This is a genomic window from Streptomyces abikoensis (assembly GCF_014648775.1).
Classification (GTDB): domain Bacteria; phylum Actinomycetota; class Actinomycetes; order Streptomycetales; family Streptomycetaceae; genus Streptomyces; species Streptomyces abikoensis.
Window position 1 is genome coordinate 1371230 of record NZ_BMRT01000001.1, and the last position, 57671, is coordinate 1428900.

Here is a 57671-nt window from a genome sequence, read left to right on the forward strand (position 1 = left end):
TCCTGGTCTTCAACGGCACTCGCGGACCCGTCGTGGACCCCAATGTCCTGGTCAAGGAAATCAGCGAGACGACCCCGGCATTCGCTGTGGCAGTCATTGCTGATGACGTCGGCTACATCCGTGCCGTACAGGAGGGCCTCGGAATCGCCGCGCGTCTGGGCACCCGACAGGATCTGGTCGGATTCCTCGACGCGGATGCGGTCCTGCGGGGCACCGCTCACTGGGCCTTCTTGGAACGCGCACTTGCCACCGAGCCCACACTCGATGCCATCAGTGGCATGGTCATCCACGAACAGTGCGAACTCTGGGAAACCCCGAGCTCGCAGAAGTTCATACGGGCGTTGGAACGCACAGGGAACGTCGTCAACAAGCCGTACATCCAAGGTGGGGCTGGCGGAACCCTAGCTCGACGGCCGGCGTTCGAGCGCGCTATCACCACAGCTCTGAACCTCGGCGCCCTCATCGGGCCGAGCCTATCTGCGAGTGCGCTCGCCACCGGCCGCACGATCCGCGCCACGAGTCACCTGCCTTGCGGCCACACTCCCCGCAAGACTCTCGAGGAGTGGCTGATCTCAGTCACCGCGTATGAGCAGTCGTGGCGGCGGCTCTTGGGGTTGTACGGAACCGAGATCGAGCGACCCTGGCGCGAGTTTCTGCACGACGCGGAAGAGCAGGTGAGCTCCGATCCACGCCTGTCCCGTGACCTTGCCGACTGCCAGGTACTCCGACAGCTGGTTGTCGACCGCGTCGCGCGGGAGCACCGAAGCTCCGCCATCAAGCCTGAAGTCCCGCTGGCCACGAGCACTTGACCGAAGGAGCGATGCAGTGATCCCGTTCCACTCAAACAGCAGGCAGCACGACAACCTTTCGCAGGACCTGACCGGGGCCCTCGGCTCCATCGACCTCAAGGACGACACTGCCTTCGCCCGGGCAGTCGAGAAGTTCGAAGGCATGCTGGCGGACTACTGCCAGGTCGACTCCGCTGTAGCGGTCGCATCGGGTACCGACGCGCTCATCATCGCCCTCCGCGCTCTGGACGCACCCGCCGGCGCTGAGGTCATCACCTGCGACTTCGGCTTCTACGCCACCGCTGCAAGCATCATCATGGCCGGCTTCACGCCGGTGTTCGTCGATGTGGCACCGGGCCGGATGGTCATGGACCTCGACGCCGTTCGCGACGCCATATCGCCGAATACCGCAGCCATCGTTCCAGTCCATCTCTTCGGTGAGGCCATCGACATGCTGGCGCTCAAACAGATCGCTGATCAGCACTCAATCACCATCGTCGAGGACGTCGCCCAGGCTCTCGGAGCACGGAGCGCCGGCCAGCGCGTCGGATCGTTCGGCACCGCCTCGGGTATCAGTTTCAACTGGTCGAAGCACCTGTCCAGCTTCTCTAACGGAGGGGCCGTGCTCACGAATGATCGAGAGATCGCCACTCGTGTCCGCTCCCTGCGTGGCCACGGCAATGCCGGGAGCTTCCGTCACACGCGGATGGGCCTGAACAGCAGGCTGAACCCTTTCGAGGCCACGCTGCTGTCGACGAAGCTGCCCCACCTCGACACGTGGATCGCCCGGCGGCGGGAGATCGCAGCTCGCTACACGAGGAACTTCGCCTCATCCTCGAACGTCGTCACACCCACAGCCACCGAGGCTGAGGCTCACGTGTACCACAAGTACACGATCCGGGTCCCAGACCGAGACCGGCTGCGCAAGCAGCTCGCCGATCAAGGAGTCGGCGCCCTGGTCTGTTACCCGTGGTTGTTGCACGACCAGCCGGCGTTCGAGGGGCATGCCCTGCGGCCGCACAGCTTCGACCGTGCCACCGAGGTTGCAGCCGAAGTAATCTCGATCCCGGTGTATCCGGAACTGACTGACGCCGAGATCGACTTCATCAGCGAGACCATCCTCTCCCACGTGGAGTCGGCATCCTGATGTCCAGCGTGACTGGAGTCGCGATGGACGGGCGGATGGCTGATCGTGTGCTGCGCGGCATGTACAGGCGATCAGGCGCCTGGCTTCTCGACCGGCTCGGACTCGTATCTACCGCAACGAACCGGGGCTTGTCCGGGTACGGTCCAGCGAATGCCGGTATGGCCTTCGCAGTGAATCCTCAGTTCGAGCCCCTGCTCGGCGGCCCGTCGGTGGTGGTCGGCGGAGCCTGCCTCACCAACTGCGACGCGCAGCTTGAGCGCGTGCGGGCGGAGTTCATAGCCGACACCCTCCAACCGTTGCTGCTGGCGGCCTGGGCCCGCGTGCCCTGTGTACTGTTCCTGCCTGTTGGTGAAGAGATCATCGTCAACTCATCGATCAGCTTGGACAGGTGGCGGCGTTTCGGTGACCAGCTCGAAGCCTTCGTCAACAACATCGCCGCATCCATTCAGGACGGCAGCCCGCCCATCCTGATCCGGACAGACGGGGACGCGGTGTCGGCGACGCTGGACACCGCCGTGAACAAAATCAGTGGCCTGATCGCCCCGAAGGACCTGGAAGAGCTGTACACCATCCGGCCTTCACCGTCCGGGCAGACATCGCCCAGCACAGCGCGGCTGCGGCAGTACCAGCGCAGCATCGTGACGTACGTGCCGTCCGTGGTGGCTGAGCTGGTGGACGGCCTCGATGTCCGGCGCGTTGTGGTCGCGGAGAACCTTCATCAGGCCAAAGCCATCAACGCAGCGCGGGCAGTGTCGGCAGCAACCGGCTCTCAAGACCAGATCGACCACGTCGCCCATGTGCCTTCCCCGTCGGTCACTGGAACAGGCCGCATGGCTCGGGCGGAAGACCGCTCCACGTTGTTCTGCCTCGACTCCGCGGAAGTCCGGGCAGAGAAGCTCCAGCGTATGCCACCGGTCGTCCGACAGTTCTGGGAGAGCTCCTGGCACCACGCCCTCCATCCAGCCAGTACCGCTGGAGATGGAGACCGTCTCAACGCCGTCTTCGACGAATGGCACCAGCTCCTGGCCCAAGTTGCCGGCCCACCACGACCGGGGCCGTCATCCCATCCGACCGCGCCACCCTCGAAGGAGCCACTCGATGAACAGTGATCTGCCGATTGGCGTGATCGGCCTCGGTGAGATGGGCGGCACGATCGCCCAGCGCATAATCTCCGTCGGCCACGGAGTGATCGGTCTCGACATGTCCCCCAGCCTGGTGGACCTCGATTCCCTGCTTTTTGAGTCCGCCAAGCATCCCGCAGACGTCGCCGACCGCTGCGACGTTGTGCTCGTCATCGTGCACACCGATGACCAGGTGCGGGACGTGATCTTGAGGGAGCGCGGTCTCATCGAAACCGCGCGCCCAGGGACCGTTGTGGTGGTGCACTCGACGGTGGCCCCAGAGACGTGCAGGGCGCTCGCGAAGGATCTCGCTGACCGCGATGTCGCCCTCCTCGACGCGGGCATGAGCCGCGGGCGCGGCTCCATGCGCGACGGAGTCCTCACCCTGTTCGTGGGAGGTGACACCGTCACGATCGAGGAGACACGATGGGCGCTTCACCTATACAGCAATAACATCGTGCACGCAGGTCCAGTCGGCGCCGGCATGGGCCTCAAGCTTTGCAACAACCTGCTGTTTCACTCCAACCGTCTGGCGATGCTGGAGGTGGCTCACATTGCGGCTACCGCTGGCCTCCCGCACGAAGCCCTGCTCGACGGCATACGCTCCAGCACCGGCAGCAGCTGGGTGCTGGAGCACTGGGGCAAGAAGGACGACGACGCGCTGAACGCCGGGATCGGCAGCCACCCCTTCGTGGACCGGACCACCCGCGAGATTGAGCTCGCGCTCAAGTACGCCAAGGGCCTCGGCCTCACACTGCCTGCGACGACAGCCACGGGGAAGTACCTGACGGACGTCCTTACTGACGGGCTTCCCGCACACTTCAGCGCAGACGCCCCCGATAAAGGCAAGGCCGCTTGCCTCGTGCGGAAAAACCGGATTATCGAGGAGTTTCGAGCCAACGGAGGACGGCTGGCCGGCCCTCGCGCATCATGGGAGATCCTTCTCCTCACGACCGTCGGTGCCCGCACAGGGCAGCGCCGCACCACGCCCCTCGCCTACCAGTGTGAGGGCAAAGACCTCTTCGTCTTCGCCTCGGATGGGGGAAGCGACAAGAGCCCGGACTGGTACCACAACATCCGGGCCAATCCGAAAGTCACCGTAGAAGTCAGCTCCCGAAAATTCGAAGCGGCCGCGATAGAGCTGCTCGGGGAAGAACGCGATCGAGTTTACGCACGCCAGGTGGGGCGCGATTCTGAATATGCACGTTACGAGGCCAGCACCTCCCGGGTGATACCCGTGGTGCGTCTACAGGAAATAGTCGGATAACTGCACACGCCTGACCGGCCGTGCGCATTCGAACCTTGGGGGCACCAGTGTTGTATGTCGACTTCGGCGTAGGAATGTCGTCAGGTCTGAACGGCGTGGGTTTCAGGGCCTGGGAGCTTGCTTCCGCATTGGAGCACTACGAAGAGGTGTTGGTACTCACACCCGACGTGCCACATGCGGACGTCTTGGAGACCTGGGCTGGAATTCCTTGGCAGGCCAGGCACGAGGAGATTACCCCGAAGAGGCGGGATATCTACCTCTACGGATTCGCGACCCCCACAGATTCCGTTAGGCGATTCAAGGAGGCCGGGGCGATCTGCATATTCGATGCAATCGTATGGCCGCTGGAGTACACAACATATCAGCGGGTGCATAACTCAAGCGACCGATCGACGGCATACCGTGGATTGCTTGAAGAATATCTGATGCGCCTGCAGTCGGCAGACGGCTACTTCGTGGCCAGCGAGGTGGAGAAGCAGGTGTTGACGGGGATGCTCACCACCTCCCGATTTGATGTGCTCCTGGAGTCGGCCCGGGATATGTCGCTCGACGGCCTCCTGTGGCTACTGCCGGTGGGCTTCAGCGACGTCAACGAGCGGGCACGGGCGAAACCGTCGGTTGAGTCGCCCACTCCGGGCCCCGACTTTGTGTGGAACGGGGGCATGTGGAACCACTACTCCCCGGTGGCCGCGGTACGGGGGCTGAGCTCCCTCCTGGACGCTGGGCACGAGGCTGCTCTGTGGTTTCTGTACCCGCAACGTGGCACCCCGACCACGGCCTATCAAGCTGTCCAGGAGGCTGTGGCCGCAGATCCCCGGCTCGCTCGGCACGTCACTTTCTGCCAGGGCGGCCTGTCCCTGGCGGATCGGATCGCGGTCATGGAAACAGCGCGAGCCGCGCTCTGCCTGTACGAGCCACACGTGTTGTGGGACCTCTGCCCCCCTATGAGGCTCCGCGAGACCGTGCTCTACCGGCTGCCTGTCGTAGCGCCGCGCCGGGGCGCCTTGGGCGACATCGTCACAACGCAGGGATTCGGGATGACGACCGCATCCCTGTCCGCGGACGATGTCGCAGCAGCGATGCTCTCCTGTTTGCAGGATGAGCCCACAGCCAAGATGCGCGAGGCCGCGGCAGCATCTTCGGAGGGCTTCCGTTACGAGGCCATGATGCCCGGGGTCGCCACCTGGCTGGACAGAATACGCGCTCGATGAAGCGCAGAGAGGTGGTGATCTTAGACCTGGACGGGACCCTGATCGACGAGCAGGGAACCATCGATCGGGCGTTCCTGGCCGCAGGGCACATCGTCCAGGAGCATGCCGGCATCGACGCCGTCCGCTTCGCTCGCGCAGCTCGAGTGGCTGCCCAGAGACTCTGGTGGAGGGCGACGTGGATTGATCCACTCAGCGATGCGTTCGGGATATCGGCATGGGACGGGCTCTCAGAGGACTTCGAGAAGACGGTTCCTGCCCTGAACCGGCTGAGGGCGTGGCTACCGGCGTTCCGACAGGCCGCATGGAGGCTCGCGCTCGAGAGCGTCGGGGCCGTCGACCAGGGGCTCGTCGGCACGATCAGCACCACCTACACACAGCACCGCCATCAGGACGTCCGTCTACTTCCTGGTGCCTCGGACCTGGTGGAGAATCTCGTACGCGAGGACCGGCGCCTCGTCGTACTGACCAACGGGCCTGGAGGCGGACAGCGCCGCAAGCTCGCATCGTCGGGCCTACTAGAACACATGTGTGATCTAGTGATCTCTACAGAGGCGGGGGTCGCCAAGCCAGATCCGCGGGCTGTCTCCCTCGCGATCGAGTGCGCGGGCGGACGGCGCGAGGAGGCAGTCGTGGTCGGCGACACCTACGACCGCGATGTCCTCGGGGCCCTGGCCTGCGACGTGCCAGCCATCTGGATCACCGATCAGCCAAGGTCGAGCAGAACTCAGCACCCGCTGATCACGCGCGTGCGTTCGACAGGAGCTGTGCTAACCGCCCTGCACGCTCTGGAGAGCACGCGGCTGACGTCCCATTTGGTGGACGGACACTTCTCCAAAGCGCACCAAGTACCGAACAGTGACGGCCGCATTGACGCGCTGACGGCCAGCCGGTTCGCGCTACGCTATCCGGGTGCGACGACCGGATCGGCCTGCGGTTTCTCGGAGAGCACGCCCCACCAAAGCCGCCACGCCGAGTCCGGACAGACTCATCACCTTCCGCAACGAGGACTGGAACAGATGGCTGACGAGCAAGGGGCCACCGCCCGGGAGACCTACGACCCGCACGCTGGCATCGACAAGTGGCTTCGGCTGTGGCGGGAAGAGCGGCTCTTCGAGGCGGAGGAACTAACGCCGGCGAGCCCGAAGGACGGGCAGCGCACCCTTGTCGTCAGCATGTTTCCCTACCCTTCTGGTGACCTCCACATGGGGCACGCCGAGGTGTACAGCATCAGCGACACGATGGCCCGCTTTGCGCGGATGCGTGGACAGCAGGTCCTGAACCCCATCGCGTGGGACTCCTTCGGCCTGCCTGCCGAAAACGCGGCCCGCAAGCGGAACCTCGATCCCCGTGATTGGACGTACGGGAACATCGACATCCAGGCGGAGTCGTTCGAGCGCCTGGGCATCTCCTTCGACTGGCGCACCAGGTTCCACACCTCGGACCCGGAGTATTACCGCTGGAACCAGTGGTTGTTCCTGAAGCTGTTCGAACGCGGTCTCGCCTACCGTAAGGAAGCCCCTGTCAACTGGTGCCCCACCGACGAGACGGTGCTGGCGAACGAGCAGGTCATCCAGGGCCAGTGCGAGCGCTGCGGCACCGACGTGGTGAAGCGCAACCTCACCCAGTGGTTCTTCCGCACGACGGAGTACGCACAGCGGCTGCTGGACGACATGGAGCAGCTGAAAGGCAAGTGGCCGGACGAGATCCTTAGCATGCAGCGGAACTGGATCGGACGCTCCACCGGTGCTCACATCGACTTTCAGATCGAGGGCCGTGACGAGCCGGTACGCGTGTTCAGCACCCGGCCCGACACCCTCTTCGGGGCCACGTTCTTCGTCGTGGCCGCGGACTCGGCGCTGGCCGACGAACTGTGCGACGCCGAGCACAGGGCGGCTTTCGACGAGTACCGGGCCGGTTTGGCCTCCAAGGCTGAAATGGAACGGCTGGCCATCGACCGGCCCATGACCGGCGTGTTCCTCGGCCGCTACGCGGTCAACCCGGTCAGCGGCGAGAAGCTCCCCGTCCACGCTTCCGACTATGTGCTGGCCGATTACGGCACCGGAGCCGTCATGGCTGTCCCAGCCCACGACCAGCGCGACCTCAATTTCGCTCGTACCTTCGACCTGCCAGTCCGCGCTGTCGTCGACACTGGCGAGCCGGACCCTGCTGACACCGGCATCGCGACTGCCGGTGATGGTGTGCTTATGAACTCGGGCCCGCTCAACGGGCTGCGCAAGGACGAGGCCATCGCTGCGGTCATCACCGACCTGGAGCAGCGAGGCGTCGGTCAGGGGGCTGTCACCTACCGTCTGCGTGACTGGCTCCTGTCACGACAGCGGTACTGGGGCACTCCGATTCCGATCATCTATTGCGATTCGTGTGGCGCCCTCCCTGTCCCGGAGGAGCAGCTGCCGGTCAAGCTCCCCGAGAGTGGCTACACGCTGCGCCCAGAGGGCGGCAAGTCTCCTCTGGAGACCGCCAACGAATGGGTGAAGGTCGACTGCCCTTCGTGCGGTCGCCAGGCTCGTCGGGACACCGACACTATGGACACCTTCGTGGACTCCTCGTGGTACTTCCTGCGGTACCCCAACCCCCGGTACGAAGAGGGGCCCTTCGACCCGGCAGGTATCGCGTCCTGGCTGCCCGTCGACGAATACGTCGGTGGCAAGGAGCACGCGACCGGTCACCTGATGTACGCCCGGTTCCTCACCAAGGCGCTCTACGATCTCGGCCTGGTCCCATTCACTGAACCGTTCACTCGCCTGACCAATCAGGGTCAGGTCATCATGAACGGCAAGGCCATGAGCAAGAGCTTGGGCAACCTGGTCAACCTCCAAGAACAGATCGCCCAGCACGGCCCGGACGCAGTGCGGGTCACGATGCTGTTCGCCAGCCCGCCCGAAGACGACATCGACTGGGCGGACGTGTCGCCGGCTGGATCGGTGAAGTGGCTCGCGCGGGTCTGGCGTCTGGCCGGCGACATCGGCAACGCGCCCTCGGCGCCCGCGGACGCCACAGGTGACCTCGAGCTCCGCAAGGTGGTTCACAGGCTCATCGACGAGGCCACACAGGCGATGGAGACCAAGAGGTTCAATGTCGGCATCGCCCGCATGATGCAGCTCACCAACACGCTCCGGCAGGCCGTCGATCGACAGCCCGGCCCGGGTGATCCCGCCGTCCAGGAAGGTTCGGGGGCACTGGTCCGCATGCTGTCCTGCGTCGCTCCATTCACAGCCGAGGAGTGCTGGGTCCGCCTGGGCCAGGCTTCCTCTGTGCTCAAGGCAGGTTGGCCAGACGTGGACCCGGTGCTTCTCGTCGAGGAGCAGGTGACATGCGTCGTCCAGGTGGCGGGCAAGTTCCGGGACCGCATTGAGGTTTCGCCGGACATCAGTGAGGACGAGCTGCAGCAGCTGGCGATGCGATCCCAGAAGGTCCGGGCAGCCCTCGATGGCACGAGCGTGGCGAAGGTCATTGTGCTTGCTCCGAAGCTCGTGAACTTCGTGCCGGCCCGCGGCTAGAGATTGCCGTTGTCTGCCCGTATGGCATCCATTGCCCTACGGGCAGACGCGTTCATAGGCCCGTACACGGTGGCAAGACCTCCGGAACATCCCGCTGGATTCGACCGTGCCGCCCCGATCACCGGGTCCGCGAGAAGGGGACAGTTCGCATGGGATACACCCGAGGCCGCAGCGTCACGCACTGCCCGTACTGCGGAACCTCCTACTCATCCGGGGCCGAGTGGCCCAGGGACTGTCCAGGCTGTGGCGAGACACACTGGGCGAACCCGCTCCCCGTTGCGGTCGCGCTGCAGCCCGTCATCACAAGGGCCGGCAAGCCGGGGCTGGTAGTGGTGCGGCGAGACATCGAACCTTGTCGAGGTCAACTGGCCTTGCCGGGCGGATACATAGAGGTCGGAGAGACCTGGCAGCAAGCCGCTGTGCGGGAATTGAAGGAAGAGACCGGGCTCGATGCTGCTGCGGATGATGCCCATCTCTTCGATGCCCGGAGCGCGGTCAACACCCTTGACCTGTTTGCCCTGCTACGCGAACGAGACGCAGAGACTCTTCCGACCCCAGCCTCCACGGCCGAGGTGACGGAGTGGCTCGTGCTCGACGAGGCTGTAGACCTTGCCTTTCCCGCACATACTGCAGCGATGCGGGCATACTTTTCCCGAAACCCTGCCGCGCTCGCGTCGTGATGTGCGTCGAGAGGTGACGGCGGACAACGGGAATCCCCCGGGTGCGGACAACGAGGGCGGCCAGCGTCGGTGAACAAGCACAACGGCTGGTTGTCAAAGGTACGACCTCTGACAACCAGCCTTAGCTGCTGATCACTTGGTAGCCGAGCTTGGGCTGGGGCGCCAGTCAGCGGTAACGGACGCGTGCCAGCCGAGACGAGGAGCGTCGCCGTAGTCGTCGACGGCTGAATGCCACACTGCTCGGTTGTCCCAGACGGCGATGTCGCCGGGCCGCCACCGGTACCGAACCAAGAACCGGGGCTGGGTTGCCTGCTCAATGAGGAGACGCCTGACGGTGACCTGCTCCAGCTCGCTCAGGCCCGGGATACGCACAGCTGACGTGCTGTAGTACAGGCCGCGTTCCCCCGTCTCGGGATGGCTGATGACCAGGGGGTGCTCGACTTCGAGTCGCTCGCCGGCATCAGTCCGTGTCGTTGGCGAGTATTGTGCAGGGTCGCCCAGGTAGACCGCGGTGAGTTCGTCGAAGAGGTGCCGCAGGGGGGCTGACAGATCTCGATAGGCGGCTTGCAGGTCCGCCCACATGGTGTCTCCCCCTACGGGTGGGGTGATCTTGAGTTGCAGGAGTTCAGCGACAAAGGGGTTCGCGCGCCATGGACCGCCGATGTGCCAATCCTTGGCCGGGCCATGCTCTGTGGCCACGGGGTTGATGTAGACGCTTTCGGGCAGGTGCGGCATTGTCGGGTGGACGAACAGTTCCCCAAAGGCCCGACCGAAGCGTTCGAACTCTTCGACGTCGAGGTGCTGCTCTTTGAAGAACAAGACTTTGCGATCCAGGAGAGCAGACCGCAGGGCTGTGCCCGTCTCTGCATCCAGTGGTTTCCTCAGGTCCAGCCCGGTGACCTCGCCGCCGATCGTGGGGTTGAGCGGAACGAGGTTAAAGCCGCTGCCCATCGTTGTTCGCTCCAATTACTCTTCCTCTCCAGGTAGTTGGGGTTCAGGGCGGCGTGAAACGGCAGGCGACGTGAGGGAGTCGACAGGGACGACGCCGCACACTAGGTCATGCGGCCGGAATCCGACCGACTCGAACAGCCGACGCGCGTGATAATCTGGATCCACAACAGACACTAGGTGTCGCGTACCGCCATGTCGCAGTGCCCACTCGGAGGCAACACTGACCAGCGATATGCCAACCCCATTACCCCGGTGACTAGTCGCCACCTCCAGCCCTTGCAGCCTGGCTAGTCCGTTACCGAGTGCAATCCCGCAGCAGCCGACTACACAGCCGTCAGCATGTGCGGTGAACCAGGCCCCGTTTCCTGCCTTCGATTCGGTGCGGTACAGGTCCAGGCGGGCTGCTAAGAAATCTCGATCGCTCGACCTGGTGACCTGATTCGCTCGAATCTGGAAGTCGAGGAGCTCCCGCCACTCCGCGTCGGACTGCACCGCTTGCATGGGGACACCAGTCGCACCAGGCCGCACTTTCAAAGAATCGGCTTTCATGCTCAGGCTGTCGTACGGTTCGAAGCTGGCATCCTTGAAGGCGCGATAGACGTCTTCTTCAGCCGGGCCACCTTCCCAAACAATGCGCCCATATCTCGCAGCCGACTGCCCGACTTCCTGCTCCAGGTTCCTGATCCAAGCGGGTACGTCTTCGAGGGTTGGTGGCTTCGGGGATACGATTGCGTTGCCGATGCGAAGTTGCGGCAACGAACGCGTGCATATGGAGATCCATTCCTCAGTAACGGTCACGTCTGCCGCATTACCAAGGATCAGGAGATCGCTAGACAGGGTCAGTGACTTGAGCCAGCCAAGCCTGCGGTGGGGTAGAACTCCGTCCGAACCTTCCCCCTCAACATTCCCCTTGTGGTCACCATTCGGATCCGCACCTGAGATTCGCGTCACGTCCAGACTTCTGAGATGATTACGGCGATTCATCTCTGTGCCCCCATTCTTGCCACAGGATGTCCTTCCAGACTTGCCGCTCACGATCTCGGTGTAATTTCCGGCGTAGTTGTACCTCCGCACCCACAGATACGCCTATGGATCCGGCCAACACAACGCTAAATGCGATCCAGATACCGAAGAGTGAACCGAGAAGCAACGAGCCGCCCCCAAAAATGAGCAAGCCGATGGCGATGGCCGTTGGTTCGTTCTCAACTCTAGGCATTCACCCGACCTCATTCCGGGCTATTCTGCTCTACAGCTTGGAGAATGTTGCACTCTGTCAACGTAACTGGGCATGCAATTTCTACCTTGCGGTGGAAACAGTGCTGGCCTCTGGCCCAGCACGCATCCCCTTACCTCATCCGCACCAGCGTACTGCTCACGTCTTGGCAGTGAAATCACTCAGGTGATAAGGCCCTCGGAGGTGTCCCGGGCAAGGCCACAGCTAAGACCTGGAGTTACTCACGCTTCTCAGCGAGGCCCGCAGTGTCAGCGTGGAGATGGCCCTAAGGAGCTGATTCACATCTTCGAGGCCATCGGGTGCTGCGACGTCAGCCCCGGCTTCGATCAGCTCGGCTGCCGTGGCCCTGCCGGAGGCGACGCCGATAACCGCGGATCCGCCTTCAAGGCCAGTCCGGACATCCTCGAGGGAGTCCCCAATGATGACAGTGTTGGCGCGGGTGAAGACCGCTCCATGCTTGACTTGAGCCCTCTTCTGGGCGATATGGCGACGAGCGCCGGCCGATGTTGGTCGTCAGAGGCGAACCCGCCGATCTCCGTGTCCAGGAAGTTGGCAAGATTGAAGGCTGCGAGCTTCAGCAGGGCATTGGGCTTGAGGTTGTCTGTGACCACAGTCGGGACATACCCGGGGTGATCTCGTGTCGCGTTCAGAGCGGCCACAGCACCCGGCATGAGGACACCCTGCCGTCGCAGACTCTCCGTATGGGCGGCGAGCCGCTGCGGCAGGAGTTCCACCATGCGCGGAAGGAGGTGGGGGACCGCCTGCGCGTGTACGCCATTGCTCACAAGCAGACTGCGGATCACGCCAGTGATATCACCGAAGAGATGTGCGTATGAACGTCCTAGCGATGAGCCTTGGACTCCTGTCGTGACCATGGCCAGACTGCGGCCCCGACTTCCGACTGAGCCGACCCCCCCTGTTCGCCGAGGCGATGCCTACCGCCTCGGCAAGCAGGAGCTGACGTCAGCCCTCAGCCGCAGTACGTCAAGAAGGAGAAGTAGGTGATTCCACCCAGATATACATGGATTCCTGGGCTTATGCCCGACAGCATCCCTATTCGCCAAATACACGGCTTTTGCTTCGATGACTATGGACGGGTCCTGCTGCGAGAGATGAGGGATCGCTGCGAACTTCCTGGATGCGCACCGGACCCGGCTGTCGACGATGTGCACAAGACCCTCATGCGTGGTTGCCAGGAGCAATGGCGAATCTCGATCACTGAACCGATCTACCTGGGTTACCAACGGGTTGACGAGAGCAACGGCACGCCGCCGTACGCCGAACTCAGGATGGCGGCACATGTGACCGCCTTCCACCCGCTCGACGCCAATACGAGCGCGAACCCTCGGTACCAGAGATTGCTCAGCCCGATCAGCAACGTCCCCGCAGTGCTCCACTGGGGCGTTGAGGGCCTCCTCCAGGCAACTGCCGCGGCGATCGCCGCCATGGATCTCCTCCAATTGGATCTATCAGGCAACCACGATGAGGTGTACCGGGATTGATAGAGCCTGCCGTTGCTCACCACTGCGCGGCCGACAGCGGCAACGGACTTCGCCGAACCCCTGACGCAGAGGTGTCCCATGAGAGGTGAGCACGCGATGACCGGCTCGTACGAGTTCCACCCGGTTTACCACCCGGCCGGGTTCGACGATGCCCTGCGCGTGGCGGTGGAGGAGGTACGAGCCGGCCGGTGGGTCGCAATGCGGGACCTGCTCGCCCAGACGGACACTGACTGGGGACTGCGGACCACGCGCACACAGGTGCTGGGCGTGGTAGCAGCCGGAACGACGACGGTGGAAGCGTGGGCGGAGGAGGAGCGGAACAACCCCGACGCGCGAGTGATGTGGGCCCGCGTGCTGGTTCAGCGAGCGCGGCGCGCCCACCGTAAGCGTTACTACGGCGCCCACGACCTTGAGACCGTGGCACGCCAGGCATGCTTAGTCGCCGCCGAGGCCGTGCCGGCCGACCCGGTGCCATGGGTTTGCCTGCTCGCCCTGGCCCCTCTCGATGAACACCAGCAGCGAGCCGAGCACCGCGTCCAGCCGTGGGAGTACATGCTGCCGCCCGGCCCATGGGGCCTCCTCAGACGGGTCTGGGACCGCGACCAGCAGCCCCGTGAAGCGTTCCACCGCATGCTCGAATTCCTCAACGGCTGCACCACAGGCGCCGCGGCCTCGGCTTCAGCGGTCGACTATGGACGGTGGGTCGCCTCCTGGGCCCCCTTCGGGTCGGCGCTGCTCGCGCTCCCTCTGTACGCCTATGCCGAGTCCTACCGCCAGCAGCTGGACCAGGCGCGCCGCAAAGGACGAGAGGATCCGCTCCTTCGCCGACAGTGGGCCGAAGATCCTACTCGCAGCGATGCTCTCAAGGCGTTCCATCACTGGTTCGCCGCGGTCACGCACTCAGGTCCGCTGAGGCGATCGGTGGCTGACCTTTCTCACCTGGCCTTCGCGCTGTGGGCCGCCCACCAGTACATCGAGGCGGCACCGGTGTTCGAAGCTCTGGGACCCTATGCGGCCTTGCAGCCTTGGGTCTACGTCGCCGACGATCCCCGTCGTCCGGAGTTGGCCGAGGCCGCTTTCGTACGTGCCCGCAGTCAGTGCTTGCACGCGGCGGGAATGTCGAACTGACCAGTTGTCATGGGCGTGACCAGCAGTGTGCGCGTTGCGCCGTTTCGCTTATCTTGGGAGGTCTTTCGTGTCCATCCGCAGCCGCCGGATTCGCCTGGTCGACCGGCAGTCGCAGGACCTGCGTGACGACGAATTGCTGCGCACTCTCGGATACAAGCCGGTGCTCACCCGGCGTATGGGTCCATTCGGCAATTTCGCCATCAGCTTCTCGGTCATCTCGGTCCTGTCTGGCTGCATGACGCTGTACGGCTTCGGGCTGAACACCGGCGGTCCCGCGGTGATGATGTGGGGCTGGATCGCCGTCGGCGTGATGGTGATGTTCGTCGGCGCCGGCCTTGCCGAAGTCACCAGCGCCTACCCGACCTCCGGCGCCCTCTACTACATGGCGGACCAGCTCGGTTCGAAGAAGTGGGGCTGGTACACGGGCTGGCTGAACCTGCTCGGCCTGCTCGGAGCCATCGCCGGCATCGACTACGGCGCCGCCCTGTTCACCGGCGCCTTCGCCAACCTGCAATGGGGCTTCGAGCCGACACCCGGCAAGACCATGCTCATCTACCTGTGCATCCTGCTCCTGCACGGGCTGCTTAACCTCTTCGGCGTCCGGCTGGTAAGCGTCCTCAACTCCATCAGCGTCTGGTGGCACCTGACCGGCGTAGCAGTGATCGTCGGCGTTCTGTGGGCGGTGCCTTCCCATCACCAGTCGGCGTCCTTCGTGTTCGGGAAGTTCGTCAACGACACCGGCTGGAATCCGCACTGGTACGTCGTTCTCATCGGCCTGCTGCTGGCCCAGTACACCTTCTCCGGCTACGACGCCTCCGCCCACCTATCGGAGGAGACCACCGGCGCCCAGGTCAACGCCGCTCGCGGCATCGTCCGGGCCATCGCCTGGTCCTGGCTCGCCGGCGGCGTCCTCCTCGCGGGCCTCACCTTCGCCATCCAGGACTACGCGGGCACCCAGACATCCGAGACGGGCGTACCGCCCGCGCAGATCTTCCTCGACGCCCTCGGCACCGGCGGCGCAAAAGCCCTGTTGCTGATCGTGATCGTGGCGCAGCTGTTCTGCGGCAACGCCGAAGTCGCTGCCTGCTCGCGCATGGTCTTCGCTTTCTCCCGGGACGGCGCTCTGCCCGGCTCGCAGTGGTGGAGGACGGTGTCCGACCGTACCCGCACGCCGGTCAAGGCCGTGTGGCTGTCGGTCATCGTCGCCGCCGTCCTCGCCGCACCCTCCCTCTACAGCACCACCGCGTACGGAGCGGTCACGGCCATCAACGTCATCGGCATCACCCCCGCGTACGCCATCCCCATCTACCTCCGGCGCCGGAACCGGCGCACGTTCCGGCCCGGCCCCTGGAACCTTGGGCCCTGGAGCACGCTCGTCGGCTGGATCGCCGTCGTCTGGGTGGCCTTCGTGACCGTGCTCTTCCTGCTCCCGCAGAGCTACCCGGTTACGGCCGAGACGTTCAACTACGCCCCCGTCGCCCTGGCCGCCGTCCTGCTCCTGGCCATCATCTGGTGGCACGTAGCCGGCCGCCGCTCCTACGAGACCCCCACCTACGGCAACGCCCGCGAGACCGCCGAACTCGAGGAAGAGATCGTCTGATGGAGACCACCACGCCGAACCGCTTAACCGCTGCCCGCGAGCGGACCGCGGCAAGCCGCCTCGCGGGGCGCCTCACCATCGACGGACTCCGAAAGCACGTCCGGTCCGGGCAGGTGGACACCGTGCTGCTCGCTCTCCCCGATCTTCAGGGCCGTCTGAAGGGCAAACGCTACGGCGCACGGCACTTCGTCGAGCGCATCGCCACCGGGGATGCGGACATGTGCGCGTACATCCTGGCCACCGACGTCGACATGACCCCGGCGGACGGCTTCGCGCTGACCTCCTGGGACAGCGGCTACCAGGACCTGCGCGCCGTGCCCGACCTGTCCACCATCCGAGCGCTTCCGTGGATGCCCCGTACGGTGCTGGTGCACGCCGATGCCCAGGACCATCAAGGACAGCCGCTCGAGGCGGCGCCACGGCAGATGCTGCGCCACCAGCTTGCACGGCTGGCCGACCGCGGGCTTACCGTCAAGGCCGGTCTGGAGACCGAGTTCATCCTCTACCAAGGCAGCTATGCCCAAACCGCCGAAACCGGCTATCGGGACCTCCAGCCCGTGGCGACCGACAACCTCGACTACGCCCTCGACCACAACCCGGCCCTCGACCGCTTCCTACGCCGACTCCAAGCCGCGTTAGAGGGTGCCGGGCTGCCAGTCGAAGCTATCAAGACCGAGTCCGCCCCTGGCCAGGTGGAAGTCACCTTCCCGTACGGGGACGCTCTGGCCGCCTGCGACGGACACACGGTCCTCAAGCACGCCGTACGCTCCATCGCCCAACGGTCAAGAATGGCCCCGACCTTCATGGCCGCTCCCGCGACCGGCCTGGCCAACGGTCTCCACCTCCACCTGTCTTTGTGGCGCAGTAGCCGCTCAGCGCTCGCGGTCAACGACACTCTCTCCCCGCTCGCGCTCCAGGCCATTGCGGGGCTGGTCGACTCCCTGGCTGACCTCGCTCCGCTCTACGCGCCCACCATCAACTCCTACAAACGGTTCACCAACGAGTCATTCGCACCGACCCGCTTGGCGTGGGGATTCGACAACCGCACCTGCGCAGTACGGATCGTCGGCCAGGGCGACGGCCTGCACCTCGAGATCCGCCTCCCGGGAGCGGACGCCAACCCCTACCTCGCCCTCGCCGCCGCCATCGCCACCATCACGGACGCCATCGACCACGACATGCAGCCCCCGCAGCCGTTCACCGACAACGCCTATCAGGCGGACAGCGCACGGAGCGTCCCCCTCTCGCTCCAAGAAGCTCTCAACGACTTCCGCGAAAGCCCGGTAGCGCAGAAAGCATTCGGCGCCAGTGTGGTTGAGCACTACGTACGCCTTGCTCAGATCGAACTCGATGCGCACCGCAGCATCGTCACCGATGCCGAACTTCGGAGGTGGTTCGACAAGGCCTGAATTCGATCTCCCGGTGGTTCGGGCTGCCGGGACCGAGATTCCGGCAGCCCCACCTAAGATCCCGCAGTTCTGACCTACCGAAGGTGGATCTGCCTTTCATGAACGTACGATTCGGTACCTACAACCTTTACAAGCTCGCCATACCGAGGGCTCAGGGAGAGCGGAACCGCTACGAACAGGTGGTGCGCATCATCCGCACCATGGGCGTCCATGTTCTCGCCGTCCAGGAGATCATCGGGGCCGAGCCCGACGACGGCGCCAAGGTCCTATGGCAGCTGGCCGACGACACCGGTCTGACCTGCACCACGGCGCCCGACCCGACCACCGGTACCCCCGCCGGCCCCGCGCTGGCCTCCAGCCAGCACCACTTCCACACCGGCCTGCTCTGGCACCCCGACCTCACCGCCGTACCCGGCGGGTGGCGGGCCTACAACGGGTCACCCGACTTCTGGCACAGCCTGGCAACGCTCGTCCTCGACACCGGCAGCCCCCAGGTGAAGTTCGCGTCCTTCCACGCCGATCCCTTCCGCCCCGACTGGCGCTACAACGAAGCCCGCCGCGTCACCAGCGCGTTCCGCGCCGGTGTCCCGGGCGCCATCGGGGCCGACTGGAACGCGATCAGTGCCGACCACCGCACCGACGGCACCCTCTTCGACGACGATCCGTACACCGCCCAGGACCACATCGACCTCGAGTACCAAGTCGAATGGCGGGACGATCCCACCGCGTCGCCGAAGGCCGACCGTCGGGCTAGCGAAGTCCTGCGCCGGGGCGGCCTCCTCGATACAGCCGCCGTCCTCGACGTGCCCTGGGAGCCGACCACCGGGCACTGGACGGACGGCCAGGGCGACCCGGACCGGTGGGGGCCCCGGCGCATCGACACCATCCGCATCACCGAGCGTCTCATCCCGGCCCTGCGGGCGCATCGCACCGTCCGCACGCCCGACACGCTCGCCGCATCTGACCACCTGCCCGTCGTCGTGGACCTGGACCTCGCGGAGGTGGCCGGGTGAAGGACTTCTGGGAGACCCACCACTGGCCCGAAGGGGAACGGCGCGCCCACTGGCACGTGCTCTTCGACGACCAGCCGGCCGTGCAGGCCTTCGTCCGTGACCATGCCGAGCTGCTCGGCCGCCATCGCGAGCTCGCCCCGGTCCCCGTCGAGTGGCTGCATGCCACGATCCAATCCATCGGCCCCCTCTCCCCCGGCCAGGCTGACGCCGTCGCCGCAGCTGCCCAGTCGGCCGCGCGGGACATCGCGCCGTTCGAGCTCGAGATCGGCCCCGCCCAGGCCATCCACAACGGGATCATCGCCGCGCTCTACCCGGAGGAGCCGATCTCCGCCCTCTACCGGACGCTGCGGCAGGCCACGGAAAGCGTCCTGGGCGCCGGTGTGCTGCCGATTCCACGGGACGCGAAGTTTTGGCCTCACATGAGCCTGGCGTACAGCAGCGCCCACTGGGACGCCGACAACCTCGCGAAGGCGCTGGTCAAGCTCCGCCCGCCCCGGGCCCGGATGACCGTGACCCGGGCGGTCCTGGTGGACCAGCAGCAGCTCTGGCGCGACCGGTACGCCTGGACCCCGATCGCCGAAGCCCGACTTGGCCAAGGCCCTCGGCCGGACGCTGTACCGGCCGCCGCCCGAAGGGAAGGACACTAACCATGAGGAAGTTCGTCCCGCAGTTCCAGGGGGCCGCGTGGGCCGACGGCCTGCGCGTCCTGCACGCCTACCTGCTCCCGGACCTGACGGTTGACCGGCATCTCGCGCAGCTGGTATCGGCCTGCCGCGAGGCGATGCGGCCGTTCCCGATCACGCTGCTCGGCAATTCACGGCTCCACGTCACCGTCGAGATGGTCGCCGACACCAGCTCCGGCAACATCAGCCCGGACGAACGCGCCGTGCTGGTCGACGTCCTGGAGCGACATCTCGCCGGGGCGGCGCCGTTCCGGGCGACGGCCGGCTCCCCAGTGGCCAACAAGGCCGGCGCTCTGCTGGATCTCTCCCCCGACGGCCCCATGGAGGACCTGCGGGGCCGGGTCCGAGATGCCTTCCGCGAGGCCCGCGGCCCCGAGGTGATCCAGCACGATGGAGGCCGACATCACCTCTCTCTCGGGTATAGCTGGGCTACCGCCGACAGCGATCCCCTCCAAAGTGCCCTGCGGCGCATCGCGCCCAGCCACGCCGTCTTCCACGTCGACCGTGTGCACCTGCTGGACGTCCAGTTCCGTGAACGCGCCCGCGAGGATGGGAACACGGCCTGGGAGATCTCATGGACGCCGGTCGCCGCGATCCCGCTGACGGCATGACCCGCCCTCGTTCGCCGCAGGGGCGGGGTGGCGGTGGATGTGTACCGCCGTATCCGCGAGACTGCGGGCGACCCTGCGTGATCTGATGCGTTCCAGGCGTCGGAGCCAGTACCGCTCGACTCGAAACTACGCCCCCGATCCGGGAGTTCCGCCTCCGGGTCGCGTAACTGCCAGGAGGAGATGGGCATGAGGAAGTCGACGGCTGGTGACGGGCCGTGGCAGGCGGCTCTTCACCGGGCCACGGACACGGCAGCCTCACGCCTGGGCAGCGTGGATGAGGACTGCTGGGACGACGTCGCGATCCGCGACATCATCGCCGTGACCCTCTATGCCCTCCATGTGCGCGACGGTCGCGACGTCGACGACGTGCCGTGGGCGTCGGTGCTGTGGTGGCTGTGGGACGACGGGCGCGTCATCACGCTGGTCGAGGAGACCATTCCCGGCGCCGGCGCTGCCATGGGCTCTGTCGGTGGTCCGGGCGCCTCGGCGGATCCGGTGGTCGCGCGGTGGCGCTGGTTGAACAGGACCTGGGATCCCAACGCACCCGTGCATCGCCGTAGTCGCGCCTCTCGGCCGGACGGCATGCCCCAGCAATCGTGGGGCCTCGGCCAGGAGCTTCTGCCCGCGGTGGAGTCGAGGTGGGAGGGCATGAGCCGGGGCATCGCCAATGCTCTTCCGGACCCGGCCATCGAGATCTGCACCCACTGGGCCGCTGGTGCCGTCGCCGCCGCCCTCAGCGCCGCGAACGGCGGATACGAAATCCACCAGCGCGTCCGCGCAACGGCCGGCGCCTTCGAGGGCCAGGACGGCTATGTGTCCGATGTCGGCTGGGAGTTCGACGACACGACGCAGCAGGTGATCGGGCCCGCGGGCTACGTGGTCGACTTCGATGACGTCCAGGGCACCGTAGGCGTCGATGCGGGGCACCTGGCGTCGGCGACCGATCACCGGTGGCCGCGGCGGAGTCCGGGATCGCTAAAGGACGGACCTCCGACCGGACTGGACGACCGGCTGGCCCAGATCCCGCACCCCACGTACACCAAGGACCTGGACTGCGTCCTGGGGCAGGTGAGCAATCCGCAAACGGTGCCGGAGGAGCTGCGGCAGGTAATCCGGGCAGCGCATCAACACCACCATCTCGACGTCCGGCGGCAGGCCAGCCCCCGGCCGCACCGGGTGACGGTGCAGACGGTCCTGCACTGGTACCAGCTGGTCGAGCACTATCCCGGTGGCGCGGAGGACCGTGCCGAGGTGTGGGAGGTGAGGGCCACCCGGCACGTGCACGACGAGGAACCCGTTTGCTCGCTGGCTCTGGACCGCAAGGAGGCGGAGGCGCTTGCCGAGCGCCTGTTGCGAGCGTCTTGACGGCACACGGCCAACAGGTCAGGCGCCAGGGGCTGCGGCGAGGTGGGCGAGCAGGAGGGCGGTGGCGCTGGGGGCGTCGGTGATCCGGCCAGCGCGTACCGCTTCGACGGCCTCGTGCAGCGGCCACCGGAGGACGGTCATCCCGATCTCCGTGTCGTCCCTGGCCTGCCGCCCGGGACGCAGCCTGGTGGCAAGGAAGAGGTGTGTGCGTGCCCTGGTAGTGGAGGGCAGCGGGTCGACGATGCCCAGGGGGCGCAGGTTGTCCGCAATGAGCCCGGTCTCTTCTTCCAGTTCCCGCAGGGCCGCGGTACGGGGATCCTGGCCGTCCGTTCCACCGCCGGGCAGGTGGATCATGCGCCGCTGTGGGAGATAGAAGTCGTCCTCCACGAGCACCACGTCACCGTTGCCGTCGAGCGCGACGATCCGGACGCCGTCGGCGACCGCAATGTGGTCGTACGCCCCCGGGCTGCCGTCGGGCCGGACCACGTCGTCGCGGTGCAGCGTGACGAACGTTCCCCGGTGCAGGACCTGCGTCCCCATGCATGTCCATCCCATACTGCCGCCCCCCTCGTTCATCACCGCCAGCACACTGACGGGAACGTGTTAACGGTCGCTAAGGAGATGCCGTAGCGGGGCCCGCCCCGGAGTCGGCAGGTGTGGGTACCGACGGAGGAATCGTATTACTCAGAGCTGCACGATGGCCCTGTGCAGCGGCTCTAGTCTGGGTGCTGTCGTTGCGTCGCAATACGAAAAGGGTGGCAAGGGCTAGAACGCTTGGTCCGGACAGCATCGCGGCTAGCCATGGCTGGTTGTTGATCCCCACGATTACGGCGCCGGTGAGCATGCCGATAGTGACCGTAAAGCCGGCGATGAGGCCCGTGAGGTACAAAGCGTGAGCCCGACGGGCCTGATCCGCTTCCGCTGCCAGTCGCACTTGCTCCAGGGCCAGCTCGTGTGCTTGCCGCTCCTGACCCATCCGGTACTCGTGATCGCGCGCCAGCTGTGGTTCGAGGGCTTTGAGCGCAACCTCTAGCTGGTCAGCGGGCAGTTTGGACCATTCAAGTGCAATCTCTAAGCCGCTGAGATGAGGGTGTGTTCCGGGTTGTTGGGTCATCGCTCTGTACCCCCGCCGCTGCCAATCTGTGGCTGGAACTCGCATAGCCCGTCAGGAGGTGGCCCGAGGGCGCGGAAGAGATCCTCAAGCCCGGCCGACAACGCCCCGGAAGCAGTCACTGCGTCTTCATTGCTCGCCAACTCAACGAGACTTCCGTGTAAGTCGGCAGTGAGTGTTGGGGAGGTCGAGCTGATCAGCAGTGTTTTGCCAGAGCCGCGAGCATCCAGGATCCGCTGCACCAGCTGCGTGATCGCCTCGGATTTCCCCATGCCAGGGGGACCGCTGACAACCAGGCGCTTGCCCCCTGGCGTCATCGCTCTCTGCAGGGCATCCTGCTGCGGCTGCGTTAGCGGGAGATTGGGTTCGAGGAAGGATGCGGACTGATGGCTGCGCCATCGATGCCTCAAAGCGACGCCCAGCAAGGTTGAACCTGACCCGACAACAGCGCCGAGTAGTGCAATGAGATACGAATTCATGATCCCCTCGCTCGGGTCGAGGTCACCACCCTCACCGTATCGACACCAAGGACTCGGTGTACCTGAGACTTAGAAGGACAGGGACCACATCGGTGCCAGCGCGCGGTCGAGGCCCTGGATGAAGCCGGGCCCCCATCGCGTGAACGTGTCCGCCCAGACCTCGTCCGGCGCGCCGTCCGGCGGCCGGTGGTCCACGCGCAGTCGCTGCCACTGGATGGCGACCGGGTCATCGGAGTCGTCGGGGTCGTGGCCCGCCGCTCGCAGCCGCCGCTCCCATTCCTCTCCCCCCTTGCTGAACCGGCTGCCGGGGTCTCCGCGCAGTTCCTCGACCTGGGCCCGGGTCACCTGCGCGGGGCTGATTCCCTCGGTCTTCGCGATCACGTAGAGAGCGATCGTCAGGGCCGCTGCGCCTTCGGCGAGGAGTACGCCGTCGACGTTCGTTCCTCGCCCCTCCCACAGGGGTCCCACCAGCTCGATGGTTCGTTCCCAGGAAGCCTGCCAGGCAGCAGGGCCTCCTTCGTCCTGCCACTCCCGCAGCTGGTCAAGAATCAACGGCATGACGGTGTGTCCCCCTCAGCGTTGAGCGTGCTGCCCGGCCGTGGCCGCCAGCGCGTTCGGTGAAGTCCCATGAGACCACGGAGCCGAGACGGTGATCCGGGCATTGCGCCCACCGGATCCAGCCACACGTACCGTCAGCAGCCCATCAAGGAACAAGGCGCGCAAAGTCGCCTGTCCGACGATGCCCTCGGCGTCATCAGTGGCCCCGCCTTGCTGTCGGCGTCGGCCTGCTGAAACGCTGGCCCCGCACGGCATCCGTCATCACACCGCGGCAGCCCCGGGAAGAGGGGCTCTGCGATCCGCACCCTGGGGGGCACGGCGCTCGCATGCTGATCCGACAAGCCGAGTTCGACGACGCTCGAAAGCTGACCGGCACGCTGGTCAACGATCCGAACCTGTGGTCCGCCACCGCCCTGCTCGTCGAGGACGGCCTGGCTCACGACGCCGACCGCCTCTCGCCGTTGCTGGCCGCGTGGTCACAGATCGCCGTAGCAGCTACGGGCGCCTCCGACCCACTGTTCGCAGGGGTCACCGACCCGGAAGCCCGCTGGGTGCACCTCGGGCGAGACCTGTGCGACGCCGCCTGCCAAGGCAAGCCGGCCGACATCACGAGCGCCGCAGGACGGTGCACTGTCGAGCTGGCACCGGACGAGCGCGCGCTGCTCGTCGAACACCTGGGCCAGCACGTCTCCGATACGCTCCGCCTGGCCGGCGGGCTGGAGGAGCTGCTGGAACAGGACAAGGCGCACGAGGAGTTCGCCGCCGCACCGAACGCGGGGTGGGTGAGCGCCGCGGCCTGGGCGATCTGCGCCCTGACCGAAATGCACCACGCCGAAGCCGACCGGGCCATCACCCGTCTCGTCGCCGACGAAGGACACGGCGTCGGCCTGTGGCGGACGTGGGCGCAGGTGGCCGCTTCGATCATGTCACCGGAGTACCTCAAGCACCTGACCCCGTTCCCGCAGGACTCGGCTACCTATCCCGTCGGGCTGCCCCAGCGCGCGGTCGAGGCTGTCCACGGCACGACCAGGATGGTCAAGCGCGCTCAGGCGGAGTTCTCCGCCCAGTCCCAGGGCGATCAGGTCATGCTGGCCTTCGAACTGGCCATGATGATTGCCGCCGTCCGCGCGCAGCCCGCCCGGAAGGCGGCGCGCCAGGCCGAGCGCGTGGTCGGCCATGCTCCATTGAACGCGGAGCAGGAGGCGATGCGCAGCGTCGTCGGGTCCCTCATGGATGAGCTGCCGGATGGAATCGTCGAGCGGACGGGCCGGATGCACGCTCTGTCGCGTCGCGCGGTCCTGGCGTTCATCGACGAGGACGCCCAGACCCTGGCCGCGGTCGTGGACCGGATCGCGTCGTGGGACGACGATCCCGGCCGGCTGCCGTATCCGCAGCCGCGCTTCCAGTTCGCCGCCCGGCAGGCCCTCGCGCTGGCCAACGACCTCTTCTACCAGGCGGAGACGCACGGCGCCCACATCTCCAACCGGGCCGCCGCCGGCGGCGCCGGTGATCTGATCGCGCGGCATGCGCCGGCGGAACACCGGGCGGCTGCGCAGCGTCTGCTGACCGCCATGAACGACGACGGCCGCGACGCCGAGTTCAGCCCGACGGCCGGGGACGAGGCTCCCGGGCTGCTGGCGTTCGCCGCGACCGCTGCCTGGCTGTGCGTCCACCCCAAGGTCCACCGCTCCCGGGAATCCGCCCGCCTGGCCCTGATCCAGGAGATCCGCGAGAGCGAGGCCAAGGCCCTCAAGACGCCCGACCGCGAAATGATCACCGAGATCAGCGACCAGGACGCCCTCGCCTTCCTCGGCCAGCTCTACGACGGGGACTACCCCCTGCCCCGCGATGCCGGCGAACGGGCCGTGTGGGAGGCGGACATCATCGCCATCGCGAAGCAGCACCTGCTGGAGACCCCCGCCGATGCCACGACGCCCGAGCAGAAGACCGCCCTGCACGAGCGCGTGAACGCCATCCTGCGCGCGGCGGAGGGCACCCCCCGGCGCACGCCGCCACCCCCGGCCCGCACCGGTGTGGTCCGTACCCAGCCGAAGAGGACGTCCAAGCGCAAGCGCAAGTAGGCGCCAGCACGGGCTCCTCCGGCCACGGGCCGCCCGGCCAGCCGGGCGGCGCTCAGTTCTCGAACAATAGCCCGAGTGCGTCGTGGGACCGTTGCTGGGCATCGGCGACAAGGTCCTCGGCGCGGTCGGCCAGGGTCACCTGCAGCTGGCCACTGCTCAGGCGGGCGAGGATGTCCCTGGCGCTGAGGCCGACCGGGACGCGCAGCTGGCCGGCGTGCGCGAGCAGCACCTCGTGCGCCGTCCACGCCGCCCATTCCCGCACCTCCCGCCCGGTGCGTTCGAACGACTTCCACAGGCTGCGGACCTCTTCCAGGGGCCCGCGCTCCGGCTGCTGCCCGACGTCGGAGATCACTCGGTTGAGGAGTTCGTCGACCTGGTAGAGGCCGCTGAACCGGCCGGGCAGGAGGTCCGTGGCCGGCATCAGCGGGGTGCGGGGGACAGCAGTCCCATCGGCCGGGTCGTCCAGGCCCTCGGCGCGCGTCGTGACGAAGAGAGCCAGGGTGACCAGGCCGTTCACCAACGGCAGCCGCCCGGCTTCCCCTGTATCGACCCCGCTCCATGCGGCGGGCGTGCGGACGCGGTGCCAGTTCACCAGGGCGCCGGCCCACGTCGAGCACGCCCCCCATACCGTGGTGAACGTCCGGTCCGCGCCGAACGGCGCCTGCTCGTCCTCCAGCTCCAGGACGCGCACCCGGTCGCCGGACACCAGCAGGGGCTCGAACTGAACGCTTCGGTCACCCGTGGCGCCCAGTCGCACCAAGTAGGAGGGCGGCGGGCCGGAGTTGACGTCGCGGGCTTCGTCATCGAGCTCCCACGCCGGAAGGATCACCGTGGCGGACCCGCCGCCCTCTCCACCGCCGACGATTCGAACACGGGTCTGGGGAGCGATGCCGCCACGTTGGAGGGTCAACGCCGCATTGGCCGCCATGAGCGCCCAGTCGGTCCCGATGTCCACTGCGGGATCCTGATGCTCACGGCGGTAGACACGCTGCAGGCCGTCCCAGCGCGGTGCACTACCCGGCGCAGGACGCTCATGAGCGTGCGCCGCCTCGGGCCAGGTCCGTGTCAGCCACAGCCATCGCGCCACCACAGGATCATCCGCGGCCCCGACCGTGTCCGGGGCGGTGTCCGTGCCCGCAGCGAGGCGGTCGCCGACCAGCGGGACGACAAGAGCCCGCAGGTGCCCGGGGCCTTGCTGCAGGTGCCACAGCAGCGTTCCGAGGCCGACCGCATCGACCCCGCCCTGGATGCTCTTCCCCAAGGCGGCGAAGGTCATGGACAGGATGCCGGTGACCGCCGTCCACTCCCACGTGCCACGAGGATCATCCGGCTTCCCCAGGTAACTGGCGGCCACCTCCGATCCGCGCTCACAGGCCCGCTCCCACTCCTCCATCACGTGTCCTCCCCTCCTGCCAGCCGGATCCTGGAGCCGGTCGGCTATCGGAAGATCGTAGGGCTCGCTGTCACAGGCCGGAGTCGGGTGGGTCGGAGCCGCGACCACCAGGGCCGGTACGCAGCAGCGGAGCGGACCAGCCTCGTCACGGCCGTCAGGGCCTCTTTGCCTGCTGGCGTGGACGCAGCGGACGGGAACTCCTGCAATCCCGCCGCGTCGCACAGCAACATCACAAGACGGCTGTCCATCCGGTTGACATGTCGGACTTCCGAGGCAACGAACGCCGCCGTGATCGCATTGCCCGAGATGACAGCGACGGACTCACACGAAACAGCGAGCGGAGCGAGTGCGGTGTCCGTCCCCGGGTCCGTGCTCAGGGGCAAGCGAAACGGTTCGCTCTGATCAAGCACACGGAGCAGACGAAGATCAAAGGTGTTCGGCTTCCAACCCCCAGCCTCGACCTCGGCCCTCAGATGCTCAGCTCTAAAGCACAGCTCCCGCAGCGATCCAGCTCCCAGCCCATTCAGCATGTGCCGATCTTGGCATGCAGAGCCCGACGGGCAGCACCCTTCGGACGCATCCGGTCCACGGGGCCTTCTACCGCGTGAATACCGGCAGGGACTCCAGGCCCCGCATGAGCCGCGTGCGGCGCCACCGGAGTTCTTCGGCCGCTACAGCGAGGCCCAGCCCAGGGAATCGGGTCACGAGTGCGCGAAGGGCGATCTCCGCTTCGGCGAGGGCAAGCGGCGCTCCCAGGCACCGGTGGATGCCGTGCCCGAAGGCCAGGTGTCCCCGGGCATCGCGGCCGGCGTCAGGGTGGTCGGGGGCCGGGTACTGCGCAGGGTCTCGGTTGGCTGCTCCGGGAGAGATGAGTACGGGTACCCCGGCCGGGATCTCGGTCTCACCGAGGGTGAGCGCCTGGGTGCTGTAGCGGAAGGTCGCGATCCCGACCGGTGAGTCGTAGCGCAGCAGTTCGTCCAGCACCCTGCCGATCCGGCCGGGGTCGGTGCGTACGTGGTCGAGAAGACCGGGGTGTTGGAGCAGCGCCAGGGTGGCGTTGCCGAGGAAGTTCGTGGTGGTTTCGTGACCGGCAACAAGCAGGAGGACGGCGAGGGAGACGAGTTCATCCTCGCTGAGCTGGTCGCCTTCGTCCCGGACGGTGATGAGGTCGCGCAAGAGGCTGTTGTCCGGTTCGGCGCGCTTGGCCGCAATGAGGTCGGCCATGTAGTCGGCCACGGCGTGGGAGGCAGCGTCGATCCGTTCGGGCTGCCCGGCGGCGAAGAGGTCGTTTGACCAGGAGCGGACCTGTGCGCGGTCGGACTCGGGTACGCCGAGCAGCTGGCAGATCACCGTGACCGGCAGCGGGATGGCCAGGGCGGCCACGAGGTCGGCTTCGCCGTCCATCGGGAGGTCGTCGAGGAGGCGGTCGACGATGTGCTCGATGTATGGGCGCAGGCGGGCAACGGCGCCGGTGGTGAATGCCTTGGTCACCAGGCGGCGGAGCCGTATGTGCTGGGGCGGATCGGTGGCGAGCATGTTGTGCGCGATCACCGGGTGCAGGTTGCGGTGGGAGGGGCGGCCGGCGAAGAACCGGGCGGTGTTCTTGGACAGCCGCGGGTCCGTAAAGGCCGCCTTCGCCTCGGCATAACCGGTCACGAGGTAGCTGGACCTGCCGCCGGATCCGGTGGACACCTGCTGGACAGGGGCTGCTGCCCGGAGTTCGTCGTAGAAGGGGTAGGGGTTCTGGAGGAACTCCGGGCAGGACAGCGGGTCGCTCATGGTGTGGGGACGGCTTCCTTTTCCTGGGCGGTCTCGGTGGTGGTCGCGCGCACGACGTCGCTGTTGGCGTATGCCTGGGCGACGAGCAGTAGCCACTCGGTCTCGGCTCTCAGGTTGCCCTCTCGTTCGTCGGTGCCGGGTGCAGGCCGGGCGATGTCGCCGTTCGGTTTCAGGCCGCGGTGCTTGGCCCTGACAGCGTCTTTGAGGACAGCCGCTTCCACCGTGGCGTACCCGCGGAGCGTGTCGGCTTCACCGAGCTGGGCCAGGGCGTGTGTGGTGGCTTGCTGGACGCGTCCGGAGCGGTAGGCCCTCAGGGTCAGGATGCCGTCGTTGATCTCGATGACGCGGCGGTGGAGGAAGAAGTCAGCGTCGGCCTCGGCTACTTCGCCGGAGTTGATGGTGGCGAGGACGATGTCGGGGCTGACCTCGGCCAGCTCGCTCCACAGGGGCGCGAGGGCTTTGAAGGAGCGGGTCTCCCAGCGTTTGCGGGCCAGTTGGCTGATGGGCCAGGCCAGTGCGGGCAGGGTCAGGCCGAAGACGACCAGCAGCACGCTGACGGCGGGCGCGGCAACGCTGAAGGTGCAGCGCACGGGGGTGAAGATGCTGGAGCACTGATAGCCATGCGTGATCAGGCCCAGGTCGAATCCGAGGGAGACCAGGGTGAAGATCTTGTAGCAGCAGTAGACCAGGGCGGAGGCGCAGCCGGCGGAGGCTAGGCGCAGTCCGATGCGTTGGCTTGTCCGGCGGGATCGGCAGGACTGTTTCCAGGTCTGGACGAGGAATTCGCCGACGGTGATGCCCAGGTAGGTGATGTAGACGAAGAGGTAGAGCGCGTAGAGCTGGGGCGAGAACCGGTCTTCGTCGCCGGCGATGAACAGCCCACTCATCACGGAGACTGCGGAGACCAGGTAGGTCAGACGCAGGCGAATGCGTCGGCGAGCTGTGTCGGGGTCGCTGATCTGGAACATGAAGGCCAGGACCGCGGTGGCGGCGGTCAGGCTGGCGCAGTTGCTGACGAGCCGGGAGCCGTGGGGGATGACGGACTCGACGACGTAGCGGCCGGCGGGAGCGTACGCGGCGAAGGCCACCCAGAGCGAGGCGAAGATGGCGGCCATGGCGTTCGCGCCCACGGGGCGTCGGTTCGTGCGGCGGCCCCGGACGAACCAGAAGATGACCGCCAGCATGAGGATGTCCGCGGTGTGGAAAATGAGGGGTGGAGTCACAGTATTTTGCGCTTTTTCTTGGGGAAGTTGGCGAAGAGGGCTTCCCAGCGTTCGCTTCGGTCGTGGGGCTGGCTGGGCGGCAATTCCATTCCGCGGTAGATGCGCTGGCGGATGACGGTGGCCATGACTTCCGCCTCGCGCTCGTCGTCGGTGCGGTAGCTGGTACGGCCGGACATCCGCTGGACGAGCGTGGGGTTGAGCCCGAGCGCCTCGTCCATACCTCCGCCCAGCGACAGGGTGCCCGGGTGATCACACAGGACGTGGCCGATTTCGTGGGCGAGGATGTGCATCTGGTGGAGCGCGGAGGTGCCTCGCTCGAAGTACAAAAGGTCAGCGGTGGCCGTTTCCACGCGGATGCCGCATGGCAGGTCGCCGGTGACCGCAGTGTCCATGGGGCGCAGGATGATCGGTTTGCCGCGGAGTTCGGCGACGGCGTCGCATAGCTGTTGGGTGCCGAAGCGGTGGGGAAGGTTCAGGGCTTCGAGCCGCTCCGAGCAGGCCGTGCGCAGCCGATCGTCCATGTTCTCCTCCAGTTCCCTCCGGGTCCGTCGGCGCCGCTCCGGGCTTCCCGTGCGGGTGCGACGCCTGCGGTGTTGTGCGCGTTGAGGACGGCTTCGCCAGCTCTCATCGGCGCTGTGATGCGGCCGTACGGGGACCATGCCGCTCGTGCGCTGGTCGCGGGTTAGTGCCCCATGGCGACGCCGCCGTCGACCGGGATCACCGCTCCGGTGATGTAGGCGGCCTCGGGGCTGGCAATGAACTTGACGGCGTGGGCGATCTCTTCGGGTGCCGCGGCACGGCGCAGGGGGATCTGCTCGAGGATGTGCTGCTTGCGCTCCTCCGGCAGGGCGGCGGTCATGTCGGTGTCCGTCAGGCCGGGGGCGACGATGTTCACGGTGATGCCGCGCGAGCCGAGCTCCTTGGCCAGGGAGCGGCCGAATCCGACGAGGCCGGCCTTGGAGGCCGCGTAGTTCGACTGGCCCGCCTCGCCGGCGAGGGCGACGGCAGAAGCGATCAGGACGATGCGGCCCTTACGGGCGCGGAGCATGCCTCGGGCCGCTTGTTTGGCGACGCGGAAGGCTCCCACGAGGTTGGCGTCCAGGACGGCGAGGAAGTCGGCCTCGTCCATGCGCAGGAGCAGGTTGTCCTTGGTGATGCCGGCGTTGGCGACCAGGACCTCGACGGGCCCCTGCTCCTGTTCGATCGCCGAGAAAGCCTGGGCGACCTGGTCTGCGTCGGTGACGTCGCAGCGCACGCCGAACAGTCCCTCCGGCGGCTCGCCGCTGCGGTAGGTGACCGCGACCCGGTCCCCCGCGGTCGAGAGTGCGCGGGCGATGGCCAGTCCGATCCCCCGGTTTCCACCCGTGACAAGAACAGAGCGCGACATTGCGAATTAAACTTTCTCGAATTGAACTTCCGTGTCGGCCGATCAGTCAATGACCAGCTCCTGCATTCTGCACCTTCACAATCGCCACTCGGAGTGGCGACAGTCGATGTGACGCTGCCTGCGTTAGACCAATCGAGGACTCCTCGCACGCAAGACCCGTTACCCCCTGCCCTCGCCGTGACCTCGTCAGTTGGCTCGCGCATCGACCGTTCTGGAGGCACGATCAGAAATGGCCGCTGCCCATGCGTACAGAGGGAGGACCGCGCCCACCATGGAAAACGGTGACAGACATCTCAAAGATGTCAGGTCGTCAGAGAACGAGCTCGGGCAGCTGCTCGTCTCCTGGCGCGAGAGGCTCGACCCGCGGAGGATCCCCGGCATCGACACGCAGCGGCGCCGCCTGAGATCCGGCCTCACTCAGCAGGAGGTGGCCACCCTGACAGGGGTGAGCGTCACCTGGTATCGCAAGCTGGAGAAGGGCGAGCCGGCCGATTTCTCGGACGCCTTCCTGCAGCGGCTGACCATGACGCTGCGTTTGGACGAGACCGAGCGCGGAGTGCTGTTTCAGCTGGCCGTAGGCCGGACGCCCGAGCCGACCCGCCTGGCCGTGGACACAGCAGTCGACGAGAGCATGCAAGCCCTCCTGGATACCCAGCTTCCGAATCCGGCCTACGTCACCAACCTCTGGTGGGACATCGTCGCGCACAATGATCAGCAGGCGGACTGGTTCCCCTGGATTCCGTACGAGCGGAACAGCATGCGATGGGCCTTTCTCTACCCGGAGGCCCGCGAGCAGCTGGTCAACTGGCGGGATGACTGGGCGGATCCCTTTCTGGCGCAAATCCGGGTGGCCATCGCGCATAACCCGAAGAGCAAGGAGCTGGCGAAGCTCCGGGACGACATCCTCGCTGGAAACGCAGAGGCGGCCGAACTCTGGAAGGAAAACCGGACTCAGGTACATCCTGATGGGGATATCCGACGTCTGCGGCTTCCATACCATCAGAGGGAAGAGGTGCCGGTGAAAATTATGGCCCTGGCCCCGTTGCGCAATACGCAGCTGCGATTCATCGTGCTCATGCGCGATTGGGCACCGCGCCGCTGATAGCCAACGCAGCCGCCTCGCCCCCGGCAGGTTACTGGCTGAGATCCAGACCGTGCGTCGACTCGCTGTCGGGCAAGCCTTCGAGGCTCCGGGCTTGCTCGATGAGCGCCGTGACCATGCTCAGGCTGTTCCCGGACAGACCCTTCGCGCGCAGGGCGACGCGCCGTACGTCCTGGTCGCGCATCGCGGCGACCAGCGCGATCTCGGCTTCCGTCCGCTCTTTCGCCTCCTGGTCGAAGAAGTACCCGGGCTCGACACCGAAGAAGTCGGCGAGGGCCTTGATCGTTGACATCATGGGGTTCTTCTTCTGCCCGGTGCGCAGCTGTGCGATGGCGCTGGCGGAGATGCCCTTGCCGCCGTTCGCGGCGGCCTTGGTGATCGCCTCCGCGATCTCCGCGTTGGTGTACGGACCGCGCCCGGGTGGGTGGATCTCCTGGACCAGGTGTTCCAAGAGCTCAGCGAACGTCTTCTCCGGCCCACCTGCCATCTCCGCCCTCCCTTCACCCGGGTTACCGGTCAACTTATCGATCACCACTCCAGTGTAGCGCCAGCCCGAGGTCGAACACTTCAGTTGGCCACGGGGTGTAACTGCGGTGTAAGTTTTTCACGGCTCGCGACACCTGAGTGTTCCGTCGCTGGTCAGAGGGGTAGCAACCGCTGGACTGTGGCGGAGAGCTGACCGTATGGTGCTGGTCCCTGCGGCCAAGGAGGTCCGGGGAGAAAGGGGGGGTCGCGCGGCGCGACGACAGACGCAGATACGAGCTGGCGCCCGAGAGCGGTAACTCTCAGGCGCCAACCAACGACGCTCCTCGCCTCTGCAAAGGCGAGGAGGTCACAACCAGAGCCGATCCGGACCCTTTGGACGAGGCATCCCGGACGGCCCCACTCGAAGGAGCGATTCTTACATGCCTGCTCACCAGCAGGAAACCTCGGCAGACCAAGCCGCCGACCTTGGCCTGCATGCCGAGCGCCTCGCGGCTGAGGGGAGTCGCTGACCGTGGCGAGGATAAGAACGATCAAGCCGGAGGCGTTCGTCTCCGAGTCCCTCGCCGCCTGTACGGTCACCGCCGAGCGGACCTTCTTCGGGCTGCTCACCCAGGCCGACGACCACGGGCGCCATCGCGACCATCCCGCCATCATCGCGGGAAAGCTGTGGCCGCTGCGCCCCGAGCACACCCCGCTGGACGTCGAAGACGATCTCCAGCAGCTCGCCAGTGCCGGGCTGATCTGCCGGTACACCGGATGCGACGGGCGCGGGTACCTGCACATCGTGGCCTGGGCGAAGCACCAGAAGATCGACCGGCCCAGCGCTTCGCGCCTGCCGCTTTGCTCCGCTCACGACCAGGACAAGCGATGCGGCGCCTGCAAGGCCGAGTGCGGCCAGACGCCGCGACCGGATCACGCGCCGGCACCCTCGGTCCGCGTTGTCGAGGACTCGGTGAGCACTCCTCGAGCACTCGTCGAGGACTCGACGAACGTTCGACGAGTCTTCGCGAACGCCGATCAGCCCTCCGCTCCACCGACCACCTCCTCCCCCACGCTCGCGGACGCCCGGGTACCTTCCGCCGGGCACCCGGAGAGCGCCACCTCCACGGCTAGCGGAGAACCAGCAGGTCAGAGCGCATTCGACGAAGATTCGTCGAACCCTCGTCGAGTCCTCGACGAGCCCTCGCCGTCTGGATCTAGGATCTTGGATCCTGGATCCATACCTTCGGGGCGCACCGCGCCCGCGCCCTCGACCGTCTCGGCCAAGGTCTTGATCGGCGAGTACGTCGCCGCTTGTGCGCACCGGCCGCCGGAGCGGGTGCTCGGGCATCTGGGGCGGGAGCTGAACCAGCTGCTTGCCGAGGGCATCGCCACCGAGCACCTGCGCGCCGCGTTGGAGCGGCTGCGGGTGAAGGGGCTGAGCCCGAGTGTGCTGCCGAGCCTGGTCAACGAGGTCATGAACGCCACCGCCCGGCAGACGCCCGCTCGGGCAGGTGGCGGGTACACGCCCTGGATGAACCCGGCGGACGACTCGGCGTACGAGGAGGTGCTCTGATGCCCCCTCGCCACCGCGATCCGGCGCCCGTGTCGGCCGCCCCGCTCGCCGCCCGCTTCGAGCGGATCTTCGCCGAGCGCGGCATGCCCCCGGGCGGGATGCCGGTCAGCGACACCCCCGAGCCGATCCCCGCCCTCGAGCGGGCGCAGAGGCAGATCCCGCGCCTGTACCGGGACGCGGTCACCGACCACCCCCGGGTAGCCGCCTGGGTGCACACCATCGCCCGCACCGCCGAAGCTCCGAACCTCTCCGCGCGGCGCCAGGTGACCCACGGCCCGTCGCTGCTGCTGGTAGGACGAACCGGCCGGGGCAAGACCCACGCCGCATACGGGGCGATCCGCAGCCTGCTCGGCGCCGGCATCGACGTGCGCTGGCACGCCACCACCGCCGCCGACCTCTACGCCGAAATGCGCCCGCGCCAAGGCGTCGATCCGGAATGGATGCTGCGCCGCATCATCCGCATCCCGGTGCTGATCCTGGACGACCTCGGCGCCGCGAAATCCTCGGAATGGACCGAGGAACTGACCTACCGGCTGATCAACCAGCGCAGCATCCACCAGCTGCCCACCCTGGTCACCAGCAACCTGCCCATCAGCGACCTCCGGGCACAGATCGGCGACCGTGTCGCCTCCCGCCTGACCGGCATGTGCGAACAGGTGGTCTTCACCGGCCCCGACCGCCGCCGCCAAGGCCACGCCGCCTAACTGGCATCCTCCCGCCTCTCGCTGCCTGCACCCCCTTCACCCGAACCCCCGCGCTGAGCGCTGTCCGCACGCGCCCCGGGGGCGAACGGAGCACCTTCCCATGCACGCCCGCACCACCACCGCCACGTCCGCGTCCGCCTTCCGGCGGCTCGGTGACCAGTCCTGGCACGACAAGGCCGCCTGCCGCGGCCTCGAACCCGACGTCGCCGACCGGCTGTTCTTCCCCACCTCCCGCGCCCGCAAGGACATCGCCCAGGCCAGGGCACTGTGCGCCCAGTGCCCCGTCCGCCGGATCTGCCTGGACGCCGCCCTGGAGAGCGAGAGCTTCTACGGCATCCGGGGAGGCCTGACGGAGGACGAACGCCGGCCCCTGCACCACAAGCTCGACTACCGCCAGGACGGGGACCGCGTCGCCGCCGCACTGCGCGGCCTGGACATCCACCTCAGCAACGCCGAGCGCGCCGCCGTCGCCCGCCTCGCCTACCTCCACGGCTTCACCGCCGAACAACTCGCCTGGACCCTGAAGGTCAGTCAGGACTGGGCCACCGACCTGCTACGCAACGCACACAACGAGATCGAGGACCGCGACCGCTACTGGCAGCAGGCAGACGACGATGACGAGCCTGCTGCAGATGCCGCCTCCGGCACCACCACGGTGCCCGGACACCTGAGCCAGGTCATCGACCGCGACAGCCTCAGCGAGGCCGCGTGACCACCACCGGCAACACCACCACGGCGGTCGGCGACTGGGACCGCGCCGCCATCCTGCTCCTCGGCGCCGCAGGATGCGCCCTGTCCTACGACGCACTCCAGCAGATGGCCGTCGCCATCCACATCCGCGGCCTGCTCACCTACCTCTACCCGCTGGTCATCGACGGCTTCATCGGCTACGGCGTCCGAGCCCTGATCCTCACCCGCACCGCACCCTGGCGCGCACGGCTCTACGTCTGGGCCCTCTTCGGCACCGCAACCGCCGCGAGCATCTGGGCCAACGCCCTGCACGCCATCCGGCTCAACCAGCTGCACCACGCCGGAAGCACCGAGCTCCGGCTCGGCGACATCACCGTCGGCGTCCTGTCCACCCTGGCCCCGCTCGCCCTCGCCGGCGCGGTCCACCTCTACATCCTGATCACCCGCCACCAACCCACCCGCACCGAGGCGGCGCGCGGACCGGTCCGCGCGGACCAACCAGCGCCTGCGGACCAGCGGACCGCTCGTACGGACCGGTCCGCGGACCAGAGCCGAGCAACGGCCGGTCCGGAGACGACTGTGCGGACCGGTCCGCACCAGGACCACAGCGCCGGACAGGCAAGCGGTCCAGTCCGCTCGCTCCGAAGCACCGCTGCGGACCGGTCCGCTGAGACGGTCCGCCCTCTCAGCGGACCGCGGATGGGGGCCTTCGACGGTCCGCTCACCGAGGCGTCGGCATCGCACGAAGCCCTTGCCGCCGACCGCGATCCGGCGCTGCCGCACCCGCAGGAACCAGGGGCATCCGGTCCGCTGCCCCGGGCCGCGTCTGCGGACCGGTCCGCGACGGCATCGGTCCGGGCGCCCGGTCCCCGGACTGCGGACACCGCCTCTTCCGGACCGTCGGCGCAGACCGCGGACCGGTCCGCTGCGGACCAGCGGACCGCACCTTCCGAGACAGACGAAGAGGTCCGGACCAGTCCGCAGGAAGGTGCGGACCAGCGGACCGGTCCGCAGAACCAGTCCACGCCGCTCGACGCCGCCGCGGACCAGCGGACCACCGACGCTGCGGACCGGCGGAGCGCGGACCGGTCCGCGACCGGGGGCGACGGCGAAGAGCAGGACATCGAAGAACTCCTGCCGATCGCCCGCGCCGCGGTCACACTCCATGGCCGTATCAACCGGACCGTCGTCCGCAGCGGCCTGCGCGAGCACCAGATCCAGGTCAGCAACCAGCGCCTCGGCCTGATTCTCCAGCGCCTGCGCGACGAAGCCGCGCTCGCCGCCTGACCTCCCCCTCGCCCGCCTTCCCCGGTGTGCGGCGGCCCCACAGCCACCGGCGGCCGCACACCCTGCATGCCCGTGAAAGGCCATCGCTGTGCACCACTGCTACCGATTCCGCTCCATCCGGACCGCCTTCGAGCGCGACATCACCGGCTACGAAAGCCGCGCCGACCGCGCCCCGGCCAGCCCCCTGGGCAGGACCTGCCGCACCAGCGCCCAGACCACCCGCCACGCCATGGCCCGGGCCCTGAACCGGCACCTCCGCCGCTGCCGCGAATGCGGCTGACCAGCACATTCCGCCGCTAACGCCACCAGGCGGCCCGACCACACCCCGGCCGGGCCGCCGCCCCGCCCCGCCCCGCACTACAAGGGAGTTCGCCCCCACATGCCTTACTACCCGACGCCCGCACCGACCGCCGGCCTGGAGGCCGCAGCCTGGGTCGACGTGCTTCTGCGCTACGGACTCGTACACGCCGCCGCCGAGGGACCGGACGGGCAGTGGCTCGCTCAGATTCACCCGGAGAGCACTGTGTGGCTGCTGCGCGACGCCGGCGAAGTCCTGACTCTGGCCGCCGCACTCCAGCACCAGCTGCGCACCGTCGGCGGTGAGAACCGATGACAAACCGCCGACCGTCCCCGAACCCCTCGAACCCGCAGGTGACATCCAACTCGACCTCGGGCCGAGCAAGTTGGAGTTTTGGATACTCCCCCGGCGGGGGAGTATCCAAAACCGCCTCCGCCCCGGGGGTGGCGGAGGCCGACCGGCGCCAGGGGGCACCGGCCGGAGAGGCTGCGACCGAGGGCGGACCGCAGTCTGCGCAGGGTGAGAAGCACACCTGCCACACCCAGCACTGCGAGCATGCTGCACCGCAGCAGCCTCGTGTGCGCCATCGCACCCGCCAGCCGCGCCAGCGCAACCGCTTCCGCAACGTCCGTCTGAGCGACAGCGAGCTCGCCCTCATCTCCGCCGGCGCGAAAGCCGCCGGCATGACCGATGCCGGCTTCCTCGCCCACGCCGGCCTCGCCGCCGCCCGCGACCTGACCACCACCGCAGCCCGCATCGCCGGCGACCGGGAGCTGGTGGCTGAGCTCTTCGCCGCACGACGACACCTCGGCCACATCGGTAACAACCTCAACCAGATCGCCAAGATCCTCAACTCCGACGGCCACGCACCCCAGACCGGCATCGTCCTCGACGCGGTACGCCGGGCGACCGAGCGTCTGCAGGCCGCCACCGTCCGACTCCTCAACCAGTAAGCGCCCCGAACGTGATCCCCCGAGTCCACCAGCAGGGCAACCGGACCATCGGCCTGCTCTCCTACCTCTACGGCCCCGGCACCCACGAGGAGCACATCGACCCTCACCTGGTCGCCTCCTTCGACGGCGCCGCCCCCGACCCCGGCCGCGACGCGGCCGCCATGCTCAAGGACCTCCAGCTCCTTCTCGACCAGCCGGTGCAGGCGCTCGAGAAGGAGCTACGGCCGGACAAGCATGTGTGGCACTGCTCTGTCCGCGCGGCTCCCGGCGACCGGGTCCTGTCCGACCAGGAGTGGGGGGAGATCGCGCGGCGCGTCGTCGCTGCCACCGGCATCGACGACGGGGACGGTGCCGGATGCCGATGGGCCGCGGTCCGGCACGCTGACGATCACATCCACATCATCGCCACCCTGGTGCGCGAGGACGGTCACATGCCCAACCACCACCGCTCGGGCAAGCGCGCTCAGGCCGAGTGCCGTCTCATCGAAGCCGAGTACGGGCTGACCGCGGTCAACGCCGGCGACGGCACCGCCGCGAAGCGGCCCACCAGCGCCGAACGGCGCAAGGCCGAACGTCAGCGTCGTGCGCAGACCCCGCGTGAGGAGCTTCGAGAGAGCGTACGGCGCGCGGTGGCCGGCGCCAACACCGAGCAGGAGTTCTTCGACCGCCTCGCCGCTGCCGGCCTGCTCGTACGCACCCGCACCGCCCCCTCGGGCGACCTGCTCGGCTATACCGTCGCCCTCCCAGGCGACCGCAACGGCCAAGGCGAACCGGTCTTCTACTCGGGGTCGAAGCTGGCCCCCGACCTCTCCCTCCCCCGCATCCGCGAACGCCTCGCCCCCGAAACCAAGGAACCGCTCGCCGCACCGGACTTGGGCGAAGGCGACACCGTCCGCTCCCGGCCGACCAGCCCGGCCTCGGCCCGCCGGGCAGCAACGAGCACCGTCTGGAATGCCGCTCTCGTCCTCGACGACCAGGGCGACGACGGCGCGGCAGCAGCCCAGCTCTCGGCCACCGGCGAGCTTCTCGACGCCCTCGCCAAGACCTCCACCGTCACCACGCGCGACGAACTGCGGCTGGCAGCAAGTGCCTTCGAGCGGGCCAGCCGCTCCCACATCCGCGCCCAGCATGCCGAATCGCGTGCCCTGCGCAAGGCCGTCCGGGAAATCGTCTACGCCGGCCCCTCCCTCGGACGCAGCGAAGACGGAGCAGCCACCGCCATGCTGCTCTCCACCCTGCTCTTCGTCGTGGTAGCCGCAGCCCGCTGGCACGCCCAACACCAGCACGCCCAACAGGCCGCAGCCGCCCGCCAGGCCGCCGAGCACCTGCGCGCCGCCTACCGCACCACCGCCCACGCCCCGCTGACCGAACTACGCCACCAAGGCCGACGCCTCCCCCGGACCACCCGCGCCCGGTACGAGACGACCGTGCACACCGTGCTGCCCGGCCTCGCGGAGACGGTACTCGCCGAGAGCGGATGGGATGCCCTGGCCGCCACCCTCAACGACGCCGCACGAACCGGAGCCGACCCCGCCTCCCTCCTCCGCGAAGCCGCCGACCAGCGCGAGCTGCACTCGGCCGACTCCATCAGCGACGTCCTCGTCTGGCGCATACGCCGCCTCGCCGACCTACCCGCCCACACCCCGAAGACCACGACCGCCTCGATGCCGACAGCCACTGCCCGTACCGCACGTCCAGCAGCTCCCGACAACCACCGTCGTACAGGACGGAGTAGTCGCTGATGCACACCGAATCGCAAGTAGCTCTGCAGGGCGCCCGCGGCCGATCGTGGAACGGCAGACGGCAGCGCAACAGGAGGGACATCGGATGTTCTGGCGCAAGAGGAAGACCGCCCACCAGGCGCAGGAGCCCACCGCTCTCCCCGCAGCAGCGCAGTCCGCCCCGGAGTCCTTCGAGGTGCCGACGGACTGGCGAGTGGACCGGACGACGGTGTCGTTCATGGCTTTCCCTCATCCCGGGCCACTGGTCATCGCGGATGCGACCGTCACCTGCCGCCAGTGCGGGGCGGAAAGGGAATGGATGGTGATCAAGACCAGTGAGGGCGTATTCGTCCGGTGCCGCTGCACCTTCACCTGGCCCGAACCGCGCATTTCACCCCAATGGTTCGACGACCTGATGGGCCCCGTCACGGACGTGGCACCGGACTTCAATCACGCCCTGCGTTCTATGGGCTACGACGGCGTGTTTTCCGGCACCTACCTGGTCGAATGATGCTGGAAGTGCACACCATTGGGGATGCGCCTCTCCGTCACTAACTTGTCGGCTCTCATAGGTGTAGCTCTGGGCACAGGTGCATTTGGCTGCACACGTCTGACCATCACCTGTGTCGAGGGTTTAGACCCGTATGCCAGCCGATATCCAGGCCCGTCGAGTCCTTCAGGACCTTGTTCAGCGCTTCGGCCTCTCCCTGATCTTCAAGCAGCGTGCGGGGAAGGTGATCAGAGGCGAGAGGGCCGGTGCCGTGCAGAACGTCGTCGTAGGCCGATGCCACGGCAGCGCTGATCAGCAGATCAGTGGCCTCATCACGGTTCACGTGCTCCGCTGGCCACCGGTACTCGCCCTGGCTCACCTGGAACACGGGGAACAACCACCACATGTCCCGGTCGGGGTCGATGAACCTGAGCGCCCGGTCATCCAGGAAATTGACGCCGTAGTGAGTGAGTGCGCAGACGTCCTCCTCGCGGAGATGGAGCAGGTGTGAGGCGCACAGGAAGGAAACGGCCGGGGTGCGTTCGGCGAGGTGCATGGGTACTGTGGCGGCCTCCCGCAGCGTGGATAGTCCGGACAGACGGGATACCACACGTCCCATCCGGAGCCCGCTGCGTTTGGCCAGCACGCGCTGGAAGTGAGCCGTCGTCTCATGACTCGGGTGCTGGAACTCCAGATCGCTTTCCCAGTCCGCCATCGCCTTTGCCGCCGCCGCGAAGCGGTAGGGAGGGTACAGCTCTCTCCAGTCGACGGACGGGTCGTCGGAGGTCAGGCCCGGGACGACCGGGTTCAGTGCGAAGTCGATCAGAGCCAGGACGACACTTCCACCAAGGTCCCTCCCCGCCAGAGCGTTCGCCAGACGCCACGGAAGCCCGTACTCGCCGTTCATCTCCTCGAGCAGGAACTCACGCAGCGTCGGGTCGGCCATCCGCATGAAAGCACCCTCGAACTGGAAAAGTTCGTCGATCACCGCCGCACACTCAAACAAGGTTCGAGTACTGAGCGGACCTTCGGAGGTGGGTACCAGCTTGAGTGGCCCCACAACGCTGACGCGTGTTCCCTCAGGGTGGTCTACCATCTCCACGCCCGCGCCCTGACGCCATGCATCTTCCAAGGAATTCTCGAACGCCGCCCGGGCGTCCCAGGACGTAGCACCGAACTCTGTCAGGCCCTCCGGGTCCAGTAGAACGTAGTAGGCATGGTAGAGATTGAGCCAGTCCAGCTCGTTGTATCTCAGCTCTCCACTTGTGTACTGGGGATAGCGCTTGAAGGAGAGAAAGGGCAGTCCGTTAGCCCGGCCCTCGTGGAGGATCTCGGTTTGCTGCTGGCTCATGCGGGAGATCGTGTACGCGGCTAGTTGATCCCTCGTACGCCGTAACAGGCTCAATAGGACGCCGACGGTCGATCCGTGGTACCGCGCCCAGTGGCTGCTCTCATGGACGTAGGTCTTGTGCCAGGAACCGACCGCGGTTATGAGGTCTTTGGTACGAGTACGGGTCGGATCCTGGAAGAGCATCTGGCTTCGCAGATTCAGCTCGGCGCCGCTGGAGTTCCGCAGGCGAGGAGAGTGGACGGTCATTGGCCCGCGCCTTCCGCGTCCTCCCTGACACCTTCGGCGCGAGGGCCCACCTCATCCACAGGTCCACGGTCACGCGCCCGCTCGACCAAAGCCTTGAGCGCGTCGTACAGCGTGTTCGTAGCCAGTCCGGCCGCGACAGAGATGGCGAGCTCCGCCCACTGCGCGTGACGCAAGGAATCGCGTCTGTCCTGGCGGAGGGGCGTGAGGGCAAGCGAGCATTTTCCGGCCAGGTGCGGATCCGACTCGATCTCCCGCACGAGCACCTTCAAGTTCGCGGTCTCACCCCGGTATTCAGTGATCAGCATGACAGGAGCCTACAGTCACCCTTCACACCTCGGGGCGGGTTCAGAGCACCCACCTCATCTCCGGGAAGGCATCGGAGTCGGCGAACCAAACGACCGGATCACGCCAGTAACCGACTGTGACACCAGGATTACTCGACAGCTGAAGCGGCCTTGCGGTCTCGTAGCGCCAACACCGCTCGCATGCTGCGCAATCAACCGCCACCGCCACGCAACTCCCCTGCCTGTCCGAGCGGTTCAGCTTCGCGACCACGCAAAGGCCACACAGGCGAATGGCGATCTCGCGTCTATGACTCGGGAGGTACGCATGGTGGGCTTGTGTCGAACGTACGTACCTTCAAGGGGAGGATCGTTGAGACGCATACGCACTTTATCGACGCTGCGGCACCTCGCTGTCGGCGCTGCCCTGGCTGTTCTCGTGTGTGGGGGAACAGCATCGGCCACCGGGTTACCACCAGGCCCCAGCCCCTCGGCGGCGCCGGCGTCGCGTCCGGCGGCCGGGCCGGAGAACACGGCTGCGGCAGGGGCGCGGCCCGTGTCCGGAAAGAACCCGGCGGCCGGCCCGCAGTACACCAAGTCCGGCAGCACCTGGCGCGTCATCACCCCGGAGACGGTGCTGCGGAACACGGTCACCGACGCCGACGGCCACACGGCCAACCTCACGTTCGAGGTGTGGACGACAGACGCTGACGGCAAGCCGAAGACCCAGGTCAAACTCACCGACGCCAACCCGTACGGCGTCCTGGTGTCGCCCTTCGTCGCGTCGGGGAAGACCGCGCAGGTCACCGTCCCGTACGGCAGGCTCAAGCCGGGCGTGACCTACACCTTCCACACCTCCGCCTACGACGGAAGCCTGTACGAGACCGACTGGTCGCCGTGGGCGAACTTCCGCATCGAACCCTATGTGACATTCCCCGCGCCGCAGGCGTCGTCGTCGATCGACCCGCTCGCGCAGAAGATCATCGAGTTCACGCGCTCCGACCCGGGACCCGCGCTGCCGACCCTGCGCAAGGACGGCACGACCCTCAAGGCCCCCACGAAGAAGCGCACGTGCGGCAAGCCCGACGCGCAGGGTCGCGAGCTGTGCTTCGAGCTGAACCCGCCGTCCAAGAAGGCTCTCCGGTCGGCGGCGCCCGTGGGCCCGGCCGTCGATCTGGTCGACTGGTGCTTCGACAAGCCGTCCGGCCTGGACTACATGAACCGGACCGAAGCCTGCATGAAGAGCATCGGCACCGGCACGCTGATCTTCACCAGCACCGACCCGAAGAAGCCCGCGCTGGGGACGGCCACCTTCAACATCGAGCAGCGCATCAAGACCTACCCGAAGAAGGGCGACAGCGGCTCGGACTTCGCCGAGTTCGACCAGCAGATCGTGCTGGTGCCCCAGCACATCGACCCCGAGCTCAAGGGCGTCCGCATGAAGTGGAACGCCGGGTCGTCGTGCAAGTCCTGCGTGACATCGAACATCCGCTGGGCGGACAACCAGAACAACACTGCGGGCGACGCGTACTGGGACGCCGCGACAGCCGACCCGTACAGCGGGCGCTGGGGAACCATCCAGACCACCTGGTCCGGAACAGGCAAGGAGACCATCGACCTCGGATGGTCCGTCACCGCCACCGTGGACGCCGGCGGGAACCCCGCCACGGCCAACTTCGGCACCAGCGGGGTCCCGTCCGTGCGCGAGCTCGCCCCACGCTGCGACGACATCCTCAAGGGCGTCTCGCCCGGCTGTGTCCTGCCGTTCTTCAAGCCCACCTACACCGTCGACACCAACCTGTACCCGGCCGCCGGCGCGTACTACTGGCTGATGCAGGAGAAGATGCCCGACCACGCCGGCTCGAAGAAGTGGGACTCCCTTCTGCACTACCTCGGCCCGGACACCACCGTCACCAACCCCAACACCGGCAAACCGTGGACCTCCGACGACAGCCGCGGCAAGGTCTGCGGCAGCTGGACAGCCCACCAGAGCGACGCCTCTGTGGGCACCATGGACTGCGACGAATACGCCATGGCCTCCACCCACGAGAGCGGCGGATTCCCCGGCGGCCTCAACCAGGTGTCCAACGGCGACCAGTGCACCCAGCTCTTCACCGACAAAACGGGCGACGGCAGCGCCACCTTCGGCCTGCTCGCCGACACCCGCAAGGCGACGAACGGCCCCACCTGGAAGGAGAAGTGCGGCCGGGCCGGTATCGAGTCCACCCAGAACCGGCAGGCATTCAGCAAACTGAACCCCACGATCTGGCGCCTACTGGACAACGACGGATTCATCGTCAGCAACCCCGGCTTCGAGCACTGCGCGAACGCCGACACCACCTGCGCCTGGCGCAAGGTCTGACACATCCTGCGTGACGCGAAAGGGGTGGGAGCCGACATACCGGCTCCCCCCCCGTCTTTGGTCCCGTAGTCCGGTCCGTGGGTCAGGCCGGCTCGCTGCCGAGCCCCCACGCCAGGGCGCCGTCAACCAGGCTGGGCTTGTCCGGACCGGCAAGGGACGGCACCTCCAGGGCGTCCGCCATCTCCTCCAGGTAGCTGGTCAAGGACTCGAACTCGACCTGACGGTTGGCGAACTCGTCCCATGACCACACCTCCCCCGTCCCGGCATCCAGGTAGAGGCCGGACGACCAGCTGTGCTCGCCAAGCGTGCACACCGGTATCCATCGGCGATCCCACAAGTGGTCGTCGTAGACCTCTCCCCAGTGCCGATGAAGATCGATGGCCTCGGCGATGGTCATGAGCTTCGCGTTGTCCTGCAAGAACGCCGCACCCACAGAGGAATGGACGCCCCGGTGCAGTCCCCACAGGGCCTTCAGCTCGGCAGGAACCCTGACACCAAGTTCGCCCTCCGCCCTGTCGATCTCCTCCCGTGAGGCCCCGGCCTGCAACGAGGCAAACGAGACAGGCGCATGCTCGCGAAGCCACGTCTCGATCCGCTTCCACGCCCCGGTCACCTGCCGTACCGCGATCTCTTCAAGGCGGGAATCCGGCACCTGGTCGCGGTCGTCGTCGCCGGTGACGGGCAGCTGTGTCGCAGTGATGCCCCTGATCTCCGCCCGGCCCTCTTCCAGCAGGGGTGGGCCGTAGGCGTAGTGCACCTGCAGTGCCGGGCAGTCCTCGAAGGTGTCGCCGTCGATCTCCACGGTGTACAGGGACGGCTCGCCCTGCGGAGTACCCAGCAGGGGATCACCACTGAGCCGCGTACGCAGAACCTTCACGGCGTAACTGACGCCGCTGCCCAGCTCGTTGCAGCGCTCCTGTATGTGCGGGGGTATGTCGACGGTCGTGGACATGGCGCGATGTCTCCCTGCGGTCGTCGCGTGGTCGATGACGTGGAACTCGGATCGTAATGGAGGCCATGGCGCCGCTCCAGGCAGGCGCGGAGGCGGTCCTGCACCGGAGCCAAGGTCGCTTCCAGGCCCAGTTCGCAGGCGCGTAGGTGTTGCGGTGACGAGTGCAGTTCAGCGGGAGAGGCGGATCGTGAGGTGGCCGCCGGGGTCCTGCGGCAGGACGGAGCGGGACACGGGGGTGGGGTCGGCGAGGGCCGTGGTGAACGCGGCGACGAGCTCCTGCGGGGTGGAGGGGCTGAAGGCTGCGCACCACTGGTGAGGGAGGTGGTCGTCGGTTTGGGCCCAGGCGAGGTATCCGGGCAGGCCGGGGATGGGGTTGCCGTCCTCGATGGCCTCGGAGACCACTCCGTACGTCACCCATGCCTGGAGTTTCGGAGCGTAGTAGGTGTTGCCGGCGTCGGTCGGGTCGGTGGACCAGCGGGCGTCGGCGAGAGGCTCGAGCGGGGTCCGGCCGGGCTCGATCCCGCCGGTGACGTCCGGGGCGGTGGCGAGTGCGGTGGCGAAGGCGGTGACGAGCTCGTGGGGGACGCGGGCGGTGAAGCAGGCGTTCCACAGCGGTGGCGCGGCGACTTCGGTGCGGGCGAAGAACTCCCACACCACAGGGTCCCCGTCGAAGAGCACGTTCGGGTGTCCTGGGAGCCATTCGGCGCCCCGGAGTTGGTCGGCGTCGAGGAGGTGGCGGGTCTGGGTACGGGTGGTCCAGCAGCTCCAGCCGACGTCGACGAGGGCCTCGGTGACGCGGTCGCCGAGGAGGCCGTCGTTGCCGGCGAGGTAGCGCGGGGAGACGAGGTACGGGCCAACGTCGGCGGCTGGGGCACTGGTGCGCTGGCTGCCGGCGGCCTGCTCGGGGTCGGTCGAGGACAGGGAGAGCTCCGTTCATGTGCGGCGGTTAGTGGTCGTCCGGGTCAGCGTGCCGTGGCGCGTACCGTGCGGCGTCGAGTTTGCGGTGCGGTGGTGTCGGTGGTCCATCGCAGGGCTACGGCGACGGGGCGGGGCAGGTAGCTCTGCTGTCCGCCGTCGGCGATGAACACAGCGCGACGGCCGTCGTCGTCGAGCCCCTCGGTGAGCGTGCCGGGGTAGTGCGCGAAGGGGAAGTCGGGGCTGACGGCGAGGCGGATGACAGCGTCATCGTCGTAGGTCTGCAGATGCTGGACGAGCTCTCGCACGGTGATGTTTTGGGGCAAGATCGTTCTCCTTGGTAGGTGTACAGGTGCCGCGATCGGGGTCAGCGGGTCATGGTCGCTGCGGTCGTTCTGTATGGGGCTGCGGGTCGGGAGGTGGAGATCACCGCTGCGACGAAGGCGGCGATGAGTTCGGCTGGGGTCTCCTGATCAAAGCTCGCTGCCCAGCCGGGCACGTCCGCAGTGCCGGTGACGGCGATCTTCCAGCCCTCGCCGTCTGTCCCGGGCCGGCCTTCGGGGAAGTATCCGAGGTAGAGGCGGCCGTCCTTCGATGAGACGTGGACGTCGGCTCTGTCGTCGACCACGAAGTGGTAGTCGTCGGCATCGAATTGGTTCAGGACACGGGTGGCCTGGCCGGGGCCGATCTGCCACTCGCGCAGGCGCAGGGCGGCGAGGGCGGTACGGAATCCCGGTGTCGTCGTCTCGATGGTCATGAGGGCATCCCTTCTCTGACCTGCGGTTTTTCGGACTGGGTGACTTTGACATGGGTCCGCGACGTCTCTCCAGTCCGATACGGCTCTTCCGCGTCTGCCCTGGGCGAATCGACTACCTGCATGGCCATCTCGCCTGCCGGCGGACGACGTTCGTCGCCCGGCGACTGGTTCCGGAGTGTTCGCGGGGACGACATGACGAAGGCCCTCACCGGGGGGGTGAGGGCCTCGTGCGGGATGGGTGTGCGGTCAGCGGGCTCGGCGTCCGACCGCTGCTGTTGGTGACAGCGGTGCGGGTCTGGGTGCGGCGGTTCCAGGGCGTTGCGTGGTTGCGGTGCGGGCGCGGGCGGCCTGTGCGCGGCGTACGTCCAGGGGTGTGGGGATCGGGGGCGGTATGGGGGTGAGCTGGGCGTGGTTGCGGGTGAGGAGGGACAGTTCGCGGGCGTAGCGGGTGACGGGGGTGGGGTCGGCGATGGCTGTGGTGGTGGCGGTGATGAGCTGGGTAGGGGTGTGGGTGGTGAAGGTGACGTACCAGTCTGGGAAGCGGCGGCCGGTGCCGCCTCGGAGCCACCAGCGGGAGTGGTGTCCGGCGATCTCGCTCTGGTGGTCGGGGGCGAGGTGCTCGTAGGTGAGGCGGGCGAGGCTGTCGGGGGCGGTGAGCTCGTCCGTCCAGGCGCGCCGGTCGTGCTGCCAGCCGGCCGCGGTCATCGGAGTGAACGCCTGGGCGGGTTCGTTGGTCGCGCCGTGGAGGCAGGCGCCGGGGCCTTGGGGGTATGCGTGGGCGAGGGCGGTGGTGAAGGCGGTAACGAATTCGGTGGGGGTGCGGTCGTTGAAGGTCGCGGCCCAGCGTACGGAGCCGAAAGCATCGTCGTAGGCGCTGATGCGCCACAGGCCGTCGTCGTCTCCTTCGGGCAGGTAGCCCAGGCGGATCCGGTGGTCTGGTGCGGAGACGTAGGTGTTGCCGAGGTCGTCGTGGTGCAGGGCCCAACCAAGGTCGCGCAGGGGCTGGAGTCCAGGGTCGCCGATGGCGGTGGAGCCGGCGAGGTGGCGCGGGGAGACGAGGTACTCCTGGAACGGGTCCTCGCGGACAGAGGGGGACAGCGGTGGCTCCTGGAAACCGGGGCGGCGCCCGCCGACTGGCGAGCGCCGCGAGACGTGCGACGGAACGGGGAGGTCACAGGGGCGAGTTCCTGAACGGGAGGGGTTTCAGGCTTCCCCTCCCGGAACCAGGCGGGGGTTACTCCTGGGGTTCGGTGGTCTCGTCCTCGGCGGCGGTCTTCTGCCGGCGGCGGGTTGCCCACAGTGCGCCTCCTCCGGCCAGCAGCAGGGCTGTGGCTCCGCCCAGCGCCCATGCGGTGGTGTCGGCACCGGTGTGGGCGAGTGCTCCGCCCGGGGTGTCGGGGGTCTTGGGCTTGTCCGGCCGGTGCGGCGGGGTGGTCGGCGGCGTGGTGGGCGGGGTCGTCGGCGGCGTGGTGGGCGGGACGGGGGTGTTCTCCACCGTGACGGCGACCTGCTCCCCCGGCTTTGCCGTGAACGGCGCCGGAGTCTTGTTCAGCTGGTAGTGCTCGGGGGCCTTGGTCTCCTTGGCCCAGTAGCGGGTGCCCGCCTTGAGGTCGACGCCGAGCTTGAGCTTCGCGGTGCCGTCCGCGCCGGTGGTCAGCTCGGCAACCTTCTTGCCCGGCTGGTGCTTGCCCGCCGCGTCGATGGTGTCGGAGTCGATCTCGATGACCGCGCCCGCGAGTGCCTTGCCGGTCGACTTGTCGATCTTCTTCACCAGGAGGTCGGCGTCCTTGAACGGGTCGACGACGGTGATCGGATGGGCCTTGGCGGACTGGCCCTCGGTGATGACGATGTCCTGGTCGGGCACCAGGGCGTGGATCGTGTCGCCGCTATCGGTCTCGTGCAGGCGGTACGTGCCCGGTGCGAGGTTCTCGAACGCGAGGATGCCGTCCGCGTTCGTCCTACCTTCGGCGACGGTCTTTCCGGTGACCGGGTCGATGAGCTGGAAGCCGGCGCCGGCCATCGTGTCCTTGCCCGGGTCGGTCTTGTGGATCTCGACGCCGCCCGTGGCGGGGGTGACCTTGACCTTCGTGGTGCCTTCGGCAGTGGTGGTGTCGCCAGCCAGCAGCATGCGCTGGGCCGAGGCGTCGCGCGGTTCGAGGACTTTCAGCTGGGAGCCCGGCAGCCCGCTCGCCGTCGCCTTCACCGTGGCTTCACCGGCCGTGCCGGCGGTGAACTGCCAGCTGGCACTTCCGTCCTTGTCGGTGGTGACGCTGCCGCGGGCGGTGCCGGAGCCGGTCTCGGACAGGTCGATCTTGACGCCTGGGACCTTGGCACCGGACAGGGAGGCGGTGACCTCGACGGCCACCGAGACCTTCTTGCCCGCGGTGGTGGTCTCGATGCTCGGCTTGATGTGCAGGGTATAGGGGCCGGCGTACTTCTTCGCTTCGGCGATGTAGCCCTCGGCCAGCGTGCGGGCCGTCGGCGACACGTTCGGGTAGCCCAGGCGCTGCTTGCCGCGGGATCCGTTGAGGGCGTACTTCCCGCCGGCCAGGAACTCGTACGTCGCGGCGTCGACGGCGGCGGCCTGCTCGTTGGACTGCGTCTGGCCGTACTTGCCGATCACGTAGGAGGCGTAGGCGACGTGGGAGTCGGGGACAGCCTGGCCGGTCTCGGAGGACGTCCAGTGGGTGACGGTCTTCGGGCCGGTGTAGCCGCCGGCGGCCTGGGGGCCCTTGCGCTCGGGGTCGGCGCAGTAGGTCTCGCTGTCGCCCCAGACCTTGATGCCGGGCGGACCGTAGGCGCCGATGTGGGAGGTGGCGGCGTTGCCGTCGGAGTCCGGGATCGCGTAGCCGGGCCCGAAGTCAAGCGGCTTCGCGTCGGCGGCCTGGGCGGTCGGCATCCAGGCGAGGGTGCCGGCCACGCCGGCGGCGACGACAGTCGACAGCAGCCGGACGGTACGAGGGGTGGTGCGGGTGCGCATGGGGTGGTGGTGCTCCTGTGATGCGGAAGGGACCGGCCCCGCGCAGCGGGGACCGTGTGGTGAAGCCCGCGCCCAGCGGGGCTCGAGGCGGAAGGACGGTGGAAGGAAAGGGCCGTCAGGAGGTGCTGCTACGGTGCGCGACGGCGAGCGGTGCGGTGTATCCCCAGGCCGGGTGCGAGGGACGTGAAGGCCATCGGTTCCGGCTGAAGCTCGGCAACCGGTATGCGGGGCGTGGCGTTAGTCATCGTGACCGTCCGCTCGTCGTCGGTCCCGGGACGATGGGCTGGTGGCGGGTGGTGTGGGAGAACAGGTCGGCGTGCCGCCACGAGGGCGGTGTGCGCTGTGCGGTGATGGCCGGGGTGGTGCGGGGGCTGGTGGCGACGGCGGCCGCGGCCATTGACCGGCGCCCCTGCCCATCCTGCGCACGGTCAGCGGCCTGGGCGGGTGCCCATAGGGGGTGGTGTGCTGTGGTGGGCGGCTTGCCTGCGGCCCACGCCGAGAGCGCGGTGTAGGCCGGGCCCAGGGCGCGGGCGGCGGCGGTGAGTTGGTAGGGCGAGCGGTGGCTGTCGGTGACGCGCTCGACGAGACCGTCAGCGCCCAGCTGCCGCAGCCGGGAGGTGATCACCATCGGGGACAGTCCGGGGGCCACTTCGCGGGCCAACTCTCCGCTACGCATCGGGCCGTTGGTCTGCAGCGCCCACAGGACGGCGGTGGCGTGGCGCGGGGTGATCAGCTTGAGGACGTCCTCGACCTGCTCGGCACGGGCAGTGGGGCCGGTGTCCTCCAGGCATGAGCCGGCCCAGGCGGCCAGCGCATTCTGGGCGGGGGCGAGTTCGCGTCCTCGGTCGGTGAGGGCGTAGTAGACCGGGCGTCCGTCGGTGGCGTTGCGGTCGACGAGTCCGTGGTCGGCCAGGGCCGCCAGTCGCTGGGAGACAGCGGGATCTTTCAGCCAGGGCAGCTTCTCGCGCACCTCGTGGTAGCGCAGGCGGTCGGCTTGCTGGAGGGTCTGCAGCGTCCACACGCTCCAGCGCGGGGCGATCATCGCCAGGGACTCCTCCACACGCTGCAGGTCGTTGATGTGGGGGGTCGGGGAGGTGAAGGTGGTGGCGGTCACCGAAGGGCTCCTTGCAGAAGGTCAGCGGGTACGGGCAGCGGTTGCACACGACGCTCGGGAAGGGAGCCGAGTACGGGGCATCGGCTCGTCAGCGATTGCGGCGTACGGCGGGCGTGGTGGAGGCCGTTGCCGCCAGCCGGACCGGCAGCGCCGTGGCCACCGGGCGGGCAGCCGCAGGCCGCGAAGAGCTGGTGGGCATGGTGCGCAGCAGCTCGTCGATGGCCTGGGCGTACTGGGCTTTGGCGGTGGTAGCTGCCGCCAGCCACTGGATGTCGACGGCCAGGTCCTCGGCCGCCGGTTCCTGGCCTGGGGCGGTGGCCGTGTGGAGGCGGTCACGGACCTCGTCGAGGTGGCCTTCGGCTACGGTGAGAAACCGCCGCAGCTCGAGCATGCGCTGCACGGCCGGCGAGACCGACGCGGCGGCCTGCTGCTGGTGCAGTTCTTCCATGCTGTGGCCGAAGGCGGCCTCGATGACGCCGTCCTTGCTGGACGGAAGCAGAGCAACACTCACACAGACCTCAATATCAACGGCAAGGTGGAAAAGGGTGGTTCACCGGCGGCGGGCCGACGCCTCGGTGTGGATGGCCGTCGGCGGCACGGTGCTCACGGCCGGTACTGGCGCGGTCGCGAGCGGGTAGTTCGGGGAGTGGGCGGTGGCCGCCGCCCGTCGGGCTTGCGCCGCCACCGGGTCGGCCAGGGGACGGGAGGCTTGGCGGTCGACCAGGCGGAGCAGGGCCGTGGCCTGGGCGTCACGGGCGGCCATCGCCTCGGTGACCGCGCCCGCGGCCTCCAGCAGGTGCCCTCCGTCAACTTCACTCAGGCCGTCTTCCGCTGCGCCGAGTCGTTCGAGCAGCACGTCGTGGTGGCCTTCCAGCGTCTGCTGCAACTCGGAGAGCCGGGCGTACGCCTCCACGATCCCCGCGAGGCCCGCGTCCGGGTGCGCTGTGGTCGCGATGTGCTGCTGGAGGTCGGTGAGGGTGCGGCCGAGGGACTGCTCGATCCGTGCGCCGAACAGTGCCAGCACCTCGTCGTCACTCATCAATCAACTCCCTGGGCGATACGGGTGGTAGTGCCTCCAGGGTCGGGATGACGGCCGGTTTGGATAACCGGTGATCACGCGCTATAAGCAGACACCCGCCACCGCCCGGCTGGGGCGGCTGTGGGCAGACCCACCCGGTCAGCGCCGGAGCCCTGACGAGGGAGGCGTCGGAGGCTTGGCGGGCGGTAGGGCCGCCGGGGGCGGCTGGGGCGATCTGCGGATGGTGGTGCGGGCGGCCACGGCCCTGGACGTGGCGAGCACGCCGGGGATAGAGGTACGCGGCGCCGGAAGGGGTCCCTCGCGGCTCTCCATCCACTCCCACGCCGCTTCGGCGTTGCGGAAGGCTCCTTCGCGCAGGGTGTAGGTCGGGCTGTCGGGTGACCACGTTTCGAGAAAGAGACGGTACGGCTTGTCGGCGCTGGAGGGGTCGGCGTCGTGGACCAGCACGGACGTCTCGTACTCGGCGCAGTCGTCGGTGTAGTGCTCGACGACGGCGTACCGGGTGCCGGAGGTCATCAGCTGTTCTTCCAGGACTGTGGTGAGTGCATCGGACGGCCGTGCTCCCGTGCGCTCCGGCGGCACACGGACGGCATCCGGTTCCGCCCCTCGGACGATCAGCCACCGCTGGGCCAGGGAGATCAGAGGATGGCGCTCGGCGTCGAAGCGGAAGGTCCACTTGTCCGGGTCCCGGGTCAGCGTCACGGCCAGCAGCTGCGGGCTGCCGGGGATGTCCCAGGTTGCCGCTGTGTCATGCAGGACGAGGTAACTGTTCCGGCCGTCGTCGGTATGGTGGGTGACCAGCGGAGCGAGGCAATCGTGGTGCGTGGTCAGCGCGTGGAAGAGGTAGTCATCACTCCCATCAGCCAGGGTGTATCCCTCGAGACGGAAGTCCAGTGCGGACAGATCGGGCAGGTCGCGTTCGGGATGGTTCAACGGTGTTCTTCGATCAGGTGTCGTCCACGGCGGTGAACCGTGGCGTCGGCATCGTCAGCGTCGGCGCGGCTGGGCCGTCCGCGCAGCCACGGGCGCAGCGGTCGGGACGGTCTGTACCGCGGGTGGGCTCTGGCGGGTCCGGGTCAGACAGGCGCGGCCGGCATCGGTCAGCGTGATGGGTTGCCCGGCGTGCAGAGGCCGTGTGATGTCCCGGTTCACCAGGCCCTGTGCTTCGAGCCGCTGGAAGGCGGGCCACGTGACGCGGCTGCCGGCGGGGGTGGTCACGGACATGCGGTGGGTGAGCAGGTGCTCGCGCAGTACCGCGCCGCCGGGGGCGATGGCCACCAACGCGGCGTAGTCGGCCTGGAGAAGATCGGCCCCGGGTGGCGCCAGGCGGGGCCGGTTCCGTTCTTCGAAGGGCTCGAGCGTGCACAGCAGTTCAGCGGCGCGCTCGTCACGCTGGGCGGCGGCGTCCTGCAGCTGCGCGACGGTGCGGTCGATGCGTTGGAAGAGGGCGTCTTCGACCTCGAACTCGCCGCTGGAGAGCCGGTGGAGCAGGGTGCGGTAGAAGGTGACACCCCGTTCCGCGTCCGCCAGCGCGCGGTGCGCGGCCACCACGTCCGCAAGCCCCTCCTCGGCATGGACGCCGGTCTCCCACAGTGCGTCGATGCTCCAGCCCGTTGCGCTCTCCACCCGTGCATCGAGGGAGGTCAGCGCCTTCGGGGAAGTTCTCGCGGTGCTCACGCGGCGCGCTCGTCACGGCGGGCGGGATTGACCGACAGGTCCGGGCGGTGTCGGCGCAGCGCGGCGGTGAACTCGGAGCGCCTGTAGCCCTTGCGCTGGGTGCCGTCGGGCAGGCGGATATTGTGCGAGCGGATGCTGTAGGGGGACAGCAGGATGGCCAGGCGTCGGGGGGTGAGGTCTTCGCGCTGCCAGGTGCCCAAGGCAGGCCCCTTTGTCGAGCGCAGGGCCTCCACGATGTCCGTCGTGGGCAGGACTCCCGGGTCTCCGTGGGCGGCGAACGTCTCACGGCAAGCCCGAAGGATTCCCGTATCACCCTGGCTGTATTCCACCGCGTGATGTGCGTGCCGGCCTGCGGGCGGATGCGCGGCAACTGCCCTGGTGGCTGCGCTGTGGCGCGGTGTGGCGCTGAGCAGGTGGACGAGCTCTTCCGCACGCTCCAGCAGCTCGAGTGCCTTCTGCCGACACCGGGCGCGGTGCTCCTCCTGCAGGGCTTTGTCAGCGTGGAGGGCCGGGGTGAGCGCCGGGTACGGCAGGCGTGCGCCGGCCCCGTCGAGGCGATGCTGGGCGCAGCAGGAGGCGTCTATCAGGAGGTCAGCAAGGAAGGGCGTCATCGGGAAGGACCTTTCTGGGCGAGCGGAGCCGTCGGAGCGGCGGTGACCGCGGGGACAGCGCGGCGCTGGGGTGTGGGGGATGCAGCAGTGCGGACCGGCACGGTGCGGGGTGAACGGGCGCGGGCGGCGCTGGCGCGGGGCGACGAGGTGGTGCGTGTGCGGCCGAGCCGGTGGAAGGCGGTGTTGTACGCCTCGAAGCCGGCGCGGGGCCGCATGGCGACCAGGAAGATCTCCCGCTTGTGCAGGGAGCCGACCGGGGCGGGGCGTTCCTGGTAGACGATGCGCCAGTCGACCTTGGCGTCGACGTAGAGCTTGCGGCAGTCCGACAGGTCCTGGCCGTGCCGGTCGTCGAGACGCTGGCCGCGTTGTTCGCCGTGGACAAGGTCCTGCAGGGAGAGGAGGGCAAGGCCGCGGATCTCGGTCGGTGCCTCGCGCAGATCGTCCAGGGCGCGGGGGTCGGCGGCGAACGCGAACTTGGGGAAGCTCACGTCGGCGTCACGTGGCCTGGGTGTGTCCCGGTGGTGGGGACCGGGTCGGTGGTGGGCTTCGGGCCGGGCAGCAGGCGGTGCGCGGGCCGGGCCGGATTCGTGGTGCACGCGGCGAAAGGACCACCGGGTGCGCGGAGTTGGGCCATGGCGTGGTCGAGGTGGTCGCGGTGCCACGTCGAGGGGCCTGACGGGCCGGCCTCGGGGTCGATGTGCTGCTGCCAGGCCAGCCACAGAGCATGGAGACGGGCAACAGCCTCGGGGTGTTGGTCCCACCAGGGGCACCAGGGGGCACTGGAGGTGATCTCCCGGCCGTAGACCGGCAGGAGCAGGTCGTCGACCCAGTCGGTGAGCGCGTCGAGCTCGGTCTCGTACGCCTGGCCCTCCATGGCCATGATGAACAGCGGTTCACCACCACCGGCCGGTCCCGGGCCAGGAGCGAAGCCGCCGAAGTCGGGTCCTGGCAGGGGTATCGGCGGCGGGTCGGCGGCCAGGTGGTCCAGGACGCGGGCCTGCTCCTGGGACTGGTCGATCAGCCGGCGCACGCTCGCGGACAGATCAGCCAGGTCGAGGTCCGTCATACGGACCGGCTCCGGGATTTCTCCCGTGGAGGGGTCGGGGGAATCAGACACAAAGCTTCTTTCCAACAGGGCGAGTTCAGTGAAGGCCAGCATCCGGACTCCGGCCAGTTTGGGTAACCGGTATCCGGGCGCTATAAGCAGGCGGTATCAGCCAGCCCGTATCCGCCAAGGGCAGGGCCCGTGGCTCCGCCGGTGGGCATCGTCGGTTACTCGGTTGGGCCAGCGAGGGCGTAATCGTCCTGCGAGGAGACCGTGTGGAGAGCCTCGGTGAGCCGGTTTGCGGCGATGTCCGTGTAGTGCTTCGTCTTCTCGATGCCGATGAAGTCGTAGCCTTCCAGCAGGGCGGCGACGCCCGTGGATCCGGAGCCTGCGCAGAAGTCGAGGATGGTGCCGCCGGGCGGGCAGATCTTCACCAGTTCCCGCATCACCTCAACGGGCTTCTGCGTGATGTGCTGGCGGCCCTTGCGCGGCTGGGATCCGGTATAGAGGCCGGGCAGGTAGACCGGGTTTCGGTCGGCGTCCACTGCGCCCTTGGACGCCCAGTGGATGAACTCGCAGGACTGCTTGAAGCGGCCCTTCTGCGGACGAGCCTGGGGCTTGTGCCAGGCCAGCGTGCCCCGCCACGTCCAGCCGCCCGCCTGGAGGGCGTCCGACATCGAGCCTGCCTGGCGCCAGTCGGTGAACAGCAGCAGCGTGCCCGACGGCTTCGTCACACGGTGTGCCTCGGTGAGGATCTGCGTCAGCCAGAACGTGAAGGACCTCTGGTCCATGTTCTCGCCGGGGAAGTCCGCCAGCTGATGTTCGGCGTCGGTCGAGGTGTACTTCTGCCGTGCCGTGCGGGAGGTGCGTTCCTTGGCCGTGCGACCGCCGGAGTTGTACGGGGGGTCGGTGATCACGGCGTCCACGCTGTTGTCGGGCAGCGTGGCCAGTACGGACAGAGCGTCGCCCTGGTGCAGGGAAAAAGACATGACGAGGTCCCGTTCAAAGGGTGCGAGAGGAGAACGCTCGCATAGAAGCACGCCCTGGTGATCCAGACGGCGGCTGCGAAGCGACTCCAAACTGTAGGCCCAAAAACCCGGTTGACCCCGGGCAGAGGGAAAACTTCCCTGAATTCATTTCCGGCCGCCGAATCCTTTGGTCAACCGGGATTCCGTCCCTACAGTTCTGGTCATGCCCGCCCCGGCCACACCGGACGGCACCCCTCAATTCCCGGCTCCCTTCAGGAGAGGTCTCTTCGTCATGCCACCGAGCACCTGACACATGCCCCGGACGCGGCCCAGGAGCTGCAACTCCCCCGCGCCGGCTTGTCGCACCACCAGCAACCAGACCTGTTCCGGGCGCCTTTGGACCAAGCGCACGCCCGGACGGCTCCGCTCGAAAGACACTGCCTTGGCACACCCATGCCCTCATCCAGCCATTCCGCCGCCCCGGGCCCTTTCTGACCGGCCGGGCAGGTGGCGTTGAAGGCCGTCGTCGCGACCATCGGTGTCGCGGTCCTCAGCCCGCTGCTGCTGGCCGGCACCGCCGCGGTCGCCGCAGCCGGCGGCGGCGCAGCCAGCGCCGCCCACGGTGATTGCGGAGGCGAGGCCGGATCGGTCGACGCCGAAGCAGTCGCCAAACAGGTCAAGGACATCCTCGGCGGGAAGGGCGGCGGGAAGGTCTTGGTCGAGGGGCTCGAGCTGCCCGCCGAGCAGATCCCCAACGCCAAGACGATCGTGGCCACGGGCGTGGCCATGCACATTCCCGAGCGCGGTCAGATCGTCGCCCTGGCCACCGCCATGCAGGAATCCCGGCT

The 57671-nt window shown here is 67.7% G+C and carries 58 protein-coding genes and 1 pseudogene (2 of these 59 running past the window's edge); 30 read left to right on the top strand and 29 right to left on the bottom strand.

The annotated features are described in order from the left end of the window. From IE096_RS05935 to IE096_RS05965, 7 genes are all read left to right on the top strand, one after another. Positions 1-809, top strand: the 3' portion of a protein-coding gene (locus tag IE096_RS05935; RefSeq protein ID WP_229819947.1) for a hypothetical protein. Its footprint begins 157 nt before the window's first position; 809 of the gene's 966 nt are visible here — the last part of the coding sequence; its start codon lies beyond the left edge, outside the window; its stop codon occupies positions 807-809. A gap of 16 nt (positions 810-825) precedes the next feature. Continuing rightward, positions 826-1935, top strand: a complete 1110-nt coding sequence (locus IE096_RS05940; RefSeq protein WP_189449026.1) for a DegT/DnrJ/EryC1/StrS family aminotransferase — start codon at positions 826-828, stop codon at positions 1933-1935. Further along, the gene (locus tag IE096_RS05945) at positions 1935-3044 is read left to right on the top strand and encodes a hypothetical protein (protein ID WP_189449028.1); all 1110 of its coding nucleotides are present in this window, start codon (positions 1935-1937) and stop codon (positions 3042-3044) included. Before IE096_RS05940 ends, IE096_RS05945 begins: the two co-directional genes overlap by 1 nt. After that, positions 3034-4323 carry a nitroreductase/quinone reductase family protein gene (locus IE096_RS05950; RefSeq protein ID WP_189449035.1) on the top strand — a complete coding sequence of 430 codons (1290 nt, stop codon included), beginning with the start codon at positions 3034-3036 and terminating at the stop codon, positions 4321-4323. Before IE096_RS05945 ends, IE096_RS05950 begins: the two co-directional genes overlap by 11 nt. 128 nt (positions 4324-4451) lie before the next feature. Further along, positions 4452-5534 carry a glycosyltransferase family protein gene (locus tag IE096_RS05955; RefSeq protein ID WP_229819948.1) on the top strand — a complete coding sequence of 361 codons (1083 nt, stop codon included), beginning with the start codon at positions 4452-4454 and terminating at the stop codon, positions 5532-5534. Then, positions 5531-9052: a leucine--tRNA ligase gene (gene leuS, locus IE096_RS05960; protein WP_189449044.1), complete on the top strand. Its 3522-nt coding sequence runs from the start codon at positions 5531-5533 to the stop codon at positions 9050-9052. Before IE096_RS05955 ends, leuS begins: the two co-directional genes overlap by 4 nt. A gap of 149 nt (positions 9053-9201) precedes the next feature. Beyond that, entirely contained in the window at positions 9202-9732 is a 531-nt protein-coding gene (locus IE096_RS05965) for an NUDIX domain-containing protein (RefSeq protein WP_189449046.1), read from the top strand. 132 nt (positions 9733-9864) lie between these two features. Here IE096_RS05965 and IE096_RS05970 read toward each other — a convergent pair whose 3' ends face one another. The 3 genes from IE096_RS05970 to IE096_RS31265 all read right to left on the bottom strand — a co-directional run bounded on the left by IE096_RS05970 (position 9865) and on the right by IE096_RS31265 (position 12400). Then, complete coding sequence (locus IE096_RS05970; protein WP_189449052.1) at positions 9865-10698, bottom strand: TauD/TfdA dioxygenase family protein; 834 nt, start codon at positions 10696-10698, stop codon at positions 9865-9867. Continuing rightward, a complete protein-coding gene (locus tag IE096_RS05975) occupies positions 10699-11718 on the bottom strand; it encodes a GNAT family N-acetyltransferase (protein ID WP_189449053.1) in 1020 nt (339 codons plus the stop codon). It abuts the gene before it with no gap. Positions 11719-12121: 403 nt separating this feature from the next. Continuing rightward, positions 12122-12400, bottom strand: coding sequence for an HAD family hydrolase (locus IE096_RS31265; protein WP_373298038.1), 279 nt, complete (start codon positions 12398-12400; stop codon positions 12122-12124). 218 nt (positions 12401-12618) lie between these two features. Here IE096_RS31265 and IE096_RS31790 point away from each other — a divergent pair, with 218 nt between their 5' ends. From IE096_RS31790 to IE096_RS06020, 9 genes are all read left to right on the top strand, one after another. Next, complete coding sequence (locus tag IE096_RS31790; RefSeq protein ID WP_268248286.1) at positions 12619-12753, top strand: hypothetical protein; 135 nt, start codon at positions 12619-12621, stop codon at positions 12751-12753. Positions 12754-12954: 201 nt separating this feature from the next. Beyond that, positions 12955-13419, top strand: coding sequence for a hypothetical protein (locus tag IE096_RS05985; protein ID WP_189449054.1), 465 nt, complete (start codon positions 12955-12957; stop codon positions 13417-13419). 96 nt (positions 13420-13515) lie between these two features. Beyond that, positions 13516-14547 (top strand): hypothetical protein, encoded by a 1032-nt coding sequence (locus IE096_RS05990; RefSeq protein WP_189449056.1) that lies wholly within the window; start codon positions 13516-13518, stop codon positions 14545-14547. Positions 14548-14641: 94 nt separating this feature from the next. Beyond that, a complete protein-coding gene (locus IE096_RS05995; protein WP_373298039.1) occupies positions 14642-16147 on the top strand; it encodes an amino acid permease in 1506 nt (501 codons plus the stop codon). After that, complete coding sequence (locus IE096_RS06000; protein ID WP_189449057.1) at positions 16147-17556, top strand: glutamine synthetase family protein; 1410 nt, start codon at positions 16147-16149, stop codon at positions 17554-17556. The genes IE096_RS05995 and IE096_RS06000 overlap by 1 nt, the downstream gene beginning before the upstream one ends. A gap of 98 nt (positions 17557-17654) precedes the next feature. Then, positions 17655-18569 carry an endonuclease/exonuclease/phosphatase family protein gene (locus tag IE096_RS06005; RefSeq protein ID WP_189449059.1) on the top strand — a complete coding sequence of 305 codons (915 nt, stop codon included), beginning with the start codon at positions 17655-17657 and terminating at the stop codon, positions 18567-18569. Next, positions 18566-19216 carry a 2'-5' RNA ligase family protein gene (locus IE096_RS06010; RefSeq protein WP_189449061.1) on the top strand — a complete coding sequence of 217 codons (651 nt, stop codon included), beginning with the start codon at positions 18566-18568 and terminating at the stop codon, positions 19214-19216. The genes IE096_RS06005 and IE096_RS06010 overlap by 4 nt, the downstream gene beginning before the upstream one ends. 2 nt (positions 19217-19218) lie before the next feature. Then, positions 19219-19863 (top strand): 2'-5' RNA ligase family protein, encoded by a 645-nt coding sequence (locus IE096_RS06015; protein WP_189449063.1) that lies wholly within the window; start codon positions 19219-19221, stop codon positions 19861-19863. A 186-nt stretch (positions 19864-20049) separates the two neighbouring features. After that, a complete protein-coding gene (locus tag IE096_RS06020) occupies positions 20050-21228 on the top strand; it encodes a hypothetical protein (RefSeq protein ID WP_189449065.1) in 1179 nt (392 codons plus the stop codon). 18 nt (positions 21229-21246) lie between these two features. Here IE096_RS06020 and IE096_RS06025 read toward each other — a convergent pair whose 3' ends face one another. After that, positions 21247-21768 (bottom strand): NUDIX domain-containing protein, encoded by a 522-nt coding sequence (locus tag IE096_RS06025; protein ID WP_189449067.1) that lies wholly within the window; start codon positions 21766-21768, stop codon positions 21247-21249. A gap of 352 nt (positions 21769-22120) precedes the next feature. On the opposite strand from IE096_RS06025, the gene IE096_RS06030 reads away from it, so the two are divergent. After that, positions 22121-22261, top strand: a complete 141-nt coding sequence (locus tag IE096_RS06030) for a hypothetical protein (protein ID WP_189449069.1) — start codon at positions 22121-22123, stop codon at positions 22259-22261. A 626-nt stretch (positions 22262-22887) separates the two neighbouring features. On the opposite strand, the gene IE096_RS06035 is transcribed toward IE096_RS06030, so the two are convergent. Next, positions 22888-23376: a hypothetical protein gene (locus tag IE096_RS06035; protein WP_189449071.1), complete on the bottom strand. Its 489-nt coding sequence runs from the start codon at positions 23374-23376 to the stop codon at positions 22888-22890. A gap of 326 nt (positions 23377-23702) precedes the next feature. On the opposite strand from IE096_RS06035, the gene IE096_RS06040 reads away from it, so the two are divergent. Then, positions 23703-25457 (top strand): hypothetical protein, encoded by a 1755-nt coding sequence (locus IE096_RS06040; RefSeq protein WP_189449073.1) that lies wholly within the window; start codon positions 23703-23705, stop codon positions 25455-25457. Positions 25458-25509: 52 nt separating this feature from the next. Here IE096_RS06040 and IE096_RS06045 read toward each other — a convergent pair whose 3' ends face one another. The 5 genes from IE096_RS06045 to fabG form a co-directional block, all read right to left on the bottom strand. Continuing rightward, positions 25510-26850, bottom strand: coding sequence for a hypothetical protein (locus IE096_RS06045; protein ID WP_189449075.1), 1341 nt, complete (start codon positions 26848-26850; stop codon positions 25510-25512). A gap of 597 nt (positions 26851-27447) precedes the next feature. Further along, positions 27448-28629, bottom strand: coding sequence for a cytochrome P450 family protein (locus IE096_RS06050; protein ID WP_189449077.1), 1182 nt, complete (start codon positions 28627-28629; stop codon positions 27448-27450). After that, positions 28626-29852 (bottom strand): MAB_1171c family putative transporter, encoded by a 1227-nt coding sequence (locus IE096_RS06055; protein WP_229819950.1) that lies wholly within the window; start codon positions 29850-29852, stop codon positions 28626-28628. The genes IE096_RS06050 and IE096_RS06055 overlap by 4 nt, the downstream gene beginning before the upstream one ends. Beyond that, positions 29849-30373 (bottom strand): M48 family metalloprotease, encoded by a 525-nt coding sequence (locus tag IE096_RS06060; protein WP_189449081.1) that lies wholly within the window; start codon positions 30371-30373, stop codon positions 29849-29851. The genes IE096_RS06055 and IE096_RS06060 overlap by 4 nt, the downstream gene beginning before the upstream one ends. A gap of 161 nt (positions 30374-30534) precedes the next feature. Further along, entirely contained in the window at positions 30535-31239 is a 705-nt protein-coding gene (fabG, locus tag IE096_RS06065) for a 3-oxoacyl-ACP reductase FabG (protein WP_189449083.1), read from the bottom strand. Between the two features lie 271 nt (positions 31240-31510). Here fabG and IE096_RS06070 point away from each other — a divergent pair, with 271 nt between their 5' ends. Beyond that, on the top strand, positions 31511-32341 hold the full coding sequence (locus IE096_RS06070; protein WP_189449085.1) for a helix-turn-helix transcriptional regulator: 831 nt from the start codon (positions 31511-31513) through the stop codon (positions 32339-32341). Between the two features lie 31 nt (positions 32342-32372). Here the strand turns inward: IE096_RS06070 and IE096_RS06075 are convergent, their stop codons facing one another. Continuing rightward, the gene (locus IE096_RS06075) at positions 32373-32828 is read right to left on the bottom strand and encodes a helix-turn-helix domain-containing protein (protein ID WP_189449088.1); all 456 of its coding nucleotides are present in this window, start codon (positions 32826-32828) and stop codon (positions 32373-32375) included. A 510-nt stretch (positions 32829-33338) separates the two neighbouring features. Between IE096_RS06075 and IE096_RS06080 the strand changes: the two genes are divergently transcribed. The 9 genes from IE096_RS06080 (at position 33339) to IE096_RS06120 (ending at position 40546) form a co-directional block, all read left to right on the top strand. Further along, positions 33339-34382 (top strand): hypothetical protein, encoded by a 1044-nt coding sequence (locus IE096_RS06080; protein WP_189449090.1) that lies wholly within the window; start codon positions 33339-33341, stop codon positions 34380-34382. Then, positions 34382-35086: an ATP-binding protein gene (locus IE096_RS06085; RefSeq protein ID WP_189449092.1), complete on the top strand. Its 705-nt coding sequence runs from the start codon at positions 34382-34384 to the stop codon at positions 35084-35086. The genes IE096_RS06080 and IE096_RS06085 overlap by 1 nt, the downstream gene beginning before the upstream one ends. Positions 35087-35186: 100 nt before the next feature. Then, positions 35187-35798, top strand: a complete 612-nt coding sequence (locus tag IE096_RS06090; RefSeq protein ID WP_189449094.1) for a WhiB family transcriptional regulator — start codon at positions 35187-35189, stop codon at positions 35796-35798. Then, positions 35795-37063: a DUF2637 domain-containing protein gene (locus tag IE096_RS31275; RefSeq protein WP_229819951.1), complete on the top strand. Its 1269-nt coding sequence runs from the start codon at positions 35795-35797 to the stop codon at positions 37061-37063. Before IE096_RS06090 ends, IE096_RS31275 begins: the two co-directional genes overlap by 4 nt. An 88-nt stretch (positions 37064-37151) precedes the next feature. Further along, complete coding sequence (locus IE096_RS06100) at positions 37152-37343, top strand: hypothetical protein (RefSeq protein WP_049714193.1); 192 nt, start codon at positions 37152-37154, stop codon at positions 37341-37343. 99 nt (positions 37344-37442) lie between these two features. Continuing rightward, positions 37443-37676, top strand: a complete 234-nt coding sequence (locus tag IE096_RS06105; protein WP_189449096.1) for a hypothetical protein — start codon at positions 37443-37445, stop codon at positions 37674-37676. Between the two features lie 263 nt (positions 37677-37939). Further along, the gene (locus IE096_RS31280) at positions 37940-38314 is read left to right on the top strand and encodes a plasmid mobilization protein (RefSeq protein WP_229819952.1); all 375 of its coding nucleotides are present in this window, start codon (positions 37940-37942) and stop codon (positions 38312-38314) included. Between the two features lie 11 nt (positions 38315-38325). Continuing rightward, a complete protein-coding gene (locus IE096_RS06115; protein ID WP_189449100.1) occupies positions 38326-40056 on the top strand; it encodes a relaxase/mobilization nuclease domain-containing protein in 1731 nt (576 codons plus the stop codon). Positions 40057-40141: 85 nt separating this feature from the next. Continuing rightward, positions 40142-40546 (top strand): hypothetical protein, encoded by a 405-nt coding sequence (locus IE096_RS06120; protein ID WP_189449102.1) that lies wholly within the window; start codon positions 40142-40144, stop codon positions 40544-40546. A 106-nt stretch (positions 40547-40652) separates the two neighbouring features. Here the strand turns inward: IE096_RS06120 and IE096_RS06125 are convergent, their stop codons facing one another. Together IE096_RS06125 and IE096_RS06130 are read right to left on the bottom strand one after the other, a co-directional pair. Beyond that, positions 40653-41876, bottom strand: coding sequence for a hypothetical protein (locus tag IE096_RS06125; RefSeq protein WP_189449104.1), 1224 nt, complete (start codon positions 41874-41876; stop codon positions 40653-40655). 242 nt (positions 41877-42118) lie between these two features. Next, positions 42119-42427 (bottom strand): hypothetical protein, encoded by a 309-nt coding sequence (locus tag IE096_RS06130; protein ID WP_189449106.1) that lies wholly within the window; start codon positions 42425-42427, stop codon positions 42119-42121. Positions 42428-42959: 532 nt separating this feature from the next. Here IE096_RS06130 and IE096_RS06135 point away from each other — a divergent pair. After that, positions 42960-44765, top strand: coding sequence for a hypothetical protein (locus tag IE096_RS06135; RefSeq protein WP_229819953.1), 1806 nt, complete (start codon positions 42960-42962; stop codon positions 44763-44765). Between the two features lie 82 nt (positions 44766-44847). Here the strand turns inward: IE096_RS06135 and IE096_RS06140 are convergent, their stop codons facing one another. From IE096_RS06140 to IE096_RS06215, 16 genes and pseudogenes are all read right to left on the bottom strand, one after another. Beyond that, on the bottom strand, positions 44848-45717 hold the full coding sequence (locus IE096_RS06140) for an SMI1/KNR4 family protein (RefSeq protein WP_189449109.1): 870 nt from the start codon (positions 45715-45717) through the stop codon (positions 44848-44850). Positions 45718-45885: 168 nt separating this feature from the next. Then, positions 45886-46638 carry an SPDY domain-containing protein gene (locus IE096_RS06145; protein WP_268248285.1) on the bottom strand — a complete coding sequence of 251 codons (753 nt, stop codon included), beginning with the start codon at positions 46636-46638 and terminating at the stop codon, positions 45886-45888. A gap of 41 nt (positions 46639-46679) precedes the next feature. After that, positions 46680-46958, bottom strand: coding sequence for a hypothetical protein (locus IE096_RS06150; RefSeq protein WP_189449113.1), 279 nt, complete (start codon positions 46956-46958; stop codon positions 46680-46682). Between the two features lie 41 nt (positions 46959-46999). Next, on the bottom strand, positions 47000-47389 hold the full coding sequence (locus IE096_RS06155; protein WP_189449115.1) for an SPDY domain-containing protein: 390 nt from the start codon (positions 47387-47389) through the stop codon (positions 47000-47002). Between the two features lie 246 nt (positions 47390-47635). Next, positions 47636-48094: an SPDY domain-containing protein gene (locus tag IE096_RS06160; protein ID WP_189449117.1), complete on the bottom strand. Its 459-nt coding sequence runs from the start codon at positions 48092-48094 to the stop codon at positions 47636-47638. 72 nt (positions 48095-48166) lie between these two features. Continuing rightward, a pseudogene (locus IE096_RS32070) lies at positions 48167-48487 on the bottom strand (SPDY domain-containing protein); the annotation flags it as partial. A 136-nt stretch (positions 48488-48623) separates the two neighbouring features. Then, positions 48624-50369: an Ig-like domain-containing protein gene (locus tag IE096_RS06170; RefSeq protein WP_189449119.1), complete on the bottom strand. Its 1746-nt coding sequence runs from the start codon at positions 50367-50369 to the stop codon at positions 48624-48626. A gap of 241 nt (positions 50370-50610) precedes the next feature. After that, positions 50611-51483 carry a winged helix-turn-helix transcriptional regulator gene (locus IE096_RS06175; RefSeq protein WP_189449121.1) on the bottom strand — a complete coding sequence of 291 codons (873 nt, stop codon included), beginning with the start codon at positions 51481-51483 and terminating at the stop codon, positions 50611-50613. An 88-nt stretch (positions 51484-51571) separates the two neighbouring features. Then, positions 51572-51994, bottom strand: coding sequence for a hypothetical protein (locus IE096_RS06180; protein ID WP_189449123.1), 423 nt, complete (start codon positions 51992-51994; stop codon positions 51572-51574). A gap of 39 nt (positions 51995-52033) precedes the next feature. Beyond that, entirely contained in the window at positions 52034-52522 is a 489-nt protein-coding gene (locus IE096_RS06185; protein WP_189449125.1) for a hypothetical protein, read from the bottom strand. 138 nt (positions 52523-52660) lie between these two features. Beyond that, positions 52661-53455 carry a hypothetical protein gene (locus IE096_RS06190; protein ID WP_189449127.1) on the bottom strand — a complete coding sequence of 265 codons (795 nt, stop codon included), beginning with the start codon at positions 53453-53455 and terminating at the stop codon, positions 52661-52663. A 54-nt stretch (positions 53456-53509) separates the two neighbouring features. Further along, on the bottom strand, positions 53510-54199 hold the full coding sequence (locus tag IE096_RS06195) for a hypothetical protein (protein ID WP_189449129.1): 690 nt from the start codon (positions 54197-54199) through the stop codon (positions 53510-53512). Continuing rightward, positions 54196-54810 (bottom strand): DUF3631 domain-containing protein, encoded by a 615-nt coding sequence (locus IE096_RS06200; protein WP_189449131.1) that lies wholly within the window; start codon positions 54808-54810, stop codon positions 54196-54198. The genes IE096_RS06195 and IE096_RS06200 overlap by 4 nt, the downstream gene beginning before the upstream one ends. Further along, positions 54807-55298, bottom strand: a complete 492-nt coding sequence (locus tag IE096_RS06205) for a hypothetical protein (protein ID WP_189449133.1) — start codon at positions 55296-55298, stop codon at positions 54807-54809. The genes IE096_RS06200 and IE096_RS06205 overlap by 4 nt, the downstream gene beginning before the upstream one ends. Beyond that, positions 55295-55927 carry a DUF4913 domain-containing protein gene (locus IE096_RS06210; protein ID WP_229819954.1) on the bottom strand — a complete coding sequence of 211 codons (633 nt, stop codon included), beginning with the start codon at positions 55925-55927 and terminating at the stop codon, positions 55295-55297. The genes IE096_RS06205 and IE096_RS06210 overlap by 4 nt, the downstream gene beginning before the upstream one ends. 155 nt (positions 55928-56082) lie before the next feature. Then, positions 56083-56844, bottom strand: a complete 762-nt coding sequence (locus IE096_RS06215) for a DNA-methyltransferase (protein ID WP_189449137.1) — start codon at positions 56842-56844, stop codon at positions 56083-56085. Positions 56845-57336: 492 nt separating this feature from the next. Between IE096_RS06215 and IE096_RS06220 the strand changes: the two genes are divergently transcribed. Further along, a protein-coding gene (locus IE096_RS06220; RefSeq protein ID WP_189449683.1) for a C40 family peptidase crosses the window boundary here: on the top strand, positions 57337-57671 show its beginning. It continues 829 nt past the right edge of the window; only the first 335 of its 1164 coding nucleotides appear in the window; its start codon is at positions 57337-57339; the stop codon falls past the right edge of the window.

Coding starts and splice junctions, on each gene's coding strand:
- IE096_RS06090 (WP_189449094.1), top strand. CDS start 35,187: ATGCACGCCCGCACCACCACCGCCACGTCCGCGTCCGCCTTCCGGCGG.
- IE096_RS05990 (WP_189449056.1), top strand. CDS start 13,516: ATGACCGGCTCGTACGAGTTCCACCCGGTTTACCACCCGGCCGGGTTC.
- IE096_RS06085 (WP_189449092.1), top strand. CDS start 34,382: ATGCCCCCTCGCCACCGCGATCCGGCGCCCGTGTCGGCCGCCCCGCTC.
- IE096_RS06045 (WP_189449075.1), bottom strand. CDS start 26,850: ATGGAGGAGTGGGAGCGGGCCTGTGAGCGCGGATCGGAGGTGGCCGCC.
- IE096_RS06200 (WP_189449131.1), bottom strand. CDS start 54,810: ATGACGCCCTTCCTTGCTGACCTCCTGATAGACGCCTCCTGCTGCGCC.
- IE096_RS06140 (WP_189449109.1), bottom strand. CDS start 45,717: ATGTCCACGACCGTCGACATACCCCCGCACATACAGGAGCGCTGCAAC.
- IE096_RS06060 (WP_189449081.1), bottom strand. CDS start 30,373: ATGGACGATCGGCTGCGCACGGCCTGCTCGGAGCGGCTCGAAGCCCTG.
- leuS (WP_189449044.1), top strand. CDS start 5,531: ATGAAGCGCAGAGAGGTGGTGATCTTAGACCTGGACGGGACCCTGATC.
- IE096_RS06005 (WP_189449059.1), top strand. CDS start 17,655: ATGAACGTACGATTCGGTACCTACAACCTTTACAAGCTCGCCATACCG.
- IE096_RS06155 (WP_189449115.1), bottom strand. CDS start 47,389: ATGACCATCGAGACGACGACACCGGGATTCCGTACCGCCCTCGCCGCC.
- IE096_RS06000 (WP_189449057.1), top strand. CDS start 16,147: ATGGAGACCACCACGCCGAACCGCTTAACCGCTGCCCGCGAGCGGACC.
- IE096_RS31790 (WP_268248286.1), top strand. CDS start 12,619: ATGGGCGGCGAGCCGCTGCGGCAGGAGTTCCACCATGCGCGGAAGGAG.
- IE096_RS06170 (WP_189449119.1), bottom strand. CDS start 50,369: ATGCGCACCCGCACCACCCCTCGTACCGTCCGGCTGCTGTCGACTGTC.
- IE096_RS06215 (WP_189449137.1), bottom strand. CDS start 56,844: ATGTCTTTTTCCCTGCACCAGGGCGACGCTCTGTCCGTACTGGCCACG.
- IE096_RS06105 (WP_189449096.1), top strand. CDS start 37,443: ATGCCTTACTACCCGACGCCCGCACCGACCGCCGGCCTGGAGGCCGCA.
- IE096_RS05945 (WP_189449028.1), top strand. CDS start 1,935: ATGTCCAGCGTGACTGGAGTCGCGATGGACGGGCGGATGGCTGATCGT.
- IE096_RS06050 (WP_189449077.1), bottom strand. CDS start 28,629: ATGAGCGACCCGCTGTCCTGCCCGGAGTTCCTCCAGAACCCCTACCCC.
- IE096_RS06120 (WP_189449102.1), top strand. CDS start 40,142: ATGTTCTGGCGCAAGAGGAAGACCGCCCACCAGGCGCAGGAGCCCACC.
- IE096_RS06070 (WP_189449085.1), top strand. CDS start 31,511: ATGGAAAACGGTGACAGACATCTCAAAGATGTCAGGTCGTCAGAGAAC.
- IE096_RS06035 (WP_189449071.1), bottom strand. CDS start 23,376: ATGCCGTTGATTCTTGACCAGCTGCGGGAGTGGCAGGACGAAGGAGGC.
- IE096_RS06020 (WP_189449065.1), top strand. CDS start 20,050: ATGAGGAAGTCGACGGCTGGTGACGGGCCGTGGCAGGCGGCTCTTCAC.
- IE096_RS06040 (WP_189449073.1), top strand. CDS start 23,703: ATGCTGATCCGACAAGCCGAGTTCGACGACGCTCGAAAGCTGACCGGC.
- IE096_RS05965 (WP_189449046.1), top strand. CDS start 9,202: ATGGGATACACCCGAGGCCGCAGCGTCACGCACTGCCCGTACTGCGGA.
- IE096_RS06130 (WP_189449106.1), bottom strand. CDS start 42,427: ATGCTGATCACTGAATACCGGGGTGAGACCGCGAACTTGAAGGTGCTC.
- IE096_RS05985 (WP_189449054.1), top strand. CDS start 12,955: ATGCCCGACAGCATCCCTATTCGCCAAATACACGGCTTTTGCTTCGAT.
- fabG (WP_189449083.1), bottom strand. CDS start 31,239: ATGTCGCGCTCTGTTCTTGTCACGGGTGGAAACCGGGGGATCGGACTG.
- IE096_RS06185 (WP_189449125.1), bottom strand. CDS start 52,522: ATGAGTGACGACGAGGTGCTGGCACTGTTCGGCGCACGGATCGAGCAG.
- IE096_RS06015 (WP_189449063.1), top strand. CDS start 19,219: ATGAGGAAGTTCGTCCCGCAGTTCCAGGGGGCCGCGTGGGCCGACGGC.
- IE096_RS06160 (WP_189449117.1), bottom strand. CDS start 48,094: ATGACCGCGGCCGGCTGGCAGCACGACCGGCGCGCCTGGACGGACGAG.
- IE096_RS06025 (WP_189449067.1), bottom strand. CDS start 21,768: ATGGGGACGCAGGTCCTGCACCGGGGAACGTTCGTCACGCTGCACCGC.
- IE096_RS05950 (WP_189449035.1), top strand. CDS start 3,034: ATGAACAGTGATCTGCCGATTGGCGTGATCGGCCTCGGTGAGATGGGC.
- IE096_RS06075 (WP_189449088.1), bottom strand. CDS start 32,828: ATGGCAGGTGGGCCGGAGAAGACGTTCGCTGAGCTCTTGGAACACCTG.
- IE096_RS06125 (WP_189449104.1), bottom strand. CDS start 41,876: ATGAGCCAGCAGCAAACCGAGATCCTCCACGAGGGCCGGGCTAACGGA.